This is a genomic window from Bittarella massiliensis (ex Durand et al. 2017), from assembly GCF_017566145.1.
GTDB lineage: Bacteria > Bacillota > Clostridia > Oscillospirales > Ruminococcaceae > Bittarella > Bittarella massiliensis_A.
This window is the reverse complement of the sequence record NZ_JABFCL010000001.1, coordinates 229,062-285,088: the sequence shown is the minus strand read 5'-3', so window position 1 is coordinate 285,088 and position 56,027 is coordinate 229,062. Positions and strand designations below refer to the sequence as shown.

Below are 56,027 nucleotides of genomic sequence, written 5' to 3'. Positions count from 1 at the left end.
CCCAAAGACGGACTGGGGCCCGCCGAACCGGCGGCCGAGACGGCTGGCAAAGGGGGAGACCACCCCGAAGCAGAGCAGGGGCAGGGTGGTGATCATCCCCGTCCAGGTGCTCGAGAGGCCGGTGTCCCCCTGGATGGTGGGCACCAGCGGCCCCACCGAGGTGATGGGGGCGCGCAGGTTGCAGGCGATGAGGACGATGCCCAGGACCAGCAGGCTCTGTTTGCGCTTGTCGTTCAAGAGAAATCCGCTCCTTTTTCTAAAATAGCCCCCTTATTTTAACACAGAACAGTCCTGGAGGGGGACAAGATGGGCCCGAAAACGGCAAAAATTTTTCCGTCCCCCCTTGCCATCTTCGACCCGGGCGGTAAGAGGGGAAAGTGCGCCCCAAGGGGGAGGGAGGAGGAGAGAGGGGGGGAAGGCACAGTGGGGCCGATTCCCACCTGGAACACCACCGAGGGGGACCTGCAAAACCTCTCCCTGGAAATCCCGCGGGAGAAGCCGGCGGTCCTCACCGGCCCTCGGGTTTGGGCAAGTCGGCGCTGGCCGTCGATCTGCGATACTGGGAGTGCCGGCCCTGTCCCCACTGCAGCCAGCGGGTGCAGCTGCTGGGGCGGAGCGACTCCTCCTACAACACCGAGGTGGGGGCTTGCGAGGGGCGAGATCGCCAGCAACTAAATGGAAGCGTGGCCGGAGAGGGGGCGGCAGGATTTTTGCCTGCCGCCCCCTCTCCCTCTGCCTGCAATCACCCTTGGGGGGAGGAAACATAGACTGGTGATGAGCATCCTCCACTTCACAAAACAAGGTACAGGTGATTGATATGGCTAGAATTTTGGTATACAACGTGGGCTCCGGCCGGATGGAGACCTACAATCGGGGCGAAAACGACCCCATGCCCTACTCCTACGGGCGCACCCTGTTGGTCAAGGAGTTCCGGGGCTCCTCCCGCTCCAACACCCTTTGGACCAACACCGCTGCCATGGAGTCCTGGAACGCCACCCGCCGCTCCTGGGGGCAGGGAATCTATGTGGGCTATGCCTTCAAGCGCATCTGGGAGGGCGGCCACGGCCAGCAGAGCCAGCACTACGCCGGTGTCTCCTTTGACGTGGGGCAGAACCTGAGCAGCACCTGCCGGCGGCGGTTGCACAATCTGGCCCAGTCCCTGGGGGTCTGGGTCTATGTCGAGCCGCTGAGCATGACCCCCAGTTGGGTGCACTTTGACAAGCGCACCAACCCGCCGGCCTGCTCGGCGGGCTATCCCCTGCAGCGGGCGGGCAGCGCGGGCACCTATGTGCTGGTGTTGCAGGACGCCCTCAACGCCCTGGGCTATCAGGCGGGTTCGCTGGACGGCTACTTTGGCCAGAACACCCGCAACGCCGTGGTGAATTTTCAGCGGCGCAACGGGTTGAGCGCCGACGGCATTGTCGGCTGTGCCACCTGGCGCCGCTTGGTCAGCGAGGTGGTGGGCATCGGCCGCACCCCCGGCGTGGTGGACTAGGGCCGGCTGCCGGCAAAAAGAGAGAGGGGAAACAGGCCGTTTTCCCTCTCTCTTTGGGTGTGATAGACATTTTGGCGGCGGCGCGCCGTCCGCTGGCGAGAATGCCGAGGCGCGGCCGAAGGTGATGGGCCCAAACCGCACGCCGGACGAAGGGGACGGCCCACCGGACGAGGAGAAGATGGGCCGCGTTTGGGGGCGGCCTGTTCCGTGCAGGAGGGGAGAGCGGTGAAGTGCTCGCGCTCCCGACTGAAACCGGCGTTTTGTCTCTGCTTTCCTACCTGAAAGAGGGGGCTTGCGCCGCGGAGAACAGAGCGCCGCTCGAACTGTCACCCGGCAGGGCGCGGATGTGGCCCGCCCTCTGCACGGGAGGGAAGGCAGGCCGAGCGAGTGATCGCCGATCTTCGCCGCTTGGGGCGCTTGGTCCATCCCTTTGCGCAGGGGGGAGAATCACCGCCCCAAATAGATGGGGGAGCCCCGTCCTTTCAATTGCGCTCCATTCGGCCCCGCGCGGGAGAGGCGACCCGGGGAGCGTGTTGCCGGCCAGCGCCGGGGAAAATGGTTTCAGCCCCCGTCCCTGTACGGGAGGAGATTTAAAAAGGGGAATACCTGGCCGGGAGACCTAAAATTTCAACCCGCTCCCCCGCACAGGAGGAGACAGCAAACATCCCCAAAAGGAGACCGCCTACCCGCCCTTGTCACACCATTTTCCCAAACGCCCTGTCAACCGCTCCTCCTCCGCGCGCCTTCTATCCCCGTTTTCAGACCGCTGGGGGTGCTTTTTTGGTGCGAAGGCCCCTGGAAATCGCCGCTTACCCGCCCTTTGCATCCGGTGTTTGGGGGGGAGCTCTGCGGTTGGCGGGCGTGGAGGCAGAGGTCAGCCGTTGGCCTGCCCCAATTCGTGGGCGCGCTCGATGCAGCGCTGAATCCCGTAGGCCACCGCCGCGTCCAGCCCCTTGGCCTGAAACCCCTCGATGCCGGCGATGGTGGTGCCCCCCTTGGAGCAGACCTTGGCGATGAGGTCGTCGATGTCCTCGCCGCTCTCCAGCATCATCCGCGCCGCGCCGATCAGGGTCTGGCAGAACATCTCCTTGACCATCTCCCGCTCCAGCCCGTACTGGCTGATCTGGTCGCAAAAGAGTTTGGCGTAGTAGTAGATGAAGGCGGGGGAGCTGGAGTTGGCCGGAATCACCTCGCTGAGCTTGTCGGCCGGCAGCTCCCACACCTTGCCGCTGGCGGCGAAAATCTGTTTGACAAATTCCAGCTGCTCGGCGGGGGTGCCCTCCTCCCGCCCCACGGCGGTGGCCCCCTCGGCGATCAGCAGGGGGGTGTTGGGCATCACCGGGATCACCACCAGCTCGGGCCGCCCCAGCGCCCGGCGGATGAAGTCGGCGGAGATGCCTGCCGCGATCGAGATGACCGTCGTCCCCTCCCGCAGAGCGGGGGCCGCTTCGGCCAGCACGTCGGCCATCTGCTGGGGCTTGACCGAGAGCACCAGGTAGTCGGCAAAGGCCACCAGCTCCCGGCAGTCGGCAAAGGCGCGGTGGCCCATGGCGGCAAAGTGCTCCAGCCGCTGTACGCTGATGTCGGTGACCCCGATCTGTTGCGGGGGCAGAAATTCGGTGCGGTCAATCCCCTTGACAATGGCCTCGGCCATGTTGCCGGCGCCGATCAATCCGATGGTTTTCATCACGCATTCTCCCTTTCTCTGTGGGCGGCCGGGGGACAGGGCCCGCAGCCGCAAAATCTCTGTTCAAATGATACACGGATTTGGGGCGCAATACAAGGGCGGCGACTGCCCCGGGACGATTTTGCTGGACAGAAAAGCGGTCAGAAGCGGCGACCCTCGGCAGGCCGCCGCTTCTGACCGGTAAGAAATAGAAGGAATGAAACACAAAGGCCGGTTGACACGTTGCACCCAGGCGTGTGTGGGAACGCCTGTCCAGAGCCGCCGTGCAATCGCCCCTCCCGCCGACAGAGCACCGGGGGGAGGAAAGACTAGAAGTTAGCTTTAACTAACTTCGTGCTTTCAATATAGCATCTGCGGGAGGGAATGTCAAGGCGGACGAGAAAAAAATGGGCGTTTTTTTGCCGAGCGCCGCCTTCTGCTGGGCAGGCCCTTTTTCCCCTTTGGAGGGCGGTGAAGAGGGATTTTGACACCGGTGGGGAAGCGGTGGCAGGGGAGGGGTGGAACAGGCGTGGGACAGAGGCGGCCTTGTGCCCTCCCCTGTGTCCGCCCATCCTCTCCGCCCCTTTTATCGCCCTTTCTCCCTGCGCTCTGTGGGCCCGTCTCTCCTTTTGCCCCTGTCTGCCTGTCTTTTCTTTCTGCTTCTGTTGCCGTCGCTCCCTGCACATTCTGTCTGCCTTTCTCTCCGCCTTCGTCTGTCTGCTTTTTCCTCTCTGATTCTGTCGCTCACCATTCCCTATGTGCCCTCTGCCCGCCCTTTCGACGAGAAAAAGAGGGGAGGGCTTGACAGTCGAACGATCGTTTGATAAACTGAATTGAACGATCGTTTGAGGAGGGGTTTTATGGAGCGGGAAAAGACGGGGGAGCGCATCCTGCAGGCCGCGCTGGAGCAGTTTGCCCAGCGGGGGTATCTGGCTGTGTCCATCCGCGACATCTGCGGGGCGGTGGGGATCAAGGAGGGCACCGTCTACTACCACTTCGCCGACAAGCGGGCCATCCTGCAGGCGATCCTCGCCCGGTTTGAGGAGCGGGGCGATCAGCTGACCGAGACCCTCTTTGCCGCCCTGGGGGCGGGGGTCGCCGCCCCCGTGTCGATGGAGGGGGTCTCCCGCCGCTTCTTTGAGGGGTACTTGATGGACCCCTTTTGCAACCGGGTGCTGCGGCTGCTGGCCATCGAGCAGCACCACGACGGCGAATTGCGCCGCCTCTACCGGGAGTGGCTCTTCGATCGCCCCCTGCGCATCCAGGAGGCGGCCTTTGCCCAGCTGCAGCGGCTGGGGCTGCTGGTGGGGGAACCGGCGGCTGACCTGGCGGTGCGCTACTACGCCCCCATCTTTTTTTACACCCAGCGCTACCTCCTCTCGGGGGAGCTGACCGAGGGGAAAAAGGCCGCCTTCGCCGCGGCGGTGGGGCGGCAATTGGCCGCCATGGAAAGGGGATTTTGCTGAAATGGGCAACTACATCGTGACCGGGGGCAACCGGGGCATCGGCTACTATCTGACCGAGGGGCTGTTGGAAGGGGGACACGCCGTGGCGGTGCTCGACCGGGAGCTGGACGGCCTCGCCCCCCTGGCGGCCCGCTTTCCCGGCCGGCTGTACCCCCTTTCCTGCGACGTCTCCCGGGAAGGGGAGGTGGCGCGGGCGGTGGACGAGGCGGCCCGGCTGCTGGGCGGGCTGGACGGGGCGGTGCACAACGCCTGCCTCTGCACCTTCGCCCCCGCGGGGGAGACCGGCGAGGAGACCTATCGGGCGGTTCTCTCGGTCAACTACTTTGGCGCCCTCCACCTGGCCAAAAGCGCCCTGCCCCACCTGGAAAAGACAGGGGGGAACCTGTATTTCACCAGTTCGGGGGTGGGGGTCACCGGCTTTGGGGGAATCGCGCCCTATGCCTCCTCCAAGGGGGCCATCGAGGCGCTGGCCAAGTGCCTGCGCCTCGAATTGGCGGGGCGGGGTGTGGGGGTGCACCTGCTCCACCCGCCCCTGACCGACACCCGTTCCGCCGCCCCCCTGCCGGTGCCCAAGGCCTTTTTCGCCGCCCCCGAGGCAGTGGGGAAGGGGCTGGCCCGGCGGCTGGGAAAGCGGAGTTTTGTCATCTGCCACTCCCCGGCGCAGCAGTTTCAGGTGCGGCTGTGCTACCTCTTCCCCCTGCAGATGGGGGCGATGATGGACCGAATGCTCCGCCGCGCCGCAGAGCAGGGGGAGTGAGACGCCCTTTTACGGGAAATAAAAAATAGCCGCATGGCGAGAAAAGCAGAGCGAACAGCGAAATCAAAGGCTGTTTTTTTGCGCATCCGGTTCGGTTGCCCCGCAAGGGGCGAAAACCGGGCGCATCGAAATTGTTGATTGCGTGAGCAGTAAACAATAGCCGCCGCGCGGCTATGATTGGACCGGATGCCCGCCCCCGGGCCGCGGCCATGGAGATCCATTCTCAATTGCGCAGCAAGCAAAAGGAGCGCCCGGCGGACAGGTTCCGCCGGGCGCTCTTTTTGCTGTTTTAAGACTGTTTTTCCCGCTTGGCGTTGTAGCGCTTGACAATCTGGTTGTAGATGAAGATGCCCACGAGGGAGAGCACCCCCGCCACCGCAAAGGCGATGATGGAGTTGCCCGCCTGTCCCTTGATGAGGAGGGAGCCCGCCAGGGTCGAGGTGACGATGGAGGGGATGCGGGCGATGGAGGAGATGATGAAGAAGCGCAGCGGGCGGATGGGGGTCAGCCCGGCCACATAGGTGAGGATGTCCTTGGGGGTGCCGGGGATGAAGAAGAGGAGGAAGGTCAGCTTTTCAAAGCTGGTTTTGTCGTTTAAAAACTTTAGCTTGTGCAGCTTCTCCTCGGAGAAGAAGTTGTGCACGAAATCCCGCCCCAGCCACTTGACCAAAAAGAACACCAGTATGGAGCCCACAAAGCAGCCCAGCATACACATCAGCAGCCCGGGGACGGTGCCGTACATCATCCCCGCCAGCACTTCGATGGGCTCGCCGGGGATGAAGGCCACCACGATCTGCAGCATCTGGATGGCCAGGAAGACAAAGACTCCGGCTGGGCCGAAGCCGTCAATGTACTCGCGGATGAGTTCGCTGGCGTCGGGTTTGCCCAGCATTCCCAGCACCGGGGCGAAGGCCCAGAGGGCCAGCCCGCAGAGGGTCAGCACCAGCAGCACCGCGGCGATCTTGAAGTGGCGGGAATTCACCTTGTTTTTGGTCGTCTCTTTCATACCGATCCTTCTTTAAATGGAATTTGTGGGGCGGCCAGCCAGCCTTCGCCAGCTAAGCCAAAAAGTTGAGGGGGTTTTGCCCAGCCCCGGGGGGACAATACTACCGTCGCACCCGGCGGGAGGTGTCCCAAATGAAAAAATGGTTTGCAATTTGCGCCGTGGCGGCGCTGGCGTTGGCCTTCATCGTCCCCCGGACCGCCCGGGCGGAGTATTTCGCCCCCGGCCAGGAGGACCGATTGGAGGACTACAACCTCACCTACAAGACCACCACCGTCTCGGTGGAGGAGGAAGTGGGGGAGGAGACCGCCCGCAAGGTCAACAGCGAACTCCAACACGCGGCCTTTGACAACCTGGCGTCGGTCAACGCCCAGGCCAACACCCTGGCCTACACCGATCAGCGGGCCGAAGGCAGCTACACCCAAGAGATCACCCGGCAGACCCCGGCATTTGTCAGCGTGCGCTGTGCGCGCAGCTTCTCGGTAGAGGGGCAGCCCGTTTACAGCGACGCGACGGGGGCTGTGTACAGCCTCACCACAGGCGAGCGCCTGGCCCTTGGCGACTTGTTTACCGATTCAAGTGACTATCTGAGCATAGTGAAAAATGAAATGGAACGGCAACTCGACCACCCGGCCGGATGGGAGGACGACCAACCCTTCTACCTCACCGATACCCGGCTCGTCGTCCTCTGCAAAACGGGGGAACAGGAATCCATGCAGCGGCAGGAGCACGAGGTGAGCATCTCCCTCGAGCGCCTGCAGGGGCTGCTGAAAGAAGAATACCGATAGGTGCGACGGTGGACAGCCTGGGGGCTGTCCACTTTTTTGCCCTAAACCGCGCAGCCCAGGCAGTGCTCCTCGCTGCAGCAGTCCAGCCGGCAGGAGACGATCTGGCCGGTGGCCAGCCCCTCGCCCTTGATGCGCACCGGGGTGTAGTTTTTGGTGTAGCCCTCAAAGGAGCCGTCCTCCCGCTGCCGCTCCAGCAGCACCTCTTCGGTGCGGCCCACCTGTTCCTTTAAAAAGGCGGTTTTGCAGCGCTCGGCCTCGGCGGCCAGGCGGCGGTTTCGCTCCTCCTTCACCCGGGTGGGCAGTTGGCCGGGCAGCGCGGCCGCCCGGGTGCCCTCCCTTCGGGAGTAGGGGAAACAGTGCACCCGGGCAAAGCCCACCTCCCTGACAAAGGCCAACGACTGCAAAAAGTGCTCCTCGCTCTCGCCGGGGAATCCGACGATGATGTCGGTGGTGATGGAGGGGTTTTCAAAGTGGTTGCGGATGAAGCGGACGATCTCCAGGTACTCCCCGGTGGTGTAATGGCGGTTCATCTGCCGCAGGATGGCGTCGCACCCGCTCTGGAGGGAGAGGTGAAACTGGGGGCAGAACTTGGGCTGGGCGGCCAGGCGCATCATGTCCTCGTCGGTGAGCAGCTCCGGCTCGAGGGAGCCCAGCCGCACCCGCTCGATGCCCGCCACCGAACAGGCGCACTCGGCGGCGTCGATGAGCCGCAGCCCCAGGTCCTTGCCGTAGCAGGGGAGGTTGATGCCCACCAGCACCACCTCCCTGTACCCGTTTTGGGCCAGCACCGACAGCTCCCGGCGGATGGCCTCCAGCGGCTTGGAGCGCACCCGCCCCCGGGCGGTGGGGATGATGCAGTAGGAGCAGTAGTGGTCGCACCCGTCCTGAATTTTGACAAAGGCGCGGGTGTGCTCGCCAAAGTCCTGCACCTGCATCTCCTCAAAACTCTCGTCGGGGGTGTGCTCGGCGATCTCGACGATGCGGCTCTTTTCACTGATGGCCCGCAGGGTCAATTCGACGATTTGGTTTTTGTTTCCCGCGCCGGTGACCACGTCGATGCCGGGCAGGGCCTTGGCCTTTTCGGGGAAGGCCTGGGGGAAACAGCCGGTGAGCACCACCACCGCGTCGGGGTTTTCCCGGCGGAAGCGGGCCAGCCGGTTGCGGGTCTTCTTGTCGCCGGTGGCCGTCACTGTGCAGGAGTTGACCACAAACACATCGGCCTTTTCCTCTGGCCCGGCCAGCTCGAAGCCGGCCTTTTGAAACTGGGCGGCTATGGCCTGGGTCTCGTACTGGTTGACCTTGCAGCCCAGGGTGTAAAAGGAAACTCTCATCTCTCTACCAACTTTCCCTTGTCATTAGTGTAACCGCTCTTTTGGTCAAAACAGCGAGCGGATTTCTTACATTTTTCTTGCAGCCGGCCCCGGTCAAACAGTGTTGCAGAGGGGCGAAAAGAGGGGACGGCTTTTGCAAACTGCCCAAAAAACAGTTCCTATTATTATACATAAAAATGCGGCTGAAAACAACAAAGCCGGTTGCGAAAAGGAGGGGGGTAGTATATAATGATTGAAAGAAGTAAGGAGGCAGCGAGACGATGACACAAGTGAAGGTGTTTTTCAAAAGGGCTGACGACATCAAGAGCTTTATCCACAGCCTGTCCAAATACGACGCGACCGCCACCATTGGAGAGCCTGAAAACCGGGTGAACGCCAAGTCCATCATCGGCATTTTCAGCCAGGACCTCTCCAAGCCCCTACTGCTGACCATCGACTGCGACCACTGCCCGGAGGTCCTAGACGACATCCGTCAATTCATTGTGGAATAAAATCGCCTTGCGGCGATTTTTTCTGTTTATAAGCGACTTTTTCACCCCCTCGCCTCATATCCATTGGCAAGAGGTGATCGGGAATGAAGAAATTGGCAGCCGCCCTGGTGTCGGCGGCGCTGCTGTTGAGCGCGTCGTCGGCCTTTGCATACGAAGATGTGACCACCACCGACTTTGACCTGCTGGGGGAGGGGGGCGAGCAGCCCGTGGTCGCCGCCTCTCCCGCGCCGGAAGGGGCCATTGGCATCAACGCCAAGTCCGCCATTTTGCTGGAGCAGAGCACCGGGCAGGTGCTCTACGAGCAGTCCGCCGACGAGCCAATGCCCCCGGCTTCCATCACCAAGATAATGACCCTGCTCTTGGTGATGGAGGCCATCGACGCCGGCAAGTTCGGCTACGACGACATGGTCAGCGCCAGCGACTACGCCTGCAAGATGGGGGGCAGCCAGATCTGGCTGGAACCCGGCGAGCAGATGAGCGTGAACGACCTGATCAAGGCCACCGCCATCTCCTCGGCCAACGACGCGGCCGCCGCCCTGGGCGAATACGTGGCCGGCTCCCCCGAGGCCTTTGTGGCCCTGATGAACCAGCGGGCCCAGGAACTGGGGATGCAAAACACCCATTTTGAAAACCCCAACGGCCTCGACGCGGCGGGCCACGTCTCCACCGCCCGGGACATTGCCATCATGAGCTGCGAGCTCCTCAAACACCCGGACATCAAGAAGTACAGCACCGTTTGGATGGACTCCCTGCGGGGCGGGGCGACCCAGCTGGTCAACACCAACAAGCTGGTGCGCTTTTACGACGGCTGTGTGGGTCTCAAGACCGGCACCACCGACGGAGCGGGCAGCTGTCTCTCGGCCGCGGCTGAGCGGGGCGGCCTCTCCCTGGTGGCGGTGGTGATGGGTTGCCCCACCTCCAACGACCGCTTCAACGGCGCCAAGGCGCTGCTGGACTACGGATTTGCCAACTACGAGATGGCTGCCCTGCAGCTGCCCGAGACCGCCCCCACCACCTTACAGGTCAAGGGCGGGGTCACCGGCGAGGTGCCCCTGCGCTACGGCAGCGACGGCACCTTTTTGGTGAAAAAGGGCAGCGGGGCCAAGATCGTGCAGGCGGTGCAGATCGCCGAGGAGGTCACCGCCCCGGTGGAAGAGGGGCAAAAATTGGGGATTGTGGAACTCTCGCTGGACGGCGAAAAGATCGGCGAATACCCGGTGACCGCCGGCGCTTCGGTGGCCAAGATGGACTTTTTGACAGGCTACCAAATTCTGCTGAAATACTTATTTGTGATGCGCTGATTTGGCGGTTTTTTACAAAAAATATCTTTTGCACCCAAGCATACTTGACAGTATTGCTTAGATATATTACAATCGAATCAACCAATAAGGGGGAAGTAAAATGGCTGTGAAATGCAACACCAAATACCTGGCAAACTTTATCCGCCCGGAGGAGTACGCGGGGATGCAGCACCTGGTCTGCGCCGCCCACCAAACCCTCCACGAAAAATCCGGCCTGGGCAACGACTTCCTGGGCTGGGTCGACCTGCCCACCAACTACGACAAGGCCGAGTTCGAGCGAATCAAGGCCGCCGCCAAAAAGATTCAGCAGCAGTCCAAGGTGCTGGTGGTCATCGGCATCGGCGGCTCCTACCTGGGGGCCCGCGCCGCCATCGAGTACATAAAGAGCAACAACTACAACGCCCTGGCGAAGGACACCCCGCAAGTTTACTTTGTGGGCAACACCATTTCGCCCAGCTACTTAAACGACATCCTCGCCATCTGCGAGGGGGTCGACTTCTCGGTCAACGTCATCTCCAAGTCCGGCACCACCACCGAGCCGGCCCTGGCCTTCCGGGTCTTTAAGGAGCTGCTCGAAAAGCGCTACGGCCCTGAGGGCGCGAAGGAGCGCATCTACTCCACCACCGACAAGGCCCGCGGAACCCTCAAAGAGCTGTCTGACCGCAACGGCTACGAGACCTTCGTCATCCCCGACGACGTGGGCGGTCGCTACTCGGTGCTCACCCCGGTGGGGCTGCTCCCCATTGCCGTGGCGGGCTGCGACATCGACGCGGTGATGGCCGGCGCGAAAGAGGCGCAGGACGCCTTCACCGACCCCGATCTTGACAAAAACGACTGCTACAAGTACGCGGCGGTCCGCAACATCCTTTACAACAAGGGCTACTCGATCGAGATCATGGCCAGCTACGAGCCCTCCTACGGGCAGATGAACGAGTGGTTCAAACAGCTCTACGGCGAGAGCGAGGGCAAGGACCACAAGGCCCTCTACCCCTCCAGCGTCATCTTCTCCACCGACCTGCACTCCCTGGGCCAGTACATCCAGGACGGGCGGCGGCAGCTGTTTGAGACGGTCATCGACTTCGCCGAACCCAAGAGCGACTTCTTCATCCCCGAGGACCCCGAAAACCTGGACGGGCTGAACTTCCTCTCGGGGCAGAACATGTCCAACGTCAACAAAAAGGCCATGCAGGGCACCATCCTCGCCCACGTCAAGGGCGGTGTCCCCAACGCGGTCCTCCAGATCGACAAGATGGATGCCCACTCCTTTGGCTACCTGGTCTACTTTTTGGAGAAGGCCTGCGCCATCTCCGGCTACCTGCTGGGGGTCAACCCCTTTGACCAGCCCGGGGTGGAGAGCTATAAAAAGAACATGTTCGCCCTGCTGGGCAAACCCGGTTACGAGGACCTGCGGGAAGAACTGGTCAAAGAAATTCAGGAATAGTCCCCACCCCACTCCGGGGCGGGACCAAAATATAGGAGGTACACCACTATGATAAAACTCATTGTTGGCAGCAGAGGCTCGGGCAAGACCAAAAAACTCCTTGAGCAGATCAACGACGCAGCAAAAACTTCAGCTGGAAATGTGGTATGCTTGGACAAAACTCTGAAACTCCGGTACGATGTGGACTCCAATGTCCGCCTGGTGGACATGGACGCCTACGGCATCTGCGGTTTTGATATTTTCTACGGCTTCATTCTGGGCCTGATGGCCGGCAACTACGACATCACCCATGTCTTTGTGGACTCGATCCTCAAGGTGGGCGGCCCCGAAAAGGATTTGGAGGGGTTGGGCGCCATGTTCGATAAACTCTCTGGCGTGGCCGAGATCAAGGACGTGAACCTGGTCTTCACCGTCTCCGCCGACGAGAACATGCTTCCCGAGAACATGAAGAAGTACCTGTAACCTCCGTTTGACAAGACCCCTTTCAGAGCCCGCCCGGGCCGCGCCGAGATGCGCGCCGGGCGGGCTCTTTTTTGCTCTGGAGGAAAAGGGGGACATCTACCTCGAGAGGGGCTGGAAAGACTAGAAAAACGTGGCCGGCGACCCCGGTGGTATTTTGTCTTGTATCACTTTGCCCTAGACTGTCTCCCGTCTGCACAGCACTTCCCGCCGGGCCGCCTGAGAGATGGGGGAGGGAGGGGGACCCCGGAGAGGTGTTTTCCCCTTTTGCGGGACGAAAGACCTGCCGGCCCGCGCCAAGCGCCTGCCGGCAAAGGAGACGCTCCACGCGCCCGCCTAGGAGAGAGGGGCGGCGGTGAGGGGAGGGGGATATCCTCACCCCTTTTTGCGCCCGTTGCCCGCGCCCCCGAATCGGTGTATAATGAACAGCGTGTGAATGGAGGCGATCCCGACGAAGAGACAAAACGACTTTTCCAAGGGCAAGGTGTCCCGCAACATCCTCAACCTGGCCCTGCCCATGACCCTGGCCCAGCTCATCAACGTCCTTTACAGCGTGGTGGATCGGATGTACATCGGTCACATCCCCGAGGCGGCGACCCTGGCCCTCACCGGCCTGGGGCTGACCTTCCCCATCATTTCCATCATCACCGCCTTTGCCAACCTCTTCGGAATGGGGGGCGCGCCCCTCTGCTCCATCGCCCGGGGAAAGGGGGACGACGAGCGGGCCGAGACCATCATGGGCAACTCCTTTTGCATGATGGTGGCCACCGGGCTGGTTCTCACCGCCCTCTTTCTGGTTTTCAAGGGGCCGCTGCTGCGGCTCTTTGGGGCCAGCGGGCAGACCTTCCCCTACGCCGACGGCTACCTCACCGTCTACCTCTGCGGCAGTGTCTTTGTGATGGTGGGGTTGGGGATGAACAGCTTCATCAACTCCCAGGGCTTTGGCAAGATGGGGATGATGACCGTCCTCCTGGGAGCGGTGACCAACATCCTCCTGGACCCGCTGTTCATCTTTGTCTTTGGCATGGGGGTGCAGGGGGCGGCCCTGGCCACGGTGATCTCCCAATTCCTTTCGGCCGCCTGGGTGTTTCGCTTCCTCACCGGCAAAAAGGCCATCTACCGGCTGCAAAAAAAGACCATGAAGCCCGACTGGAAGATAGTGGGGGAGATCGTCTCCCTGGGGATGAGCTCCTTCTGCTTTGCCATCACCAACAGCCTGGTGCAGATCGTCTGCAACATCAACTTGCAGCAGTTTGGGGGCGATCTCTACGTGGGGATCATGACGGTGGCCAACTCGGTGCGCGAGGTGGTGAGCATGCCCATCAACGGGCTGACCAACGGCGCCCAACCGGTCATCGGCTACAACTACGGCGCAAGGGAGTACCGCCGGGTGCGCAGCGGCATCCGCTTTATGTCGGTGGTCTGCGTGGTCTATACCCTGGCGGCCTGGTTGGTGTTGATGCTCTTTCCCGAGCCGTTTATCCACCTCTTTAACAGCGACCCCGACCTGGTGGGCAAAGGGGCCCAGGCCCTGGGGGTCTACTTCTTCGGCTACTTCATGATGGCCTTTCAGATGGCGGGGCAGTCCACCTTTGTGGCCCTGGGCCGCTCCAAACAGGCGGTCTTTTTCTCCCTGTTGCGCAAGGCGATCATCGTGGTGCCCCTGACCATCCTGCTGCCGCGCGTCGGCGGCCTGGGGGTCATCGGGGTCTTTCTGGCCGAGCCGGTCTCCAACTTTGTGGGCGGGTCGGCCTGCTATCTGACCATGCTGGCCACCGTCTGGAAGCCGCTGCGAAGGGCCGAGGAGGCAGAAACACTCCCCGCCGAGCAGGTGGAGAGATAGGCGGCGTCTCCCCCTTCTTTCGTATTGACGCGGGGGGCAAAAATGGGGTACACTGTCTTTGCGCAATCAGCGGCGGCTGACCGGTTTTGTTCGCGGGGCCGCCGGACAAATATGGGAAAAGGGAGTGCGATGAAGATGATCAAAGCGACAATTGTCGGCTACGGCAACATCGGCCGGGCCGCCGTCGAGGCGGTGCAGGCCGCCGAGGACTTTCAGCTGGTGGGGCTGGTGCGCAGAGGGGCCAGCCGCCAGGGCCTCTCCGCCGACCTGGCCGAGGTGCCGGTGGCAGCCGACGTGAGGGAACTGCCCGAAAAGCCCCAGGTTGCCATCCTCTGCACCCCCACCCGGGCGGTGCCCCAGTGCGCCAAGGAGTACCTGGCCCAGGGGATCAACACCGTGGACAGCTACGACATCCACACCGGCATCTGGGACCTGGTGGAGGAACTGACCCCGGTGGCCCAGGCCGGCGGGGCGGCTGCGGTGGTCTCGGCCGGGTGGGACCCGGGCAGCGATTCGGTGGTGCGGGCCCTGCTGCAGGGGCTGGCCCCCAAGGGGATCACCTACACCAACTTTGGCCCTGGCATGAGCATGGGGCACACGGTGGCGGTCAAGGCCATCCCCGGGGTGGAGAACGCCCTGTCCATGACCATCCCCACCGGCACCGGTGTCCACCGGCGGATGGTCTATGTCCAGCTGAAAGAGGGGGCCGACTTCGCGGCGGTGAAGGCCGCCGTCCTGGCAGACCCCTATTTTGTGCACGACGAGACCCACGTCGCCCAGGTGGAGGACGTGAAGGCCCTCATCGACACCGGCCACGGGGTCAACCTGGTGCGCAAGGGGGTCAGCGGTGTCACCCACAACCAGAATTTTGAATTTAATATGTCGATCAACAACCCCGCCCTCACCGCCCAGGTGCTCGTCTGCGCCGCCCGGGCCGCCTGCAAGCGCGCGCCGGGGGCCTACACCATGATCGACCTGCCGGTCATCGACCTGCTGCCGGGGGACAGGGGCAGCCTGATTCGCGCCCTGGTCTAGGGCCTTAAGCGCCAAAAACCCGCAAAAATTTGAGAAAACAAGGAAAAAAGCCGCGGATTTTCGTTGACAACCCCAAGGGGAGTCTATATAATAAATCTGTGGCGGACTAAGGAGTCATTATGCTTTTAAACGTAAAGCGTCTGCTTGCGGAGGAGGGGCTTCGCCTCCCCTTCGACTACACCCTGCAAGTTCCCCAGAACGAGTTCTACGGCGACGACGAGCGGCTGGCCTCCCTTCACATTGTGGGAGAGGCGGTCAACCGCGCCCAGATTGCCGAGCTCCACTTTGCGGTGAGCGGCCGGGTGGAGACGGTGTGCGACCGCTGTCTCGACCCCATTTCCCGGGCGTTCGAGTACCGGTACACCCACACCCTTGTCAAGGAGTCGCCCAATGGTTCCGATGAAGACATCATTGTCGACGGTGATGCCGTCCATCTGGACCAGGTTGCCATCACCGACCTCCGGCTGGATTTCCCACTCAAATTTCTGTGCCAGGAGGACTGCAAGGGCCTCTGCCCCCTCTGCGGGGCGAACCTGAACCAGGGTGATTGCGGCTGCGATAGAAGGCAGATCGACCCCCGCCTGGAAGCTTTAAAAGAGCTATTGCAATAGTTTTTTTCCAGAAAGACCAATGTTAAGGAGGTGCTGAACTTGGCAGTACCAAAGAGAAAGTTGTCCAAAGCCAGAAGGGACAAACGCCGCTCCAACGTGTGGAAATTGGAGATGCCCGCGTTTTCCAAATGCCCGCAATGCGGCGAGCTGAAAGCCCCTCACAGAGTGTGCGGCAACTGCGGCTTCTACAAAGGCAAAGAGATCATCAAAAAGGAAGCGTAAGTTTCCTCAGAGATAAAGAGAGGGTGGTCCCTCTCTTTTTTTCGTGGATTGGCCCCGGCCGGCGGGGCATTCTGATAGAGAGGGGCCGCGCGTGTTGGCGGCTTGTTTGGGAAGGGCGTGAAGAGACAGAGATGGCAGTGACTGTGACCCGGGTCATCCCCGGCTCCCCGGCCGAGGAGGCGGGGTTTCAGGCGGGCGACCGCCTGCTGAAGGTGAACGGCAACGAGATCGGGGACGTGCTGGACTACCAGTTTTACTCCAGCGAGACCGAGGTGGAGTTGGAGTTTGAGAGCGGGGGAGAGTTGCAGGGCGTCATCGTCGAGAAGGACGAATACGAGGACCTGGGGCTGGAGTTCGAGACCTACTTGATGGACAAGCAGCACTCCTGCACCAACAACTGCATCTTCTGCTTTGTGGACCAGATGCCCCCGGGAATGCGGGAGACCCTCTATTTTAAAGACGACGACGAGCGGCTCTCCTTCCTCTTCGGCAACTACGTCACCCTGACCAACCTCCACCAGCGGGAGATCGACCGCATCAAGCGGATGCACATCAGCCCGGTAAACGTGTCGGTGCACACCACCAACCCCGACCTGCGCCGGGAGATGATGGGCAACCGCTTTGCGGGGGAGAAGCTTGACTATCTGCGCCAACTGGCGCAGGCGGGCATCCGCCTCAACTGCCAGATCGTCCTCTGCCCCGGCTACAACGACGGGGCGGAGCTGGATCGCACCATGGCCGACCTGGGGTCCCTCTGGCCCAGCGTGTCCAGCGTGTCGGTGGTGCCGGTGGGGCTGACCAAATACCGCCAGGGCCTCTGTCAACTTACCCCCTTTACCCCGGCGGCGGCGGGGACGGTGCTGGACCAGATCCACCGCTTCACCGACGCCTTTTTGCAGGCGCACGGCACCCGCCTCATCTACCCGGGGGACGAGTTTTTCATCCTCGCCGGGCGGCCGCTCCCCGACAGCAGTTACTACGGCGACTTCGAGCAGCTGCAAAACGGGGTGGGGATGACCGCCCTGCTGCTGGAGGAGTTTGAGAGCGAGCTGGCCCGGCTGCAAGACCCGGTGCAGACAGCCCCCTGCGATCTGGTCACCGGGGTCTGTGCGGCCGGCTACATCCGCGGGATGGTGGACGAGCTGGCCCGCCGGGTGCCTGGGCTGCAGGCGCGGGTGCACGTGGTCGAAAACGAGTATTTTGGCGGCAACGTGACGGTGGCTGGGCTGGTCACCGCCACTGACATCGAGCGGCAGGTGGGGGGAAAGCTCCTCTCCAGGCGGGTCCTGGTGCCCACCTGCATGCTCCGCCACGAGCAGGACAAATTTTTGGACGACGTGCCCAGAGAGGTGCTGGAAGAGCGCCTGGGCGCCAAACTGACCCTGGTGGAAAATGACGGATACGGCTTCATACAGGCCGTGTTGGGAGGGAATGTGCAATGAGCAAACCGGTAGTGGCGGTGGTGGGGCGGCCCAATGTGGGCAAGTCCACCCTGTTTAACAAATTGATTGGCCAGCGTCTGGCCATTGTGGAGGACACCCCCGGCGTGACCCGGGACCGCATCTTTTACGACTGCAACTGGGGCGGGCGCACCTTTCTGCTGGTGGATACCGGCGGCATTGAGCCCCACTCGGACGACGTGATCCTCTCCCACATCCGCCGGCAGGCCCAGCTGGCCATCGACAGCGCCGACGTGATCATCTTCGTGGTCTCCCTGCCCGACGGGGTCACCGCCACCGACATGGAGGTGGCGGCCATGCTCCACAAATCCCGGCGGCCGGTGGTCCTCTGCGTCAACAAGTGCGACAGCGTGGGCGGTCTCCCGGCCGAGTTTTACGAGTTTTACAACCTGGGCATCGGCGAGCCGCTGCCGGTCTCCTCGGTCCACGGCCACGGCACCGGCGACCTGTTGGACGCGGTGGTGGGCGAGCTGCCCGGCCAGGCCGGGGAGGACGAGGACGAGGACGCCATCAAGGTGGCGGTCATCGGCAAACCCAATGCGGGCAAGTCCTCCCTCATCAACAAAATTCTGGGAGAGGACCGAATGATCGTCTCCGACATCGCCGGCACCACCCGGGACGCGGTGGACTCCCGGGTGGAAAACCGCTACGGCAAGTTCGTCTTCATCGACACGGCGGGCATCCGCCGCAAGAACAAGGTGGACGACTCGGTGGAGCGCTACTCGGTGTTGCGGGCCTTTATGGCGGTGGACCGGGCCGACGTGGCGGTGATGGTCATCGACGCCACCGTGGGCTTTACCGAGCAGGATTCCAAGGTAGCCGGCTACGCCCACGAGCAGGGCAAGGCCTGCGTCATCGCTGTCAATAAGTGGGATGCGGTGGAGAAGGACACCCACACCATGCAGGCCTTTCGCAAGCAGCTGAAGGAGGACTTCTCCTTTATGCCCTACGCCCCCATGGTCTTTCTCTCCGCCCTCACCGGGCAGCGGCTGGGCCAACTCTTTGAGAAGGTGGTCAAGGCCCATCAGAACAATTCCCTGCGCATCACCACCGGGGTGCTCAACGACATCCTCGCCGCCGCCACCGCCCGGGTGCAGCCCCCCACCGATAAGGGCAAGCGGCTGAAGATCTACTACATGACCCAGGCCTCCACCAACCCGCCCCACTTCGTCTGCTTTGTCAACAACAAGGAACTCTTCCACTTCTCCTACCAGCGCTATCTGGAAAACCAGATTCGCGAGCAGTACGACCTGGAAGGCACCCCCATCCGCCTGTCGGTGCGGCAGCGGGGGGAGTAGTTTTCGGGAAAGGGAAACGCGGGGCAGAGGCAAGGAAAAAAGAATGGGCCTTCTCCCTAAAAAGGGCCGCATTTTTTCCGTCTCTGTGGTACAATGGGAAAAAAGAAGAGAGGGCTCCGGCGGGGAAGGCGGAGCTCTTTTGGGCTGTAAAAACACAGTTGAGAGGGGTTTTGAGATGACGGCGACACAGATTCTCTGGATGGCCGGGGTGGCGCTGGTTTCCTATCTGCTGGGCAGTGTCTCCTGGGCGGTCATTGTGGGCAAGGTCTTTTTGAAGGACGACGTGCGCAAGTACGGCAGCGGCAACGCGGGGATGACCAATGTCCTGCGCACCGCCGGCAAGGGCGCGGCCGCCCTGGTGGCCCTGGGGGACGTTTCCAAGGGGGCCGTCTCGGTGCTCATCGGGCGGCTGGTCTTTCAGTACGCCCTGGGGCTCGACCCCATCTACGGGGCCTACCTGGGGGGCTACTTTGCGGTGCTGGGACACATCTTCCCCCTCTACTTCCACTTCAAGGGGGGCAAGGGGGTGCTCACCTCGGCGGGGGCGGCGGTCCTCATCGACCCCATCTCGGTGGCTTTGACGGCGGTGGTCTTTGCGGCGGTGACCTTCACCAGCAAGATCGTCTCTCTGGGCTCCATCGTCATGGCCCTGTGCTACCCGGTCATCACCTACTTCGTCTCCCGCGCCCTGGGGCGCGACCCGGTCACCGTCACCATCTGCGCGGTGATTTTCGCGGCCATCATCGTCTTTATGCACCGCTCCAACATCGGGCGGCTGCTGCGGGGCGAGGAGAACCGCTTCGGCAAGAAAAAGGAGAAGGTGCAGAAATAGGGGCGACCCCCCACAGTATAGCGGGGCGGGTTTGCCCCGGGGAAAGGCGGTTGTACAGATGGCAAAGATCGTGATTTTGGGCGCCGGCGGGTTCGGCATCTCCCTGGCGGTGATGGCCCGCTCCTACGGCAACGAGGTGACCCTCTGGTCCCCCTTTCAGGAGGAGGTGGACCTGCTCACCTACGAGCGGGAGAACAAAAAGCTGCTGCCCGGGGTGGTGCTGGAACCCGACGTGGGGGTGAGCACCGACATCGCCGTGGCCGAGGGGGCCCAGCTGCTCCTCTTCGCCGTGCCCAGCCAGGCGGTGCGCTCCACCGCCCAAAAAGTCGCCCCCCACGTGCCGGCGGGGGCGGTGCTGGCCAACGTGGCCAAGGGGCTGGAAAACGGCACCCAGCTGCGGTTGACCCAGGTCATTGAGTCCGAGATCGGCGGCCACCAGGTGGTGGCCCTCTCAGGCCCCTCCCACGCCGAGGAGGTGGCCCGCGGGGTGCCCACCACCATCGTCGCCGCCTGCAAGGTCAGGGCCAACGCCGAGTACGTGCAGACGGTACTGATGAACCCCAACCTGCGCATCTACCTCAACGACGACGTGGTGGGGGTGGAGCTGGGCGGGGCGCTGAAAAACGTCATCGCCCTGGCCGCTGGCATCAGCGACGGCCTCAAGCTGGGGGACAACGCCAAGGCGGCCCTCATGACCCGCGGCCTGTCCGAGATCGCCCGATTGGGGGTGGCCATGGGCGGGCGCAGCGAGACCTTTGCCGGCCTCACCGGGGTGGGGGACCTGATCGTCACCTGCACCAGCATGCACTCGCGCAACCGCCGCTGCGGCCTCCTCATCGGCCAGGGGATGGCGGTCGCCGACGCCCTCAAGCAGATCGGGATGACCGTCGAGGGGTACACTGCCACCCTGGTGGCCCGGGAGTTGAGCCTGCAAGCCGGGGTGGAGATGCCGATTGTCGAACAGATGTTCCAGGTGCTTTACGGCGGCCTCGACTGCCGCCAGGGGATCAAAAACCTCATGAACCGGCCCCGCAAGCACGAGAGCGAGCAGGTCTGGTTCGGGGAGTAGAAAGTCGCCTTCAAAAGGGGAGCCGCCGCCGGGCAGACATGCCGGCAGCGGCCTTCTTTTTTCTTCCCATCCCGCAGACAGGCGGGGAAGGGGGGCGGGAACGACAAAAAAGGCCAAACCGAAATCGGTTTGGCCTTTGCCGTCTGCCCAGGTTAGATTGCGCGGGTCACTTTGCCGGAACGCAAGCAACGGGTGCAGGCGTTTACGCGACAAGGAGTGCCGTTGACAACCGCCTTCACGCGTTTGACATTGGGTTTCCAAGCTTTGTTGGAACGCCGGTGCGAGTGAGAGACCTTGATGCCGAAGGTCACGCCTTTGCCACAGATATCGCATTTTGCCATCTATCTGCACCTCCCTACAATAAGAACATTCTAGAAGTCAACGAATGTATTTTAACAGAATCTGCATTCAAAAGCAAGACCCAATTTCAAAAAACGCCGGGGGCCGCTATTGTTTTTTTTGTGGCAAACCGATATAATAGACAGCATCGGGCTGGGTGCGCCCTCGGGAGACGAGGCTGCGCGCCCGGCAATTTGAAAGATCGGAAAGGGGAATCCCCTCCTCATGCAACAACTTCTCGTGACGGTCATTGTCCGGGTCATCGCCCTCTTCACCGTCATCCCGGTGCACGAGTTCGGCCATGCCCTGGTCTCCTATAAACTGGGGGACCCCACGGCCAAGAACCAGGGCCGCCTCACCCTCAACCCCATCGCCCACCTGGACCCTTTGGGCAGTCTCTGCATGCTGCTCACCGGCATCGGCTGGGGCAAGACCCCCATCAACCCCTACTTTTACCGCAACCAGAAAAAGGGGTTGGCCCTCACCGCCCTGGCAGGGCCGATGGCCAACGTCCTGCTGGCCCTGGTACTCATCGCCCTGGTGAAGGTGATGAGCCTTGTCGCCCTGCTGGTGCCCGCCCTGCTGGGCTCGGCCTTCTACCTCTTCCTCATCCAGATGTTGGGACTCATCGCCCAGATCAACATCTCCATCGCCGTCATCAACCTGTTGCCGGTGCCCCCCTTTGACGGGTTTCGCATCCTGGCCTTTTTCGTGCCCGCCCACGTCACCTACAAGCTGCAGGAGTACCAGACCTACATCTCCCTGGCGGTGCTGATGCTGTTGCTGCTGGGCTTTTTGGACTGGCCCATCCAGTTCCTCGCCGGCCTGATCTACAAGGGGCTGGGCTTCCTCACCGGCTTTATCGACCTGATCGCCCGGCTCATCGTCTGACGCGACCGACTGTTTTGAGAGAGGAGGGGGACGGCAAGTGGCCGAGGTCAGCTTTACCCTGCCGCAATTTGAGGGGCCGCTGGAACTGCTCCTCCACCTGATTTCCAAGCACAAGTTAAACCTCTACGACATCAACATCGCCGAATTGGTCAACCAGTACACCGCCTATATGGAGCGGGCCGAACAGCTGGACATGGAGCTCACCGGCGACTTTTTGGAGATGGCCTCCCGCCTGGTCTACATGAAGACGGTCCTCCTCCTCCCCCGCCATGAGGAGGAGAGGGAGCAGCTCAAGGCAGAGCTGCAGGGCCAGCTCATCGAGTACCAGATCTGCCGGCAGATCGCCGGGGCGCTGCGCCAGCAGTACGACCCCCTGGCCCACTTTGTGCGCAACCAGCTGCCCGCCCCCAAAGACCTGCTCTACACCCGCCGCCACCAGCCCGAAGAGCTGCTGGCGGCCCTGGCGGCCCTGCGGGGGAAGATCCTGCGCAAGCAGGCGCCCCCCAAGTCCAGTTTTTCGGGGATCGTGGCCAAGCGGGTGGTCTCGGTCTCCTCCCGCATCGTCTTTGTGCTGCGGCGGTTGACCAAGTCGGCGGGGCTGCGGCTGCAGACCCTCTTTGGCCGCCAGTACGAAAAGACCGAGAACGTGGCCACCTTTCTGGCGGTGCTGGAACTCATCAAGGGCGGCCGCATCGCCCTGGACGACGAGAGCGGCGCCATCACCCTGAAGGGGAAGAAGAGATAGGGAGGGGAGACCCCAATGGACATCAACTACGCCAAGGGGGCGGTGGAGGCGGTTTTGTTCGCCTACGCCGAACCCCTCAGCCCCAAAAAGCTCTCCGAAATTTTGGAGATCGAGGTTTCCACCGTCAAAAACGTGTGCAAACTCATACAGGACGACTGCGAGCGGCCCGGCAGCGGGCTGGCCCTCCTCCAACTGGGAGAGGGCTTCCAACTGGCCACCAAGAAGGCCTATTCCGAAGAGGTCAAGCGCGCCCTGGACGTCAAGCGCAACACCCCCCTCTCCCAGGCGGCCTTTGAGGTTCTGGCCATCATCGCCTACAACCAGCCGGTGACCCGCTCCTTCATCGAACAGGTGCGGGGGATCGACAGCTCCTCCACGGTGGTCAACCTGGTGGAGAAGGGGCTGGTGGCCGAACAGGGGCGGCTGGACCTGCCCGGCCGGCCCATGGCCTACAAGACCACCGACAACTTTTTGCGCTGTTTCGGCCTGCGCTCCCTGGAGGACCTGCCCCAGGTGGAGCAGTTTGCCGAACTGGCTGCCGAAGAGGAACCCGGGGAGCAGGAGGGACCGGCCGAGGGCTGACGCGCGAACCCCACAGGGGGCTTGCAGTTGGCCTTTCTAGCCCCTTGGGGCCGGTGGCTTTGGCGGCCTCCGAGAGCCCAATTTGGCCGGCCGCCCTCTGCGAGGAAGAAGGGGGCTGAGGGCTGGGATCGCCCGGACGAAGTGCGTATACCGGCCTTGACGGCCGCCTTCCGCGAGGAAGGGGAGAGAGGAGGGAAGATGCCATGGTGTGGGTGTGGATCGGGCGGATTCTCCTGGGCCTTCTCCTGCTGCTGGCGGTTTTGCTCCTCATCCCCTTAAAAATTCAGGTCGAGATCGGCCTGGAGGAGCAGCGGGCCACCCTCCGCTACCTCTTTTTGCGCTTTCCCGTCTACCCCTTCAAAGACGCCGAGGAGGCCGAACAGGCCGAGGAGGACGAGGTGCGGGCCGCCGAGAGAAAGGGGAAAAAGAAGGGGAAGGGCGGGAAGAAGGCCCCCCTCTCCCAGCAGTTGGGAATGGTGATGGACATCCTCCGCTCCACCCTCTCGGGGCTGCGGTTTTTGACCCGGCACATCCACCTGCGCCGCTTTGACCTGCGGCTGCGGGTGGGGGACGACGAGCCCCACGAGACGGCCGTCCTCTACGGCCAGGTGGGGGGGATTGTCCACGCCTGCCTGGGACTGGTGGCCAACACCTTTGACTGCCGGTTTGACCGGGTGCAGGTGGAGCCCAACTTCTCCGAGCCGGAATTTTTTTTGGATTTGTCCTTCCAAATCGGCGCGCTACCGATTATACTATTGATAACGGCGGGAATAGTCGCCGTCAAATTGCTCCAAAATAGAAGTGTCAAGGCCCCGGACAAGCCGGGCGCAAAGGAAGATAAAGGCGGTGCAGACAAATGAGTGAACATCCCATTCAAGGCCTCATCGACACGGCGATGAACAAGATCAAGGAGATGATCGACGGAAACACCATCATCGGCGAGCCCATCCCGGTGGGGGAGGGCGGGGTCATCATCCCGGTCTCCAAGGTCTCCCTCGGCTTTGCCTCGGGGGGGAGCGACTTCCCCACCAAGACGCCCAAACAGGTCTTTGGCGGGGCCAGCGGGGCCGGCCTCTCGGTTTCCCCGGTGGGCTTTTTGGTGGTCAACGGCGACGATGTGCGGCTGCTGGAATTCACCAAGAAGTCGGACACCACCGCTGACCGGCTGGTGAACATGGTTCCCGGCGTGGTGGATCGGGTCTCGGGCATCGTCTCCAAGGCCACCGCCAAGAAAGAGGGCGTCAAGGGCGAGCCGCAGCCGGAAAAGGCCGCGCCCGACCCCGCCCCCATGGAGGGGGAACTGCACTTCCCCGAGTTTTGACCGGCGGCGCGCCCACTGATATAGTAAAAAAGGGACAGGCCTTTGGGCCTGTCCCTTTTCTGTGCAGTCCGGTTGGATCTAGCGCTCTCCCTCGCCGTTGAGGGGGTCGCGGGGGCGGTCTTCATCCCCCTCCAGCTCGGGCATCCGGTCTTTGGCCAGGGGGACGTCGGAGAGCTCGCTGTAAGACTGGACCGCAGCCCCGGTGATGGGGGGCGTGGGGGTCAGCCCGGTGGTCTCGGTGCTGGAGGCCACCCCCAGCATGTCGAAGTAGAGCGCCTCGTCGTCCTCCGGGTTGACCGGCCACTGGTTTTGGCGCGGATCGTTCACGGTTGATTCCTCCCTCCTTAAAAAGTAAACTGGCGGATTGTGGGTGCAGAGATAGTCTTCCCGCAAACCGGCCCCGAGTTGCGCCCGGCGGCAAAAATCTGAAAGGGCGGCCGGGCAGTCATGGCGGATCGGCCCTTTGCATAGGATTTTTTGAATGGGCAGGTGGTTTTTTTGAAGAGAAGAGAGACAGCGGCAAAGCCGGACAGACGGCCCCGGAAGGGGGCGAGTTGGGAGCGGGCCTGGGACCACCAGGCCGCCCGCCGGGGGGTGGCTCTGCTGCTGGCGGGGCTCCTCCTCTTCTCCTTTGGGGGGGAGGTGAGGGGGGCCAAGCGGGAACCGGCGGCCGGGGAACCGGTTCTCCCCAAGGTGGAGGCCGACGCCTACATCCTCATGAGCGCCGACACCGGCGAGGTGTTTGCCGGCAAGGACATCCACGCCCGGCTGCCCATGGCCAGCACCACCAAGATCATGACCGGGCTGCTGGCGGCTGAGAGCGGGCCGCTGGACCAGCTCTACACCGTCTCGGCCGAGGATGTGGACACCGAGGGGAGCATGCTGGGCCTCAAGGCGGGGGACCAGCTGACCCTGCGGGACCTGATGACCGGGATGCTCCTCAAATCGGGCAACGACGCGGCAGCCTGCGTGGCCTCGGTGGTGGCGGGGGACCGGTTTGTGGAGCGGATGAACGAGAAGGCCGCCCAGCTGGGGATGGCGGACACCCACTTTACAAACCCCTCGGGGCTGCCGGACGACGAGCACTACTCCAGCGCCTACGACATGGCCGTCCTGGCGCGGGCGGCCCTGCAAAACCCCGACTTTGCCGCCATCTGCGGAAGCTCTGAGGCGGCCATTGCCGTCAGCGGTACCCGCTGGCATCTGCGCAACTCCAACCGCCTTCTGCGGGAGATGGAAGGGGCGGTGGGGATGAAGACCGGCTTTACCAAAAAGGCGGGCCGCTGCCTGGTCTCGGCCGCCACCCGGGACGGGGCGACTCTCATCTGCGTCACCCTGCACTGCTACGACGACTGGCGGGTGCACAAGGACCTGATGGACTACGGCTTTGGCACCGGGGACCGGCAGTCCACCGACCCCACCTATGTGGCCACCCTGGACGTGGTCGGGGGAACCGAGGAGACGGTGACGGTGCGGGTGGAGAGCGACCTGGAAGAGCTCCTCTTAAAAGACGGCAGCTCCCTGAAAAAAACGGTCAACCTGCCCCCCTTCCTCTACGCCCCGGTGGCGGAGGGCCAGGTGGTGGGGGAGATTCTCTACGCCGCGGGGGAGGGGGACGCCCTGCGGGTGGAGATCGTGACCTCCCAGGGGGTGGCGGCCAAAGAAAGCTCCCAAAAGGGGTTTTGGCAGTGGTTGCTGGGTTTATTTGGGAAAAAGGCCCAGTGAAATTCCCCCTCTTTTCCGCCCCCCAATATGCTGCCAGCATAAGATATGAGGGGCCGTTTGTGTTAAAGTGGGTTGAAAAAGAACAGCGCCAGAGGGGGAGACGGAAGATGAAGTGCGAGAATTGCGGCGCAGAGATGGGCGAGGCCGCCGTCTGTAAGTTCTGCGGCCATACCGCGCCGCAGAAGGAAACGGTGCAGAACGTGACCATCAACTACTACGGGACAGCGCCGGGGGCGGAAGTGGTCCCGCCGGTGGTGCAGCCGGTCTATCGGCCGGCGGCGCAGCAGGTGAGCGACAAAAACAAGGTGGTGGCCATCGTCATCTGGCTGTTTTTGGGCCTCTTTGGGGGGCACCAGTTTTACGCCGGCAAGATGAAGATGGGGCTGCTCTACTTCTTTACCGCCGGGCTTTTCGGCATCGGCTGGTTGGTGGACGGCATCTGCCTTTTTGGCGGCACTTTTAAAGACCAGCAGGGCTATCCCATCAAAAACTGATTGGGCGAGCAGAAGGGGAACATTCTGCGGGAGGGAACCCCTCCCTCCAGACGGCAGCCGGGAAGAAGGACCCGGATGTTTGACGGCTGCCAAGGCTTCCCTGAAAAAGGGGGGAAGGGCGTTTTTCGCCCTCCCCTCCTTTTTAATGCGGACCTGTGGAGAGGACGAAGACGGGAGGGGGCGCCCCCAGCCCCCCTAGAGATCCAAGGGGGGGAGAAAGCGCGGGGATTGCGTCGGGGGGCGGGCTGGAGGCCCGCTGCAAATGTGGCAGCGCAGGGCGGTCTCTCCGCCCGCTTTTTCTGTTTTTAGGGGGAAAGCAGAAAAAAGCAGGAGGCCTTGGCGCAGAAGTTTTACAAAAGGGCGTGGTGCTGCGGCCAAAAACATGGTAAAATACAAATGTATGGCCAAAGGAGGATATTATGCCTAGAGATACACGACTGCAAAAAGCCATGTCCCAGTGGGGCGTCTGCTCCCGGCGCAAGGCCGAGGAGTACATTCAGCGCGGCCGGGTGAAGGTCAACGGCCACCCCGCCCGCCTGGGGGACAAGATCGATCCCCGCAAAGACCTGGTCACCCTGGACGGGGAGCGGGTGAACGGCGCCCCCAAAGCCGAGTACCAGTACCTGATGCTGCACAAGCCCCGGGGCTATGTCACCACCCTGCAGGACGAACAGGGCCGCCGCTGTGTGGCCGATTTGATGGCCGGGGTGGGGGAGCGGGTCTACCCCATCGGCCGGCTGGACAAAAACTCCGAGGGGCTGCTGCTCTTCACCAGCGACGGCGCCTTTGCCAACCTGATGATGCACCCCAGCAAAAAGGTCTCCAAGACCTACCGGGTCACCGTCCGCCCCGACGCGTCCGACGAACAGATCGTCGCCATGAGTGAGGGCGTCTACATCGACGGGCGCAAGACCGCCCCCGCCACCATCCGGGTGCTGGACAAGCAGCCCGGCCGCTGCGTGCTGGAGTTTGTCATCCGCGAGGGGCGCAACCGCCAGATTCGCAAGATGTGCGAGGAGGTGGGGCTGGAGGTCGCCCGCCTCAAGCGCACCGCCTTCGGCCCCCTCAAATTGGGGATGCTCAAGCCCGGCACCTACCGTCCCCTCACCAAGCAAGAGGTGGCGGCCCTGCGGGGTGCGGCTGGTCTGAGCGGCCCGGGGGAGAAAAAGTGATTCGCATCCAGCGGGCGGGGGAGCGCTTTGCCGCCGCCGAGGGGGGGCAGATGCTTGCCTCATGTGCCTTTTTCCTGCGGGGGAATACCGTCCTGCTGGGGGCTCCCGCCTATGCCGAGCTGCCGGTGATCGACGGGGTCTTTCGCGCCTGTTTGGACTACTTTGAGCGCCGGGGCTATTTGGACTACGGCCCCGCCGACGAACCGGCTGCCGCCGCCTTTGCCGCCCTGGGTTACACCGTCTGCCGGGTGGGGGAGACCGGGGGGATCGCCGCCTTTTTTGCAAGCTGCAAAAACTGCAAAAACTGATGGGCGGCACCTTGTTATTTTTTCGGCAATGCTGTATACTGTATTTGATTTTGCTATTCACTGCTACTTGATATAAAAAGAAATGGAGGAACAACGATGAGTCCAAAAAGCAGACTGGAAATTCTCTCAGAGCAAAGCGGCAAATTGGACAGGGAGTCGGTGGCCTATGCGCGGCTGGACCGGCTCTTTGACGAGGGCAGCTTTGTCGAGCTGGACGCCTTTGCCAAGGCGGGCTGTGAGAGCGCGGGCGTGGTCACCGGGTACGGCATGGTAAACGGCGGCTCGGTCTTCGCCTTCTCCCAGGACAGTGCGGTTGCGGGCGGCGCTGTCTCGGCCGCCACCGGCGCCAAGATCGCCAAGGTGTATGAGATGGCCGCCAAAGTGGGGGTGCCTGTGGTGGGCATCTACGACTCCAAGGGCGCCTGCATCGCCGAGAACAGCGAGGTGCTCGCCGCCTACGGGGAGATGCTGCAGCGCTCGGCCGCCCTCTCGGGCGTGGTTCCCCAGATCGCGGTCATCGCCGGGGTCTGCGCCGGCACCTCCGCCCTGATGGCCGCCAATGCCGACTTGGTCATCATGGCCAAGGACGCCGAGTTTTTCCTGACTGCTCCCTTTGTCTCCAGTGCCGCCGGCGACAAGGTCGAGGGCGCCGGCAAGGCCGAGGCCGCTGTGCGCAGCGGGGTGGTGCAGCTGGTGGCCGAGGACGACATGGCCGCCGTTGAGGAAGCCAAGAAGATCGTCTCCATGCTGCCGCTCAACAACCTCTCCGAGGCCCCCTACTGCGAGTACGACGAGCCCGCTGCCGCCGAGAAGCTGCGGGCCGCCTGCGAGGACCTGTCCTCCTATGACGTCAAAGAGGTCATTGAGAGCATCTTTGACGAGGGAAATGTCACCTTCCTGGAAAACGCCCCCAACGCCGTGACCGCCCTGGCCACCCTGGCCGGACAGGCCGTGGGCGTGGTGGCCACCGTGGGCGGCGAGGAGCGGCTGTGCAAGGGCGCCAGTGCCCGCATCGCCCGCTTTGTCTCCATCTGCGACAGCTTTGCCATCCCGGTCATCACCCTTCTCAACTGCAAGGGCTTTAAAGAGAGCTCCTCCGACGAGCTGGCCGGCGGCATCCGCGACGCGGCCCGCCTGGCCCATGTCTACGCCGAGGCCACCTGTCCCAAGATCGCCGTGATTACCGGCGAGGCCTATGGTGCCGCCTATGTGGCCCTGGCCGGCAAAAACGCCTCTGCCGACCTGACTGTCGCCTGGCCCTCCGCCGTCCTCTCCACCCTGGCCCCCGAGGCCGCGGTGAACATCCTCTACGGCGAGGAGATCAAGGCTGCTGCCGACCCGGTGGCCGAGCGGGCCGCCAGGGTGCAGGCCTACATCGACACCACTGCCTCTGCCTTTGAGGCGGCGGCGAAAGGCCATGTGGACTGCGTGATCGATCCGGCTGAGACCCGCGCCACCCTGATCCGCGCCGCCGAGATGTTGGCGGGCAAGCGGGTCGCCAAACTGCCCAAAAAACATGGCAACATGCCGCTGTAACAACATAGAGGAGGAGTATCACCATGAAAAGATTTAACATAACTGTCAACGGCACCGCTTACGACGTGGCTGTGGAAGAGCTGGCCGCTGGCGCCGCTCCCGTGGCTGCCCCCGCCCCTGCTCCCGCTGCTGCCCCTGCTCCGGCCCCTGCCGCCGCGCCGGCTCTGGCTGCTGCCCCTGCCGCTCCTGCCGGCCCCGCTGGCGCCGTGAAGATTGAGGCCCCCATGCCCGGCACCATCCTCGACATCAAGGTCGCCGCCGGCGCCGCCGTCAAGAAGGGCGACGTGCTGGCCATCCTGGAAGCCATGAAGATGGAGAATGAGATCATGTGTCCGCAGGACGGCACCGTCGCCTCCATCAACGTGCAGAAAGGCGACTCGGTCAACTCCAACGATTTGATTATGACCCTCCAGTAAAGCATACCTGGAAGGAGAAAGAGGTACTGGTTTATGGCTAAAATTGGAATTACAGAAACCGTATTGCGCGACGCACACCAGTCCCTGTTTGCCACCCGGATGACCATGGACGACATGTTGCCGATTTTGGGCGAGATGGACAAAGTGGGCTACCGCTCGGTGGAAGCTTGGGGCGGCGCCACCTTCGACGCCTGCATTCGCTTTTTGGACGAAGACCCCTGGGACAGACTGCGCACCATTAAAAAGCACATGCCCAACACCCCCATTCAGATGCTTTACCGGGGGCAAAACTGCCTGGGCTACCGCCATTACGCCGACGACGTGGTGGAGTACTTCGTCGAGAAGTCGGTGGCCAACGGCATCGACGTCATCCGCATCTTTGACGCCCTCAACGACATCCGCAACCTGCAGGCGTCTATCCGCGCCACCAAGCGGCAAAACGCCCACCTGCAGGCCTGCATCTCCTACACCACCTCCCCGGTGCACAACATCCCCTACTTTGTGCAGTACGCCAAGGAGTTGGAGAATGAGGGCGCAGACTCCATCTGCATCAAGGACATGGCGGGCCTTTTGACCCCCTACACCGTCTACGACCTGGTGAAGGCCCTGAAAGAGAACGTGAAGATCCCCATCCAGCTGCACTCCCACTACACCTCTGGCCTGGCCTCCATGGTGCTGCTCAAGGGCATTGAGGCGGGCGCCGACGTGATCGACACCGCCATCTCCCCCCTGGCGCTGGGGACCTCCCACGCCCCCACCGAGTCGATGGTGGCCGCCCTGGCCGGGACCGAGTACGACACCGGTCTGGACCTGAACCAGCTCAACAAGGTGCGGGAGTACTTTGCCAAGATTCGCACCAAGTACATCGAGAACGGGATGATCTCGCCCAAGGTCCTGGGCGTGGACGCCAACACCCTGCTCTACCAGGTGCCCGGCGGCATGATCTCCAACCTCATCAGCCAGCTGAAACAGGCTGGCAAAGAGGACAAATTTGAAGAGGTGTTGCAGGAGATCCCCCGCGTCCGCAAAGATGCCGGCTACCCCCCGCTGGTCACCCCCACCTCGCAGATCGTCGGCACCCAGGCGGTGTTCAACGTCATCGGCGGAGAGCGCTACAAGATGGTCACCAAGGAGTTCAAGGGCCTGGTGCGCGGCGAATACGGCCGCACCCCGGTGGAGATCGAGCCCGATTTCGTCAAGAAGATCATCGGCGACGACGAGCGGATCACCTGCCGCCCCGCCGACCTGATCGAGCCCGAGCTGGATAAGCTGCGGGCCGAGTGCGCCGACTACATGCAGCAGGAAGAGGATGTGCTGACCTACGCCCAGTTTGGCCAGGTCGCAGTCAAGTTCTTTGAGAACCGCCGCAACAAGCAGCTGCACATCGACGGTGAGCATGTGGATACCCAGAACAAAGTTCACCCCCTGTAAACTTCACCCGACGCAGAAAAGGGCCGCGTTTTTTCGCGGCTCTTTTTTTGTTCAAAAGCACCCCTTTCAGGAGGAGTGAGCAGGCGGGATGGAATGCGCAGAGGCGCGGGCTCCCCGCCCGCCCGAAAAAGGCGGAAACTGCCCGGCGATAGCCGATAGAGCCCGGCGGTGAGGGTGGCAGAGCGCCTTTCCGGCCTGCCAAAGAGGCTCAGGGGGTGAAAGGGCGGCTTAAAGGGGAGCGGTTCTGGGTGTCAGCGGCAAAAGCTGTACCCCCGCTCGGTATCAAAGCTGCCCGAGGCGATGTGTGGGGGAGGTAGGGGGATCGCCGTCTGGCAAAACCTTCGGAGAAAAGGCACTCGTGCTCCCTCCAAACGCGCTGCAATCCCTCGGCCATACCTGGCCAGTATAGGGAGAAATTTGCCATCCGCGCAGATGCATCTTCTTTTTTGATGGTCACTTCGCCTGCAGCGCCATACCCCAGACCGGGAAGAGGAGAGAAGGGCGGTGGTGCGGGGCAAACAAATTTGCGAGGAAACTGCAGATTGGCGGAGAAAACAGCCCAAAATAAAAGGGGCGCAGTTGACAGTGACCGCTCCAAAATAGTAAAATAGATAAAAATAGGGGCAGTTCAAACGAGAGCCGGACGCCCCCGCCCGCCAGGGGTTAGGATCCCTTGGCGGCGCGCGACAGAACCGCCCTCTGGGGGGCGGCGATAGGGAGTCAAGCAGGCGCCTGCGGGCCGCCGTCAGGCGGGGCCACGCGGGCTGTTTTGTGCCGGTGAAAAGAGGGAAAGAGGGGCGAACGGATGGTTCGGAGCATGACCGGGTATGGCCGCAGCCAGCAGCAGCTGGGCGGCTACGACATTCTGCTGGAAATCAGGAGCGTCAACCACCGGTATTTTGAGTTCTCCTGCAAGACGCCGCGGATGTATGGCTATCTGGAGGACAGGCTAAAGGCCTTTGTGCAGGAGCGGGTCTCCCGCGGCAAAATACAGGTCAATCTCTACCTGCAGCGGCTCGATGGGGGGGACGAGGTGATCGCCGTCAACCGGGCGGTGGCCCAGGGCTATTTACAGGCCCTGCGGGAGGTGCGCGCCGAGTTGGATGTGGACGACGACATCGCCCTCTCCGACATTGCCCGCCTGCCCGACGTCTTTGCCGTCCGCCGGGCGCAGGAGGACCCCGAGGCCGTCTGGTCCCTGGTCGCCCAGGTGGCCGCGGCCGCGGTGGAGGAGTTTCTCGCCATGCGGGCCGCCGAGGGGGAGCGGATGAAGGCCGACATCCTCGCCCGCGCCCAGGTGGTGCTCGGCTATGTGGCCCAGATCGAGGCCGCTGCCCCCCAGACGGTGAGCGCTTACCGGGAAAGGCTCTACGCCAAGTTGCAGGAGCTGATGGGGGACCGCCAGATCGACGAGGGGCGGCTGCTCACCGAGGCGGCCCTCTTTGCCGACAAGGTGGCCATCGACGAGGAGACGGTGCGGCTGCGCAGCCACGTGGCCTCGCTGGAAGAGATTCTGGCCGGGGGCGAGGCGGTGGGCCGCAAACTGGATTTCCTGGTGCAGGAATTCAACCGCGAGGCCAACACCATCGGCTCCAAGTGTTCCGACGTGGCCATCAGCAAGCTGGTGGTGGAGATGAAGTCGGAGATCGAGAAGATGCGCGAACAGGTGCAGAATATTGAATAAGCGGCCCCAGGCCGGAAAGGAATCGCTATGAAACTGATCAACATCGGCTTTGGCAACATGGTGTCGGCCAACCGGCTCATCGCCATCGTCAGCCCGGAGAGCGCCCCCATCAAGCGGATCATCCAGGACGCCCGGGACAAGGGCCTGCTCATCGACGCCACCTACGGGCGGCGGACAAGGGCGGTCATCGTCACCGACAGCGACCACGTCATCCTCTCGGCGGTGCAGCCCGAGACCATCGGCAACCGGCTGGACAAGGGGGAGGACCTGTTGGAGGAGGATGAAGATGAATAACCGCGGGATCCTGTTTGTCCTCTCCGGCCCCTCGGGCAGCGGCAAGGGGACGGCCATCAAAGAGCTGATGGGCCGCCGCCCGCTGAAGCTGTCGGTCTCGGCCACCACCCGCGCCCCCCGCCCCGGAGAGGTGGACGGGGTACAGTACTACTTTTTGAGCAAAGAGGAGTTCGAGCGGCGGATCGCCGACGGCGAGATGCTGGAATACGTCAACTACTGCGGCAACTACTACGGCACCCCCAAGGCGCCGGTGGAGGAGAGCCTGGCCGCCGGCCAGGACGTGCTGCTGGAAATTGAGGTCACCGGGGCCAAAAACATCCGCACCCTGGCGCCCGAGGCGACGTTGCTCTTCGTCATCCCCCCCAGCATGAAGGAGCTGCGCCGCCGGCTGGAGGGCCGGGGCACCGAGGACGCCGCCACCATTGAGCGGCGGCTGGCGGTGGCCAAGGAGGAGTTGCGGCAGTACGGCCTGTACGACTACGTGGTGCTCAACGACACCGTCGAGAGCTGCGCCGATCAAATCGAGACCATTATGGAGGCGCAGAAGCGCGCCTCCCGCTACATGGGACAAATTATGGAAAGAGTGATGGAAGAATGTTAAGACCCGCTTTGAGTGAACTGCTAAAACCCAATCAGAGCTACTACATGCTGGTGGTGGCCGTGGCCAAGCGCGCCCGGGAGATCGTGGAGGAGGCCGCCGAAGAGGAACGCATTTTGGTGGAAAAGCCGGTGAAGCTGGCGGTGATGGAATTTGCCAACAATGTCTGCTCCATCCGGGAAGACGGCAAAAACGACTGACAGGCGCACCCCACACAGCGGTTGGCGCGCGCAGGAGGGATGAATGATGGATCTGACCGGCAAGAAGATTTTACTGGGGATCACCGGCGGCATCGCCGCTTACAAGATGGCCAACGTGGCCTCGGCCCTCACCAAGGAGGGGGCCGAGGTCCACGTCCTCATGAGCGAGAACGCCACCCAGTTCATCACCCCCCTCACCTTTGAGACCCTCACCCGGCGCAAAGCCTATGTCGACACCTTTGACCGGGTCTTTTCCTGGGATGTGAAGCACATCTCCCTCACCGAGGGGGCCGACCTCTTCGCCGTGGCCCCGGCCACCGCCAACTTCATCGCCAAAGCGGCCTGCGGCCTGGCCGACGACATGCTCACCACCACCTTTTTGGCCGCCACCTGCCCCAAGCTGGTGGCTCCGGCCATGAACGTGAACATGTATGAAAACCCCGCCACCCAGCAAAATATTGAGACCCTGCGCCGGCGGGGGATGCTGATTGTCGAACCGGACAGCGGCTACCTGGCCTGCGGGGTCACCGCCAAAGGGCGGCTGCCCGAGCCCCCGGCCCTGGTGGAGGCCATCCACCAAATCCTCTTCCCGCTCAAACGGGATTTGGAGGGGCTGCGGCTGCTGGTGACCGCCGGCCCCACCCGGGAGTATTTGGACCCGGTGCGCTTTCTCAGCAACCGCTCCACCGGGAAGATGGGCTACGCCATCGCCGCCGCGGCCCAGCGCCGGGGGGCGGCAGTGACCCTGGTCACCGGCAAGGTGTCCCTGCCCCCTCCCGAAGGGGTGGAGACGGTGCCCGCCGAGTCGGCAGAGGAGATGTACCGGGCGGTGCTGGACCGGCTGGACCGGCAGGACATGGTGGTCAAGGCGGCGGCGGTGGCCGACTTCACCCCGGCCCAGACGGCGGGGGACAAGCTGAAAAAAGACCAGCTGGACGGCCGCATTGAACTGGTGCGCACCAAGGACATCCTGGCAGCGGTGGGGGAGCGCGCCCGCCCCGACCAGGTGATCTGCGGCTTCTCGATGGAGACGAGGGACCTGGTGGAGAATTCGGCCAGAAAACTCGCCTCCAAGCACGCCGACATGATCGTGGCCAACAACCTCAAACAGCCCGGCGCCGGGTTTGAGGTGGACACCAACGTGGTGACCCTCCTCACCAAAGAGGGGGCGGAGGAACTGCCCCTGCTGCAAAAGGGGGAGTTGGCCGACCGGCTGCTGGACCGGCTGCTCGCCCTCTGGCGGGCCAAGCGGGGCAAACGGTAAAGAGAGGGGGCAGTGCAATGGCTTTTGCGCGCGGCCGGGTGGCCGGCGCGCCTGCCCCCAAATGAGAAAATAGAAGAGAGGAGGCGGCTTTGTCTGTGCCCGAAACGGTTGCGAAAATAGCGGTAGACAATGCCGCCTTTTACTTTGATAAGCCCTTTAGCTACAAAATTCCCCCCGCCCTGCGGGCGGAGGTCGCCCCCGGCGCCCGGGTCACCGTCCCCTTTGGGCGGGGCAACAAGCGCCGCAGCGGCTTGGTGTTGGAACTCTGCCAGGAGGAGGATACCTCCCGCTGCAAGGAGATCTCCAGCGTCTACGACCGGGAGCTCTGCGAGAACGAGGAGCTCTTCAAGCTGGTTTTCTACCTGCGGGAGACCACCTTCTGCACCTACTACGACGCGGCCAAAGCCATCCTCCCGGCGGGGGCGGGGATCACCATCAAGGAGTATTTCCTCCTGCGCGAAGAGCGGCTGCCCACCGCCCTCACCCCCCGCCAACTGCTGGCGGTGGAGGCCCTGCGCGCCCGCCGGGGGCGGCTTCTCTGCGCCGATTTGCTGGCAGCAGCCGGCTGGAAGCCGGACGCCAAAGAGCTGCGGGACCTGCTGGAGTGCGGCGCTCTGGAGCGGGAGTACCAAAACCGCCGCCGCTACGGCGGAGACCAGATCACGTGGGCCAAGGCCATTCCCTTTACAGGTAAGCTGACCCCCAAGCAGCAGGCGGTCTACGACTGGCTCTGCACCAGGGAGGAGGGGGCCACCTTGAAAGAGCTGCTCTATCAGACCGGGGTGGGGCGGACGGTGGTGGACAACCTGAAAAAGAAGGGGGCCCTGGCCCTCTTTGAGCGGGAGAGCTACCGACAGGTCTTCGGCGTGGCCAGGCGGGAGGACCCGGGCGGGGTGGTTTTGACCCCGGCCCAGGCGGTGGTCTACAACGCCCTGTCGGCGGCCATGGCCGGGCGGGCCTACGGCTGTTCGCTCCTCTACGGGGTCACCGGATCGGGCAAGACCCTGGTCTTTATCAAGCTGATCGAAAACGCCCTGCGCCTGGGCAAGCAGGCCATCTTGCTGGTGCCGGAAATCGCCCTCACCCCCCAGGTCATCACCCGCTTCAAGACCCTCTTTGGGGAGCGGGTGGCGGTCTTGCACAGTGGCCTTTCGGTGGGGGAGCGGGCCAGCGAGTACCGCCGGATCAAGGAGGGGAAGGCCGACATCGTCATCGGCACCCGCTCGGCGGTCTTCGCCCCCCTGCAAAACATCGGCATCATCATCCTGGACGAGGAGCAGGAGGGGAGCTATCACTCCGACTCCTCCCCCAAATACCACGCCCGGGACGTGGCCCGCTTTCGCGCCAAATACCACGCCGCGCAGCTGGTGCTGGCCTCCGCCACCCCCAGCGTGCTGACCTTCAGCGCCGCCAAGCGGGGGGAGATTGCCCTCTACCAGCTGCCGGAGCGGTATTCCGGCAACGCCCTGCCCCAGGTGGAGCTGGTGGACATGAAGGCGGAGCTGGCCTCGGGCAACACCTTTGAAATCTCCCGCCCCCTGGCCCGGCAGATTCAGCTGGCCGTGGGCGCGGGACACCAGGTGATCCTGCTCATCAACCGCCGGGGGTACAATACCACCGCCGTCTGTTCCAGTTGCGGGGCGGTGGCCCGCTGCAAGCACTGCGACATCCCCCTGACCTACCACCGGCAAAACGGGCGGCTGGTCTGCCACTACTGCGGCTACTCGGTGGAGCTGACCGGCCGCTGTGACAACTGCGGCGACAGCCACCTGCGGCTGTTGGGGGCCGGCACCCAAAAGGTGGAGGACCAGCTGGAACGCCTTTTCCCCGAGGCGCGCATCCTGCGCATGGACACCGACACAACCGTCAGCAAAGACTCTCACCGCGCCTTCTTGCAGGCCTTTGCCGGGGGGGAGTACGACATCCTGGTGGGCACCCAGATGGTGGCCAAGGGGTTGGACTTCCCCAACGTCACCCTGGTGGGGGTGTTGGGGATCGACCACGTGCTGGGCGGCCAGAGCTACCGCAGTTTTGAGCGCTGTTTCTCCCTGGTGACCCAGGTGGTGGGCAGGGGCGGCCGGGGCGCCCTGTCGGGGCGGGCGGTCATCCAGACCTTCGACCCCCAAAACCGGGTGTTGGCCCTGGCTTCCCGCCAGGACTACGACGCCTTTTTCGCCGAGGAGATGCAGGCGCGCAGGTACCTGCTCTACCCGCCCTTTTGCGACCTCTGCCTGATCGGCCTCACCGGGGCCAAACGGGAGCGGTGCATCGAGGCGGGCCGGGCGCTGATGGAGATTTTGCAGGAGCTGGCCCAGGGCAGCTACCGGGGGGTGCCCCTGCGGCTGATGGGCCCCACCCCCTTTCTGGTGGAGCGCGTCAGCGACAAGTACCGCTACAAGATCATCGTCAAGTGCAAGAACAACCGCACCTTCCGCGCCCTGCTGCGGGAGGCCATCGCCGCCCTGGCCCAGCAGGTTTCCCTGCGGGATGTGGCGGTGGGGGTAGATTTTCACCCCGACAATGAGATATAATAGACGCTATAAGGCAATTTTCGCCCATTTGCCCCCTCGGGGCCGGGGCGTTTACAGACTATGCGATAGAGGAGGAGCGGGTAAGACCATGGCAATGCGCAACATTGTGACCAAGGAGCAGGAGCTTCTGCGAAAGAAGAGCCGTCCGGTGGAGAAGTTTGACGAGAAACTGGCCCAGCTGGTGGAGGATATGATCGAGACCATGAACGAGGCCGACGGAGTCGGCCTGGCTGCCCCCCAGGTGGGGCTTCTGCGCCGGGTGGTGGTCATCGACGTGGGGGAGGGGCCGATGGAACTGGTCAACCCCGAAATCCTCTCCCGCGAGGGGGAGGAGGAGGCGGTGGAGGGCTGTCTCTCCTTCCCGGGGGAGTTCGGCTTTGTCGCCCGCCCCTACAAGGTGAAGGTCCGCTACCAGGACCGCACCGGCCAGGTGCTGGAGAAGGAGGGGGAGGACCTCTTCGCCCGCTGCGTCTGCCATGAACTCGACCACCTGGACGGGGTGCTGTTTGTGGACAAGGCCAGCCAGATCCTCACCAAGGAAGAGCTGGCCGAACTCATCGCCCAGCAAGAAGGGGAGGAGGGGGAGCAGTAGCCCCCTCCTGCGAAAGGCGGTTTGCAGATGGACATCGTATTTATGGGAACCCCCGACTTTGCCGAAAAGAGCCTGCAGGCCCTGTTGGAACAGGGCTTTTCGGTCAAGGCCGTCTACACCCAGACCGACAAGCCGGTGGGCCGCAAGCGGGTGCTGACCCCGCCTCCGGTCAAGGTGTTGGCCCAGCGCCACGGCATCCCGGTCCACCAGCCCAAGAGCCTGCGGCGGCCCGAGGTGATGGAGGAGCTGCGCGCCCTGGCCCCCGACTTGATCGTGGTGGTGGCCTACGGCAAGATCCTCCCCAAGGAGATCATCGACCTGCCCCCCCTGGGCTGCGTCAACGTCCACGGCTCCCTGCTGCCCCGCTACCGGGGGGCCGCCCCCATCCAGTGGGCGGTCATCAACGGGGAGAGGGAGACTGGCGTCACCACCATGTACATGGACGAGGGGGTGGACACCGGGGACATCATCCTCCAGTCCACCACCCCCATCGGCCCGGAGGAGACCTCTGGCGAGCTCTTTGACCGGTTGGCCGCCCAGGGGGCCGAGCTTCTGGTGGAGACCCTGCGCCTGGTGGAGCGGGGCGAGGCCCCCCGCCGGGCGCAGGAGGGGGAGTCCTGCTACGCCTCCATGCTCGACAAGGGGCTGGCCGAACTGGATTTCACCGCCCCCGCCCAGGCGGTACACGACCGGGTGCGGGGTCTAAACCCCTGGCCGGTGGCCTATACTTTTTTCGGCGGCAAGAAGTGCAAGGTCTTTTCCTGCGAGGTGGTCCCCGGCCCCTTTACAGCCTCTCCCGGCTGCGCGGTGGCCGACAGCTCCCTCTGCATCGCCTGCGGCGACGGCAACGGGGTGCGGCTGCGAGAAGTCCTCTTGGAGGGCGGCAAGCGCACCACCGAGGCCGACTTTCTGCGCGGCCACCCGGTCAAGGCGGGGGACCGCTTTACCGGCTGACCCTGCCCTCACTTTTGCCCCCGGAAGGAGAATTTGCAGATGCCCTTTTTTCTAGTTGACCGATACTACCTGTTGCTGGTGGTGCCCGCCCTCCTGGTGACCGTCTGGGCCCAGGTGCGGGTCAAATCCACCTTTGCCAGGTACAGCCATGTCTTTTCCCGCCGGGGGTTTACCGGCAAGGACGCAGCCCTCTACATCCTGCGGCAAAACGGGGTGACAGACGTCTCGGTGAGCGAGACCGGCGGCCACCTCAGCGACCATTACGATCCCCGGGCCGGGGTGATCCGCCTCTCGAGCGAGGTCTACTCCGGCACCTCGGTGGCCTCCATCGGGGTGGCCGCCCACGAGGCGGGACACGCCCTCCAGCACGCCCAGGGCTATTTCCCCCTCACCCTGCGAAACGCCATCATCCCCATCACCAACATCGGTTCCACCCTCTCGGGGCCCCTCATCCTGCTGGGCTTCATCATGGGGATGGGGCCGCTGGTGGACGTGGGGATTCTGCTGTTTTCCCTGGTGGTGGTCTTTCAGCTGGTCACCCTGCCGGTGGAGTTTAACGCCAGCCGCCGGGCCGTGGCCATCATCGGTGAGGCCGGGCTGCTGGAGGGGGAGGAGCTCACCGGCGCCAAGCGGGTGCTGAGCGCCGCCGCCCTCACCTATGTGGGCAGCTTGCTGGTCTCTCTGGCCAACCTGCTGCGGCTGATCCTGCTTTTTGGACGGAGGAACGATGACTGACAGACAGACGAGTGAGCGGCTGGTGGCCGCCAAAGCCCTCTGCCGGGTGGAGACCGGCGGCTACGCCGGGGCGGTGTTGGACCAGGCCTTGGACAGGAGCGGGCTGGAGCCCCGGCAGCGGGCTCTGGCCACCCGGCTGGTCTACGGCGTCACCAGCTGTAAATACCGGTTGGACGAGGCCATTGACCGGCTCTGCGGGGGGCGGCCCCTCTCGGTGCAGGTGCGCACCATCCTCCGCCTGGGGCTCTATCAGCTGGCCTTCTGCGACGGCATTCCCCCAAGCGCCGCCGTCAACGAGACGGTGAAGCTGGCCGGCCCTCTGCGCCAGATCGGGGCCACCGGGCTCTGCAATGCCGTGCTGCGCCGCTTTTTGCGGGAGGGGAAGCCCCTCTACGAGGGGGAGGACCTGTCGGTGCGCTATTCGGTGGAACCCTGGATTGTAAAGCTCTGGCAAAAGCGCTACGGCGGCGACACCTGCCGGGCCCTGCTAGAGGCCTTTGCGGGCGAATTCCCCACCTTTGTGCGGGTCAACACCCAAAAGACCACCGCCGCGGCCCTGTTGGCCCGGTGGCGGGTGGCGGGGATTTCCGCCGCCGAGACTGGCTGCGAAAACGCCCTGCGGTTGGAGGCGGCGGGCCGGGTGCCCGACCTGCCCGGCTTTGACGAAGGGCTCTTTCACGTGCAGGACCTCTCCTCCCAGTACTGCGCCCTGGCCCTGGGGGCCAAACCGGGGGAGCGGGTGATCGACTTCTGCGCCGCCCCGGGCGGCAAGAGCTTCACCCTGGCCCAGATGATGGAGGACAGGGGCGAGCTCTACGCCTGCGACCTACAGGGCTACAAGGCCGCCCTCATCGCCGAGGGGGCGCAGCGCCTGGGCCTCTGCTCTGTGCGCGCCCAGGTGCACGACGCCAGGCAGCCCCTTTCGGTGGGGGAGGCGGACCGGGTTCTCTGCGACCTGCCCTGTTCGGGGCTGGGGGTGATGGGCAAAAAGCCCGACCTGCGCTACAAACAGCGCGACGAGGTGAAGGACCTGCCCAGCCTGCAGCTGGAGATTCTCAAAAACGCCGCCGGGCACCTGCGGGTGGGGGGCGAGCTGGTCTACTCCACCTGTACTCTCAACCCGGCGGAGAACCAGGGGGTCTTCGGCAAGTTTTTGCGGGACGACGGGCGGTTTGTCCGCGTTCCCATCCAACCGGCCTGCCCCGGCGCGGTGAAGGAGGAGGAGACCCTCACCCTCTTTCCCCACAAGACAGGGACCGACGGCTTCTTTATAGCCAAGTGCAGGCGAGTAAAATGAGCGGAGGAGAATGGCCAATGACAGACATTCGCGGGCTCTCCCTGGGGGAGCTGGAGGAGCGCCTCACCCAGTGGGGACAGCCCCGGTACCGGGCGGGCCAGCTCTTTGACTGGCTGCACAAAAAGGGGGCGGACGCCTTTGCGGAGATGAAAAACCTCCCCGCCGCCCTGCGGGAGCAGTTGGCGGGGGAGTGCTTCATCGCCACCGCCGCCGTGGAGCGCAAGCTGGTCTCCCAGCTCGACGGCACGGTGAAGTACCTCTTTCGCCTGCGCGACGGCGAGATGGTGGAGGGGGTGGTGATGCGCTACAAGCACGGCCTCTCCATCTGCCTCTCCACCCAGGTGGGCTGCAAGATGGGCTGCTCCTTCTGCGCCTCCACCCTGGCGGGCTTTGTCCGCAGCCTCACCGCCGGGGAGATGCTGGCCCAAATCTACACCGCCTCCCGCGATCTGGGGGAGCGCATCGGCAACGTGGTGCTCATGGGCATCGGCGAGCCGCTGGACAACTACGAGCAGGTGCTGCGCTTCATCGCCAATGTCACCAGCCCCAAGGGAATCGACCTCTCGCCCCGGCACATTACCCTCTCCACCTGCGGCCTCTGCGACCAGATCCGCCGGCTGGCCGACGAGCAGCTGCCCATCACCCTCTCCATCAGCCTGCACGCCCCCTTCGACGAGATGCGGGACCGGCTGATGCCGGTCAACCGGCGTTACAACATCGCCCAGCTGCTGGACGCCTGCCGCTACTATGCCGAGAAGACCGGACGGCGGGTCTCCTTTGAGTACACCCTCATCGCCGGGGTCAACGACACCCCGGCCTGCGCCGACCGGCTGGCCCAACTCTGCCGGGGCTTTTTGAGCCACGTCAACCTGATCCCGGTCAACGCCGTGGAGGAGACCGGCTACACCCACGGCAGCGAGGGGGAGATTCGCGCCTTTCAGGAGCGGCTGGTCCGCCAGGGGGTCAACGCCACAGTGCGGCGGACCCTGGGGGCCGACATCTCCGCCGCCTGCGGTCAGCTGCGCAGACAAGAGCAGCACAACTAGGAGGAAAACGCCATGTTGCGAATTGTATCGAATACCGACAAAGGGCTGGTGCGCGACCAAAATCAGGACGCGGCCAAGTCCGGCGCCCTGGCGGACGGGACCATTTGGTCCTGCGTCTGCGACGGGATGGGCGGCGCTGTGGGGGGCAACATCGCCAGCCGGGTGGTGGTGGACTCCTTTGAGGAGTCGGCCGGTTCCCTCTCGGGCGAGTACAGCGCCGAGACGGTGAAAAACTTCCTCATTGCCGCCGTCAACCGGGCCAATGCCCTGGTCTGCCAGCGCATCGAGGAGGACCCCTCCCTGGCGGGGATGGGGACCACCGTGGTGGCCTGCGTGCTCAAGGGCGGGTTTGCCCACATCGCCCACGTGGGGGACAGCCGGGCCTACAAGCTGGGGCCCGGGGGGATCGTTCAGCTGACCAAGGACCACTCGATGGTGCAGGTGCTGGTGGAGCAGGGGCAGATCGCCCCAGAAGAGGCCAAGACCCACCCCAAGCGCAACATCATCACCCGGGCCGTCGGCATCGCCCGCAATGTGGATGTGGACTACGAGGAGGTCCCCCTGGAAGAGGGGGAGATGCTGCTGCTCTGCACCGACGGGATCAGCGGCCCGCTGGAGGACGAAGAGATGTTGCAGATTGTGCGCGAGACAGATTTTTTCCAGGCCACCGCCGCCCTCGTCGAGGCGGCCAACGCCCGGGGCGGCAGCGACAACGCCACCGCCGTGCTCATCGGTTAAAGGGGGAGAGAAGAGAATGGACAAGTACATTGGAAAACGGCTGGACGGCCGCTACTTGGTGGAGGAACTCATCGGCATCGGCGGGATGGCCAACGTCTACAAGGCCACCGATTTGCTGGAACACACCACCGTGGCCGTCAAAATCCTCAAGGACGAATTCGCCGAGAGCGACGAGTTCCTGCGCCGGTTCAAAAACGAATCCAAGGCCATCTCCCTGCTGTCGCACCCCAACATCGTCAAGGTCTTTGACGTGAGTTTCAGCGAGAAGGTCAACTACATCGTCATGGAGTACATCGACGGCATCACCCTCAAGGAGTACATCCAGCAAAAGGACGTCCTCCCCTGGAAGGATGCGGTCCACTTCATCACCCAGATCCTGCGGGCCCTGCAGCACGCCCACGATCGGGGCATCGTCCACCGGGACATCAAACCCCAAAACATCATGCTGCTGCCCGACGGCTCCCTCAAGGTGATGGATTTCGGCATCGCCCGCTTTGCCCGCAGCGAGAACCGCACCATCACCGATCGCGCCATCGGCTCGGTGCACTACATCAGCCCCGAGCAGGCCCGCGGCGACGAGACCGACGCCAAGGCCGACCTCTACTCGGCTGGGGTCATCCTCTTCGAGATGCTCACCGGCCAGCTGCCCTTTGAGGCGGACACCGCCGTGTCGGTGGCCATCAAGCAGATTTCCGACCTGCCGGTCTCCCCCCGCCAGCTCAACCCCGACATCCCCGAGGGGCTGGAGGAGATCACCCTCAAGGCCATGCAGAAGGATGTGGACCGGCGCTACCAGTCCGCCTCTGAGATGCTCTCGGACATCGAGGAGTTCAAGCGCAACCCCTCCATCAGCTTTCAGTACAAGTACTTTGTGGACTCCGAGCCCACCAAGTACGTGGACGCCATCAAGGAGGTGCGCGCCGAGCAGGAGGAGCCCGACCCCGAGAAAAAGGGCGCTAAGAAGAAAAAGAAGAAGGGGTTTTTCTCCATCTTCTACAAAGACGACGGCAGCCGCAACAACATGGCCATCCTCGCCGGGATCGCCAGCGCCTTTTTGGTGGCGGCCATGCTTCTCATCGGGGGGATGGCCATCTTCTCCACCGGCATCTTCGGCGGCCGGGTCGCCGCCCCCAACCTGGTGGGGATGAGCTTGGAGGACGCCAAGGCCAAGTACCCCGACTTCAAGTACAAGGAGGGGGACCCGGTCTTCAGTGACGAGATTGAGGCCGGGCTGATCGCCGAGCAGAGCCCCAAGGGCAACGCCCGAATGAAGAAAAACGGCACCATTGAGGTGCACCTGAGCCAGGGCCCCGAGGTGCTGGTGGTGCAGGATGTCTACGGGATGGAGGCCTCCGCCGCCGAGGCGGCGCTGCGCAAGCAGGGTCTCAAACCGATCATCGAGCACAAGAAGAGCGACAGCGTGCCGGTGAACTTTGTCATCGAGACCAGTCCTGCCAAGGGCACCGAGGTGCAGAAGGGGGATGAGGTCACCCTCTACGTCAGCCAGGACGAGGACGCCGAGGAGCAGGTGAAGGTGCCGCTGCTCTCGGGCACCGACAAGGCGGGCGCTGAGTCGGCTCTCAAGGGCGTCGGCCTCTCTTTGGGCAAGGTGACCGAGGTGGAGAGCGACAAGCCCAAGGGCATTGTGGTGGGACAGGACCCCGCCAGCGGCACCGAGGTGGACGCGGGGACCATCGTCAACATCGAGATCAGCAAGGGGCCGAAGGAGCCTGTAAAGGTTAGTTTTTCAATTCCTTTGCCGACACAAATTGATGATAGTGTGAATTTGACAATCTATATTGATGGTACTGAAAAGGTCAATAAAAATGTTTTGCCAAGCAAGGCTAAGAGCGAGCAAATGACAGTTTCCGGACTAGAAAGCGATATGCCAGTTACAGTTACAGTCAAAATAGATGGAAAGAACTATCAGGAGTATAAAGTAAATTTTGCGACTGGAAAGGCTGAACTGGTTCCAGGGAGTGACCATTCTGGTGACTTCAAACCCGCGCCCACCCCCTCCTCCAGCCAGTCGGCGGCCCAGGGCGGGAACGCCGGCGGAGAGGTGAAGGGGTAAGATGCCGAAGGGACTCATCTGCAAGGCCATCAGCGGGTTTTACTACGTCGAGAGCGGCGGCAAGACCTACGCCTGCCGGGCCAAGGGGGCCTTTCGCAACCAGCACATCAAGCCCCTGGTGGGGGACTGGGCCCTCTTTACCCCCGAGGGGGAAGGGGGCCGGGTGGAGGAGATCCTCCCCCGCAAAAACAGCTTCATCCGCCCCCCGGTGGCCAACATCGACCAGTTTTTCTTCGTGGTCAGCGCCTGCAGCCCGGCGCCCAACCTCTTTGTGCTCGACAAGCTGATCTCCATCGCCGAGTACAAGGGGGTGGAGCCGGTGATCGTCCTCACCAAGCTGGACATGGGGGATGCCGACCGCGTCGCCGCCATCTATCAAAAGGCGGGCTTCCCCGTCCTGGAGGCAGACTACCGCTCCGGCGACTGGCGCGCCCCGCTGGAGCGCTGTCTGCAGGGCAAGGTCTCGGCTTTCTGCGGCAACTCGGGGGTGGGCAAGTCCACCCTCATCAACCACCTGGGTTTCACCCCCGAGATCGAGACGGGGGAGATCAGCGACAAGCTGGGCCGGGGGCGGCACACCACCCGCCAGGTGGAACTCTACCCCCTGCCCTTTGGCGGCTACCTGGCCGACACCCCTGGCTTTTCCGACGTGCAGCTGCACCGGCAGGAGCAGATCATGAAGGAACAGCTGCCCTATACCTTCCGGGAGATGGTCCCCCATCTGGACGACTGCCAGTTCACCGGCTGTTCCCACACCTGCGAAAAGGGGTGCGCGGTGTTGGCGGCGGTGGCGGCGGGGGAGATTCCCCCCAGCCGCCACGAGAGCTACTGCGCCCTCTACGAGGCGGTCAAAGACATCGCCCCCTGGGAGCTGGAGGGCGGCAAAAAAACGTAATCTATCTGGGTTGGGGCCGCCGGGCGACGGCGGCCCCGACTGATGTGAGAGAGGAGAGAGAAGCGGTGAAAGAGCGCTGCGTGGTGGTGGGGGCGGCCCCCCTGGAGAGCGACCGGGTCCTGGGGCTGATCGACCCCAGCCAGGACTATGTCATCTGTGCTGACGGGGGGATCGACCACCTGCGCCGGGTGGGCCTGGCCCCCGACTTGGTGATGGGGGACTTGGACTCGGCCAGCAGTCCCCCGCAAGGGGTGGAGGTGGTGGTCTTTGACCCGGTGAAGGACGACACCGACACCCACATTGCCCTCAAGCAGGGGCTGGCCCTGGGCTACCGGGACTTCTTGCTGCTGGGCTGCACCGGCGGGCGGCTGGACCACACCCTGGCCAACCTGCAAAGCCTCTATTTCCTCAAGGGGCAGGGGGCCGACGGCTGCCTGCAAGACGACCGCCACCGCATCTTCTTTTTGTTGGAGGAGGAGCGGGAGATCGCCCGGGAGGACTACCGCTACCTCTCCTTCTTCGCCTATGGGGGGGAGGCGGCGGGGGTCACCCTGCAAGGGGTCAAATACCCCCTGCGCGAACACCTGTTGACCCCCGATTTCCCCCTGGGCGTCAGCAATGAGATCACCGGAAAAAGCTGCAAAGCAGCGGTCAAAAAGGGGTGTTTGCTGGCTGTTTTGGCCAGGGAGTGAACCCCCGCCGGCCCTTTTGTATATACTGGTACAACAGCGGAAAGGGCGGTGAGGCGGATGCGCGGCAGGAACAGGGTCATCAAACTCATGATGGTGACGTTGGGGGCGGGGCTGCTGCTGTCGTTTTGCCTCACCGCTGGCTCCGCCGTCATCGCCATCGCCCTGGTGCTCATTGCCTTGGGGTTGCTGATGCAGAATTGACAGGAGGTTTTTTTGATGCAGGTGGTCGTGATCAAGAGTTCCAAATTCATGTCGAAAATTCTGAAGAAGATTTTTAAGATCAAACCCGAGCAAAACTGAAGCGGGGAAGGCCTCTGCGGGGGCCTTCCCCCTTTTGCGGCCCCGGGGAGAGGGGACAAGCCCAGCCCCGCGGAGGGGCCCTGGGGCGGATGAAAAAGATTTGTGAATTGGACGCTTTCCCTTTACATTGATGCCGCAAATAGAGTAGAATATAGTTTGAAATATACTGGGTGGGAGTGTGTGAGAAGCAATGGAACTGAAGTACAAGAGAATCCTGTTAAAGCTGTCCGGCGAGGCGCTGGCAGGCGATAAAAAGATGGGGATCGACTACAACATCGTCACCGACATCTGCAAAAATATCAAGATGTGTACCGAACTGGGCTGCCAGGTGGCCATCGTCGTGGGCGGCGGCAACTTCTGGCGGGGCCGCTCCAGCGGCGAGATGGAGCGCACCCGGGCTGACCACATGGGAATGCTGGCCACCGTCATCAACGCCCTGGCCCTGGCCGACAGCCTGGAGCAGCAGGGGGTGCCGGTGCGGGTGCAGACGGCCCTGCCCATGCAGCAGGTGGCCGAGCCCTATATCCGCAACCGGGCGGTGCGCCACCTGGAAAAGGGGAGGGTGGTCATTCTGGCCTGCGGCACCGGCAACCCCTTCTTCTCCACCGACACCGCCGCCGCCCTGCGCGCCGCCGAGATCAACGCCGAGGTCATCTTCAAGGCCACCATGGTGGACGGGGTCTACGACAAAGACCCCAAAAAATACCCCGATGCCGTCCGCTTCGACCGGGTCTCTTTCTCCCGGGTGCTGGCCGACTCCCTGGGGGTCATGGACTCCACCGCCGCCTCCCTCTGCAAGGACAATCATCTCCCCATCCTGCTCTTTGATTTGAGCGATCCCTACAACATCGTCCGCGCCCTCTGCGGCGAGGACATTGGCACCCTCGTCAGCGAGGACTAGCGGCGAGAGATCCCACTGAAAATAACCGGGCGGCTTTGCCGCCCCACAGGAGGTAGCTTTTCATGAGAGAAGAGTATGCAGTTTACGAGAAGAAGATGGGCAAATCCATCAGCGTGATGGAGGGCGAATTTGCCGCCATCCGCGCCGGCCGCGCCAACCCCGCCGTTTTGGACAAGGTGACGGTGGACTACTACGGCGTGCCCACCCCCATCGCCCAGATGGCCGGGGTCTCGGTCCCCGACGCCCGCACCCTGCTGATCCAGCCCTGGGACGGCTCCATCCTCAAAGCCATTGAAAAGGCCATCCTCGCCAGCGACCTGGGCATCACCCCCAACAACGACGGCAAGGTCATCCGCATGGCCTTCCCCCCGCTGACCGAGGAGCGCCGCAAGGAGATCGTCAAGTCGGTCCACAAGCTGGCCGAGGAGTGCAAGGTCGCCATCCGCTCCATCCGCCGGGACGCCATCGACAAGTTCAAGGCCCAGAAGAAGGCGGGCGAGCTGTCCGAGGACGACCTGAAGGACCTGGAGAAGGGGATTCAAAAGCTCACCGACACCTACTGCGACAAGACCGAGGCCGCGGCCAAGGCCAAGGAAAAAGAGATCATGGAGATCTAGCCGGTGTTCTTTCAAAAGAAGAAGCGGCTTCTCGCGAAACCGGATTTTGACAACCTGCCCCAGCATATCGGCTTTATCATGGACGGCAACGGCCGCTGGGCCAAGCGGCGGGGGCTGCCCCGCTCTGCCGGTCACCGGGCCGGGGCCAAGACCTTTCGGGACATGGTCCGCTACTGCAAGGACATCGGCATCAAAAACATGACCGTCTACGCCTTCTCCACCGAGAACTGGAAGCGCCCCAAGGAGGAGGTGGAGGCCATTATGGACCTGTTGCGCAGCTACCTGAAAGACGCCTTTGACCACCGGGAAGAGGAGGTGCGCTGCCTGATTTTGGGGGACACCGCGCCCCTGGCGCCGGACATTGTCGCCCTCATCGAAAAGCTGGAGGACGAGAGCCGCGACTGTAAGCAGATGACCCTCAACATCGCCCTCAATTACGGCGGCCGGGCCGAGATCACCCACGCCGTGCGGGAACTGGCCGGCCAGGTGCAGCGGGGGGAACTCGCCCCCGAGGAGATCACCGAGGACGCCATCTCCGCGTGCCTCTACACCGCGGGCCAGCCCGACCCGGACTTGATCATCCGCCCCAGCGGGGAGTACCGGACCTCCAACTTCCTGCTCTGGCAATCGGCTTACAGCGAACTGGTGTTTATGGATGTGCTGTGGCCCGATTTCACCCGCCGCGATCTAGACCGCGCCATCCTGGAGTATCAGAACCGCGACAGAAGGTTTGGAGGGGTATAATTTTGGCAACCAGAATCATCAGCGCGGCAGTGGGCCTTGTCCTGCTGGCCATCGCCGTGCTCTTTTACGGCACCCTGGCCTTTAACGTCATCGTGCTGCTCATCACCCTCATCGCCCTGCACGAGATCTTTGGGGCGGTGAAGCTGCACAATAAATTTGGAATGTACGGCTGGTGCGCCCTCTTTGCGGCCTTCGTGCTGCTCTACGACAAAATGCCTCCCACCGGTGCCATCCATCTGACGGCAGGGCTCTTTATCTTCACGGCGGGGATGGCGGCCTTTGCGGTCTTTCACTTTGCAGACATCCCCTTTGCCAGCATTGCCATCGTCTACATGGAGACCATCGCCGTCCTCTTCGGCTTCTCCTCCACCCTGCTGATGCGCAGTGTCTTTCCCCAGGACGGGCTCTTCTACCTGATTGTCGCCCTGGGCTGCGGGTGGCTGGCCGACACCGGGGCCTATTTCTCAGGCCGGCTCTTCGGCAAGCACAAGCTAGCCCCCAACGTCAGCCCCCACAAGACGGTGGAGGGATCGCTGGGCGGCCTGCTCACCAACGTGCTGGCCCTCTGCCTCATCGCCTGGGGCTACCACCGCTTTTTGGGCGGCGGCCCCATCTCTTACCCCCACCTGATCGCGGTGGCCATCGTGGGCGCACTGGCGGGGATGCTGGGGGACCTGGTGGCCTCCAGCCTCAAGCGGCAGCAGGGCATCAAGGACTACGGCACCATCATGCCCGGGCACGGGGGGGTTATGGATCGCTTTGACAGCGTCATCTTCACCCTGCCCACCGTGCTGCTGCTCTCCTACTATCTGCCCATCGTCCTGCGATAGGGCGTCGGCGAAAGGAAGGCTTGTTCATGTGCGCTAAAAAAGTAACGGTACTGGGATCCACCGGTTCCATCGGCACCCAGGCCCTGGATGTCATTGAAAAAAACGGTTATGAAGTGGTTGGCCTTTCGGCCAACTCTTCTGTTTTACAGCTGGAAAATCAGGTGCGCCAGTTCCGCCCTCCCTTCGCCTGCATGGTGGACGAGAAGAGCGCGCGCGCCCTGCGCGACGCCCTGCGGGACACCGGTACCAAGGTTCTGGCGGGGGTGGACGGACTCTGCGAACTGGCCGCCCGGGAAGAGGCCGACGTGGTCCTCAACGCAGTGGTGGGGATGGTGGGGCTGCGCCCCACCCTGGCCGCCATCGAGGCGGGCAAGCCGGTGGCCCTGGCCAACAAGGAGACCCTGGTCGCCGGCGGCAAGCTGGTGACCGAGGCCGCCCGGGTCAAGGGGGTCCCCATCCTCCCGGTGGACAGCGAGCACTCGGCCATCTTTCAGTGCCTGCAGGACCAGCATTCGGCAAAGGCCCTGAAAAAGGTCATCCTCACCGCCTCGGGCGGCCCCTTTTTCGGCAGGAGCCGGGAGGAGCTGGCAAAGGTGAGCATCGAGGACGCCCTCAACCATCCCAACTGGTCCATGGGGGCCAAGATCACGGTGGATTCCGCCACCTTGATGAACAAGGGGCTGGAGCTCATCGAGGCGGCCTGGCTCTTTGACAAGACTCCGGACGAAATAGAGATCGTCGTCCACCGGGAGAGCGTCATTCACTCCCTGGTGGAGTTTGAGGACCACTCGGTGCTGGCCCAGCTGGGGGTGCCGGACATGCGCATCCCCATCCAGTACGCCCTGACCTACCCGGAGCGGCTTCCGTCCCCTGTAAAGGAACTCTCCTTGACAGATTATCCGACCCTCCACTTCGCCAAGCCCGACATCGAGACCTTCACCTGCCTGAAGACCTGCATCGAAGCGGCCCGGCGGGGCGGCCTTGCCCCCTGCGCCATCAGCGGCGCCAACGAGGAGGCGGTGGCCCTTTTCCTGGAGGGGAAGATCGGCTTTTTGGAGATTGGCGAGCTGGTGCGGGGGGCCATGAATACTGTGCCCCGCGCAGACGTATATTCTTTAGAGGATGTGCTGCAGACAGACGCACAGGCGCGGGCCTATGTCCGCGCGCAGGCGAGGTAGCCAAAGGCGGCTTGCGGCCCTCGCTTATCAGTTGGAAGGTGAACTATGAACATCGTTTTTTCGATCCTCTTGGCAGTCCTGATGTTCGGGCTGATCATCATGATCCACGAGTTGGGGCATTTCATCACCGCCAAACTCGGGGGGATCAAGGTCAACGAATTTGCCATCGGCATGGGGCCGACCCTCCTCAAGCGGCAGAAGGGGGAGACCACCTATGCCCTGCGTGCAGTCCCCATTGGCGGTTTCGTGGCCATGGAGGGGGAGGACGAGGACAGCTCCGACGAGCGGGCCTTCTCCCGCCGCCCGGTGTGGATTCGCATTCTGGTGGTCATCGCCGGGGCCCTGATGAACCTGGTGCTGGGCTTTGCCATCCTCATCGTCCTCACCTCGACCTCCAAGCTGGTGCCCACCACCACGGTGGCCAAGTTTGACGAGACCTCCCTCAGCGCCCAGTCGGGGCTGCAGGTGGGGGATGAGGTGCTCTCCATCAACGGTCGGCGCATCTATATCGCCAACGACATCGACTTTGAGTTGATGCGGGACAAGGACGGCTATGTGGACATGACCGTTCTGCGAGATGGTGAAAAGGTCACCCTCACCGGGGTGCAGTTTGCCCTGGCACAGGACGAAGGCGGCAACCAGTTTATCAGCCGCGACTTCTGGGTGCTGGGGGTTCCCAAGACGGTGGGTGGGGTTCTCAAGGAGTCGGCCCTCAAAACCGTCTCCATCGGGAAGATGGTCTGGGTCTCCTTGCTCGACCTCGTCACCGGCAACGTGCCCATCTCCCAGGTGGCCGGGCCGGTGGGGACGGTGGACATCATCAACCAGGCGGTGAGCATGGGCTGGGAGACCACCCTCAACATGTTGGCGCTGTTGACCATCAACGTGGGCATCTTCAACCTGTTGCCCATCCCGGCGCTGGACGGGGGACGGCTGGTCTTCCTCCTCATCGAGGCGATCCGCCGCAAACCCATCAAGGCCAAGTACGAGGGCTTTGTCCACGCGGCGGGTTTTTTGCTCCTCATCGGCTTTATGCTTTTTGTGACGTACAGTGACATCACCCGAATATTTGCCCGCTGACCGGCGGGTGACCACAGCTGCGGGGACCAAAGCCGGCCCCGCACCAACTTTACATAGAAGAGGGACAAGCTCATGGAGAGAAAGAAGACCCGCACCCTGCAGATCGGATCGGTCAAAATCGGCGGCGGCGAGGAGATCGCCGTCCAGTCGATGCTCTGCGCCCCAGCGGGGGACGTGGAGGCCAATATAGAGCAGGCCAAGCGCCTCTTTGCGGCGGGGTGCGACATCATCCGGGTCGCCATCCCCGACCGGGAGTCGGTGCGGCTCATCGGCGCCATCAAGGCGGCGGTGCCCACCCCTTTGGTGGCGGACATCCACTTTGACTACCGGCTGGCCCTGGCGGCGGTGGAGGCGGGGGTGGACAAGGTCCGCATCAACCCCGGCAACATCGGCGGCAGGGAGCGGGTGCAGGCGGTGGCCGATGCCTGTAAGGCCCGCGGCGTCCCCATCCGCATCGGGGTCAACGGCGGCTCCCTGGAAAAGGAGATTTTGCAAAAGTATGGCGCCCCCACCGCCCCCGCGCTGGTGGAGAGCGCCCTCTACCACATCTCCCTGCTGGAGGAGTGCGGCTTTGAGGATATTGCCATCTCCCTCAAGTCCTCCAGCGTCCCCACCATGATCGAGGCCTACCGGCTGATGGCCCAGCGCTGTGACTACCCCCTCCATCTGGGGGTCACCGAGGCGGGGACCGAGCGGATGGGGCTCATCAAGTCGGCCGCCGGCATCGGCTCCCTCCTCTGCGACGGCATCGGCGACACCATCCGCGTCTCCCTCACCGACGACCCGGTGAAGGAGGTGCGGGCCGCCCGGGACATCCTCAAGGCCTTGGGCATCGGCAAGCAGGGGGTGCGGGTGGTCTCCTGTCCCACCTGCGGGCGCACCCAGATCGACCTGATCTCCCTCGCCAAAGAGGTGGACCGCCTGGTGGAGGGGATGGAGAAGGAGATCACCGTGGCGGTGATGGGCTGCGCGGTCAACGGCCCCGGCGAAGCCAGAGAGGCCGACATCGGCGTGGCCGGGGGAGATGGCTGCGGTCTTCTTTTCCGCAAGGGAGAGATTCTCCGCAAGGTGCCGGAGGACCAGATCCTCCCGGCCCTGATGGAGGAGATTGAGCGACTGTGATAACCGGGCGGCGGGCTCTCTGGCCCTCCGCCCTTTGTGAAGCAAAAACCGGCCCTGCGCGCTGCGGGAAGGGACCAGGAAGGAAGGCCGCCATTGAGCCAGTATTTTTTTGAACAGCTGGGGATCGCCAGGGGGGAGTTGGAAGACCTCCCCGCAGAGATCCTCTCCATCGCTGTGGACCGCCGGGAGAACCGGCTGGAGATCGCGGCCCACTTTGAGCAGCCGCTGCCCTACGCCACCTGTAAACTCATGCAAAACCATCTAAAGAGCCAACTGGGCTGTGAGGTGGCCCTCGCCCCCACCTTCCCGGCAGGAAAGCCGGGGGAGGCGCTCTTTGAGCTGGTGGCCGAGTACGCCAAAGAGGGCAATACGATGCTCGACTGCATCCTCTCTCGATCCCACATCCGCTACGACGGGGGGGAGAACGCCTATGTGCTCGAATTGGAGCAGGGGGGCAAACACATCCTGGCGGGGCTGGGATTTGAGCAGAAGTTTTGCAGCCAGTACCGGCAGCTCTGCGGCGAGGGGGTGGCCCTGGTCGTGGTGGGGGAGGCCGTCCCCCCGCCGCCCCGCCCGGCGCCCGAGCGGGTGGCGGCCCCGGCGCATCCGGCGGCTGTCGCCCGGGCAAAGGCGCCCGCCGCCAAGCCGTCCAGGGCCACCGTCTCCGGCGGGGAGGAGATCCTCGGCAAGAAGATAAAGCCCGGCCAGGTGACTCCTTTGGGGGAGCTGAACAGCGACTTCAACGACATGGCGGTGCTGATTCGGGGAAAAATCTTCGACATCGAGAAGAAGGAGATCCAAAACGGCCAGCGGCTGGTGGTGCAGCTGGACATCAGCGACGGCACCGGCTCAATGACGGTCAAGACCATCAAGGAGCCGGCCAAGCTGGAAAAGGTCATGCAGCTGGGTAAGGGCGACAGCATCCTGGTGCGGGGCAAGGTGGTCTACGACCGCTTTGACAGGGACATCAACGTCCAGCCCTACGACATCAACGAGACCGCCGACCCCATGCAGGGGCGCAAGGACACCGCCCCCCGCAAGCGGGTCGAGTTGCACATGCACACCAAAATGTCCTCCATGGATGGGATGAGCGAGGCCTCCGATCTAATCAAACAGGCCCACAAGTGGGGTCATCGGGCGGTGGCCATCACCGATCACGGGGTGTTGCAAGCCTTTCCCGACATCATGAACACGGTGGCCGGCATCCGCAAGGAAGACCCGGATTTCAAGGCCATCTACGGGGTGGAGGGGTATTACGTCAACGACGCCACCCCCTGCGTCAAGGGCCCGGACAGCACCCCCTTTGACGGGGAGTTCGTGGTCTTTGACATCGAGACCACCGGGCTGCAAGCCGCCAGCGAGCGGATCACCGAGATCGGCGCCATCCTCCTCAAAGACGGGGAGGAGGTGGACCGCTTCTCTACCTTTGTCAACCCGGAGAAGCCCATTCCCCCCAAAATTACCCAGCTCACCGGCATCGACGACACCATGGTGCGGGACGCCCCCAGCGAAAGGGAGGCAGTGGGGGACTTTTTGGCCTTCTGCGGGAACCGAACCCTGGTGGCCCACAACGCCGATTTCGACACCGGCTTCATCGCCGCCGCGGCCGCCCGGCACGGCCTGCCCTTCCAAAACACCTACATAGACACGGTGCTGCTGACCCAGATGATTCACCGGGACCTGCGCAACTACAAGCTGGACACGGTGGCCAAGTACCTGGAGTTGCCTCCCTTCAACCACCACCGGGCCACCGACGACGCCAAGGTGCTGGCCGACATCCTGGTGCGGCTCTTTGCCACCCTGCGGGAACGGGGATTGCGCACCACCGGAGACATCAACACCTCTCTTTCGGGGGCCGACCCCAAGAAGCTGCACTCCTACCACATCATCCTTTTGGTGCGCAACAACACCGGCCTGAAAAACCTCTACAAGCTGGTGTCCGAGAGCAATCTGGACTACTTTTTCCGCCGCCCGCGGATGCCCCGCAGCCGCATCAACGCCCTGCGGGAGGGGTTGATCATCGGCAGTGCCTGTGAAGCGGGTGAACTTTACAGAGCTATTGCCGACGGCAAACCCTACGAAGAGCTGCTGAAGATCGCCGACTTCTACGACTTCCTCGAGATCCAGCCCCTG

At 63.2% G+C, this 56,027-nt stretch carries 58 protein-coding genes (2 of these 58 cut by a window edge); 52 read left to right on the top strand and 6 right to left on the bottom strand.

Annotated features, from left to right (window positions below; genetic code table 11):
• Positions 1-237: the beginning of a CynX/NimT family MFS transporter gene (locus tag HJY11_RS01430; protein ID WP_208074293.1), read on the bottom strand. 948 nt of this gene lie to the left of the window's left edge; 237 of the gene's 1,185 nt are visible here — the first part of the coding sequence; its start codon is at positions 235-237; its stop codon lies beyond the left edge, outside the window.
• Between the two features lie 580 nt (positions 238-817).
• Between HJY11_RS01430 and HJY11_RS01425 the strand changes: the two genes are divergently transcribed.
• The gene (locus HJY11_RS01425) at positions 818-1,495 is read left to right on the top strand and encodes a peptidoglycan-binding domain-containing protein (RefSeq protein ID WP_208074292.1); all 678 of its coding nucleotides are present in this window, start codon (positions 818-820) and stop codon (positions 1,493-1,495) included.
• A gap of 874 nt (positions 1,496-2,369) precedes the next feature.
• On the opposite strand, the gene proC is transcribed toward HJY11_RS01425, so the two are convergent.
• Positions 2,370-3,182 carry a pyrroline-5-carboxylate reductase gene (gene proC, locus HJY11_RS01420; protein ID WP_208074291.1) on the bottom strand — a complete coding sequence of 271 codons (813 nt, stop codon included), beginning with the start codon at positions 3,180-3,182 and terminating at the stop codon, positions 2,370-2,372.
• 839 nt (positions 3,183-4,021) lie between these two features.
• Here proC and HJY11_RS01415 point away from each other — a divergent pair.
• A complete protein-coding gene (locus tag HJY11_RS01415) occupies positions 4,022-4,627 on the top strand; it encodes a TetR/AcrR family transcriptional regulator (protein WP_208074290.1) in 606 nt (201 codons plus the stop codon).
• A 1-nt stretch (position 4,628) separates the two neighbouring features.
• Positions 4,629-5,384, top strand: a complete 756-nt coding sequence (locus tag HJY11_RS01410; RefSeq protein ID WP_208074289.1) for an SDR family NAD(P)-dependent oxidoreductase — start codon at positions 4,629-4,631, stop codon at positions 5,382-5,384.
• A gap of 289 nt (positions 5,385-5,673) precedes the next feature.
• On the opposite strand, the gene HJY11_RS01405 is transcribed toward HJY11_RS01410, so the two are convergent.
• A complete protein-coding gene (locus HJY11_RS01405) occupies positions 5,674-6,390 on the bottom strand; it encodes a TVP38/TMEM64 family protein (protein WP_208074288.1) in 717 nt (238 codons plus the stop codon).
• Positions 6,391-6,521: 131 nt separating this feature from the next.
• Here HJY11_RS01405 and HJY11_RS01400 point away from each other — a divergent pair, with 131 nt between their 5' ends.
• Positions 6,522-7,175: a hypothetical protein gene (locus HJY11_RS01400; RefSeq protein ID WP_208074287.1), complete on the top strand. Its 654-nt coding sequence runs from the start codon at positions 6,522-6,524 to the stop codon at positions 7,173-7,175.
• Between the two features lie 41 nt (positions 7,176-7,216).
• On the opposite strand, the gene mtaB is transcribed toward HJY11_RS01400, so the two are convergent.
• Positions 7,217-8,506, bottom strand: coding sequence for a tRNA (N(6)-L-threonylcarbamoyladenosine(37)-C(2))-methylthiotransferase MtaB (gene mtaB, locus HJY11_RS01395; RefSeq protein ID WP_208074286.1), 1,290 nt, complete (start codon positions 8,504-8,506; stop codon positions 7,217-7,219).
• 260 nt (positions 8,507-8,766) lie between these two features.
• Here mtaB and HJY11_RS01390 point away from each other — a divergent pair, with 260 nt between their 5' ends.
• From HJY11_RS01390 to HJY11_RS01335, 12 genes are all read left to right on the top strand, one after another.
• Positions 8,767-8,997, top strand: coding sequence for an HPr family phosphocarrier protein (locus HJY11_RS01390; RefSeq protein ID WP_021660920.1), 231 nt, complete (start codon positions 8,767-8,769; stop codon positions 8,995-8,997).
• 83 nt (positions 8,998-9,080) lie between these two features.
• Complete coding sequence (locus HJY11_RS01385; protein ID WP_208074285.1) at positions 9,081-10,298, top strand: D-alanyl-D-alanine carboxypeptidase family protein; 1,218 nt, start codon at positions 9,081-9,083, stop codon at positions 10,296-10,298.
• A gap of 100 nt (positions 10,299-10,398) precedes the next feature.
• Positions 10,399-11,739 (top strand): glucose-6-phosphate isomerase, encoded by a 1,341-nt coding sequence (locus tag HJY11_RS01380; protein WP_208074284.1) that lies wholly within the window; start codon positions 10,399-10,401, stop codon positions 11,737-11,739.
• Between the two features lie 48 nt (positions 11,740-11,787).
• Positions 11,788-12,201, top strand: a complete 414-nt coding sequence (locus HJY11_RS01375; protein ID WP_208074283.1) for a hypothetical protein — start codon at positions 11,788-11,790, stop codon at positions 12,199-12,201.
• Positions 12,202-12,634: 433 nt separating this feature from the next.
• Positions 12,635-14,041: an MATE family efflux transporter gene (locus HJY11_RS01370; protein WP_208074282.1), complete on the top strand. Its 1,407-nt coding sequence runs from the start codon at positions 12,635-12,637 to the stop codon at positions 14,039-14,041.
• Between the two features lie 135 nt (positions 14,042-14,176).
• Positions 14,177-15,076: a diaminopimelate dehydrogenase gene (locus HJY11_RS01365; RefSeq protein ID WP_279570997.1), complete on the top strand. Its 900-nt coding sequence runs from the start codon at positions 14,177-14,179 to the stop codon at positions 15,074-15,076.
• 119 nt (positions 15,077-15,195) lie between these two features.
• On the top strand, positions 15,196-15,687 hold the full coding sequence (locus HJY11_RS01360; protein WP_208074280.1) for a YceD family protein: 492 nt from the start codon (positions 15,196-15,198) through the stop codon (positions 15,685-15,687).
• A 39-nt stretch (positions 15,688-15,726) separates the two neighbouring features.
• Positions 15,727-15,909 carry a 50S ribosomal protein L32 gene (gene rpmF, locus HJY11_RS01355; RefSeq protein WP_021660930.1) on the top strand — a complete coding sequence of 61 codons (183 nt, stop codon included), beginning with the start codon at positions 15,727-15,729 and terminating at the stop codon, positions 15,907-15,909.
• Positions 15,825-17,351 carry a DUF512 domain-containing protein gene (locus HJY11_RS01350; protein WP_208074279.1) on the top strand — a complete coding sequence of 509 codons (1,527 nt, stop codon included), beginning with the start codon at positions 15,825-15,827 and terminating at the stop codon, positions 17,349-17,351. Before rpmF ends, HJY11_RS01350 begins: the two co-directional genes overlap by 85 nt.
• A complete protein-coding gene (gene der / locus HJY11_RS01345; protein ID WP_208074278.1) occupies positions 17,348-18,667 on the top strand; it encodes a ribosome biogenesis GTPase Der in 1,320 nt (439 codons plus the stop codon). Before HJY11_RS01350 ends, der begins: the two co-directional genes overlap by 4 nt.
• Before the next feature lie 175 nt (positions 18,668-18,842).
• Positions 18,843-19,499 (top strand): glycerol-3-phosphate 1-O-acyltransferase PlsY, encoded by a 657-nt coding sequence (plsY, locus tag HJY11_RS01340; RefSeq protein WP_243764087.1) that lies wholly within the window; start codon positions 18,843-18,845, stop codon positions 19,497-19,499.
• Between the two features lie 58 nt (positions 19,500-19,557).
• Positions 19,558-20,568 (top strand): NAD(P)H-dependent glycerol-3-phosphate dehydrogenase, encoded by a 1,011-nt coding sequence (locus HJY11_RS01335; protein WP_208074277.1) that lies wholly within the window; start codon positions 19,558-19,560, stop codon positions 20,566-20,568.
• 152 nt (positions 20,569-20,720) lie between these two features.
• Here the strand turns inward: HJY11_RS01335 and rpmB are convergent, their stop codons facing one another.
• Positions 20,721-20,909, bottom strand: a complete 189-nt coding sequence (gene rpmB / locus HJY11_RS01330) for a 50S ribosomal protein L28 (RefSeq protein WP_021660935.1) — start codon at positions 20,907-20,909, stop codon at positions 20,721-20,723.
• Between the two features lie 223 nt (positions 20,910-21,132).
• On the opposite strand from rpmB, the gene HJY11_RS01325 reads away from it, so the two are divergent.
• From HJY11_RS01325 to ytfJ, 5 genes are all read left to right on the top strand, one after another.
• The gene (locus HJY11_RS01325) at positions 21,133-21,798 is read left to right on the top strand and encodes a site-2 protease family protein (RefSeq protein ID WP_208074276.1); all 666 of its coding nucleotides are present in this window, start codon (positions 21,133-21,135) and stop codon (positions 21,796-21,798) included.
• Between the two features lie 37 nt (positions 21,799-21,835).
• On the top strand, positions 21,836-22,543 hold the full coding sequence (locus tag HJY11_RS01320; protein ID WP_208074275.1) for a segregation and condensation protein A: 708 nt from the start codon (positions 21,836-21,838) through the stop codon (positions 22,541-22,543).
• Between the two features lie 15 nt (positions 22,544-22,558).
• Positions 22,559-23,125 (top strand): SMC-Scp complex subunit ScpB, encoded by a 567-nt coding sequence (gene scpB / locus HJY11_RS01315; protein ID WP_208074274.1) that lies wholly within the window; start codon positions 22,559-22,561, stop codon positions 23,123-23,125.
• 203 nt (positions 23,126-23,328) lie between these two features.
• Positions 23,329-23,985 (top strand): DUF2953 domain-containing protein, encoded by a 657-nt coding sequence (locus HJY11_RS01310; protein ID WP_208074273.1) that lies wholly within the window; start codon positions 23,329-23,331, stop codon positions 23,983-23,985.
• Positions 23,982-24,446, top strand: coding sequence for a GerW family sporulation protein (gene ytfJ, locus HJY11_RS01305; protein ID WP_208074272.1), 465 nt, complete (start codon positions 23,982-23,984; stop codon positions 24,444-24,446). Before HJY11_RS01310 ends, ytfJ begins: the two co-directional genes overlap by 4 nt.
• A 78-nt stretch (positions 24,447-24,524) precedes the next feature.
• Here the strand turns inward: ytfJ and HJY11_RS01300 are convergent, their stop codons facing one another.
• On the bottom strand, positions 24,525-24,773 hold the full coding sequence (locus HJY11_RS01300; protein ID WP_208074271.1) for a hypothetical protein: 249 nt from the start codon (positions 24,771-24,773) through the stop codon (positions 24,525-24,527).
• Between the two features lie 171 nt (positions 24,774-24,944).
• On the opposite strand from HJY11_RS01300, the gene HJY11_RS01295 reads away from it, so the two are divergent.
• From HJY11_RS01295 to HJY11_RS01145, 31 genes are all read left to right on the top strand, one after another.
• Complete coding sequence (locus tag HJY11_RS01295; protein ID WP_208074270.1) at positions 24,945-26,171, top strand: D-alanyl-D-alanine carboxypeptidase family protein; 1,227 nt, start codon at positions 24,945-24,947, stop codon at positions 26,169-26,171.
• A 107-nt stretch (positions 26,172-26,278) separates the two neighbouring features.
• On the top strand, positions 26,279-26,665 hold the full coding sequence (locus HJY11_RS01290) for a TM2 domain-containing protein (protein WP_243764086.1): 387 nt from the start codon (positions 26,279-26,281) through the stop codon (positions 26,663-26,665).
• A 419-nt stretch (positions 26,666-27,084) separates the two neighbouring features.
• Positions 27,085-27,837, top strand: coding sequence for a pseudouridine synthase (locus HJY11_RS01285; protein ID WP_208074269.1), 753 nt, complete (start codon positions 27,085-27,087; stop codon positions 27,835-27,837).
• Positions 27,834-28,145: a hypothetical protein gene (locus tag HJY11_RS01280; RefSeq protein ID WP_208074268.1), complete on the top strand. Its 312-nt coding sequence runs from the start codon at positions 27,834-27,836 to the stop codon at positions 28,143-28,145. Before HJY11_RS01285 ends, HJY11_RS01280 begins: the two co-directional genes overlap by 4 nt.
• A gap of 96 nt (positions 28,146-28,241) precedes the next feature.
• Positions 28,242-29,681: an acyl-CoA carboxylase subunit beta gene (locus HJY11_RS01275; RefSeq protein WP_208074267.1), complete on the top strand. Its 1,440-nt coding sequence runs from the start codon at positions 28,242-28,244 to the stop codon at positions 29,679-29,681.
• 23 nt (positions 29,682-29,704) lie between these two features.
• On the top strand, positions 29,705-30,097 hold the full coding sequence (locus tag HJY11_RS01270; protein ID WP_208074266.1) for a biotin/lipoyl-containing protein: 393 nt from the start codon (positions 29,705-29,707) through the stop codon (positions 30,095-30,097).
• Positions 30,098-30,130: 33 nt separating this feature from the next.
• Positions 30,131-31,528 carry an oxaloacetate decarboxylase subunit alpha gene (locus HJY11_RS01265; RefSeq protein ID WP_208074265.1) on the top strand — a complete coding sequence of 466 codons (1,398 nt, stop codon included), beginning with the start codon at positions 30,131-30,133 and terminating at the stop codon, positions 31,526-31,528.
• 805 nt (positions 31,529-32,333) lie between these two features.
• Complete coding sequence (locus HJY11_RS01260) at positions 32,334-33,212, top strand: YicC/YloC family endoribonuclease (RefSeq protein WP_208074264.1); 879 nt, start codon at positions 32,334-32,336, stop codon at positions 33,210-33,212.
• A 21-nt stretch (positions 33,213-33,233) separates the two neighbouring features.
• Complete coding sequence (gene remA / locus HJY11_RS01255) at positions 33,234-33,506, top strand: extracellular matrix/biofilm regulator RemA (RefSeq protein ID WP_044992062.1); 273 nt, start codon at positions 33,234-33,236, stop codon at positions 33,504-33,506.
• Positions 33,499-34,107 carry a guanylate kinase gene (gene gmk, locus HJY11_RS01250; RefSeq protein ID WP_059005212.1) on the top strand — a complete coding sequence of 203 codons (609 nt, stop codon included), beginning with the start codon at positions 33,499-33,501 and terminating at the stop codon, positions 34,105-34,107. Before remA ends, gmk begins: the two co-directional genes overlap by 8 nt.
• Positions 34,101-34,304, top strand: coding sequence for a DNA-directed RNA polymerase subunit omega (gene rpoZ / locus HJY11_RS01245; RefSeq protein ID WP_208074263.1), 204 nt, complete (start codon positions 34,101-34,103; stop codon positions 34,302-34,304). Before gmk ends, rpoZ begins: the two co-directional genes overlap by 7 nt.
• Before the next feature lie 46 nt (positions 34,305-34,350).
• Positions 34,351-35,568 carry a bifunctional phosphopantothenoylcysteine decarboxylase/phosphopantothenate--cysteine ligase CoaBC gene (coaBC, locus tag HJY11_RS01240; RefSeq protein ID WP_208074456.1) on the top strand — a complete coding sequence of 406 codons (1,218 nt, stop codon included), beginning with the start codon at positions 34,351-34,353 and terminating at the stop codon, positions 35,566-35,568.
• A 95-nt stretch (positions 35,569-35,663) separates the two neighbouring features.
• Positions 35,664-38,099 carry a replication restart helicase PriA gene (priA, locus tag HJY11_RS01235; RefSeq protein WP_208074262.1) on the top strand — a complete coding sequence of 812 codons (2,436 nt, stop codon included), beginning with the start codon at positions 35,664-35,666 and terminating at the stop codon, positions 38,097-38,099.
• An 88-nt stretch (positions 38,100-38,187) separates the two neighbouring features.
• Positions 38,188-38,691 (top strand): peptide deformylase, encoded by a 504-nt coding sequence (gene def / locus HJY11_RS01230; RefSeq protein ID WP_208074261.1) that lies wholly within the window; start codon positions 38,188-38,190, stop codon positions 38,689-38,691.
• Between the two features lie 27 nt (positions 38,692-38,718).
• Positions 38,719-39,645 (top strand): methionyl-tRNA formyltransferase, encoded by a 927-nt coding sequence (gene fmt / locus HJY11_RS01225; protein WP_208074260.1) that lies wholly within the window; start codon positions 38,719-38,721, stop codon positions 39,643-39,645.
• Between the two features lie 39 nt (positions 39,646-39,684).
• Complete coding sequence (locus HJY11_RS01220) at positions 39,685-40,380, top strand: zinc metallopeptidase (protein ID WP_208074259.1); 696 nt, start codon at positions 39,685-39,687, stop codon at positions 40,378-40,380.
• Positions 40,373-41,677: a 16S rRNA (cytosine(967)-C(5))-methyltransferase RsmB gene (gene rsmB / locus HJY11_RS01215; protein WP_208074258.1), complete on the top strand. Its 1,305-nt coding sequence runs from the start codon at positions 40,373-40,375 to the stop codon at positions 41,675-41,677. Before HJY11_RS01220 ends, rsmB begins: the two co-directional genes overlap by 8 nt.
• 17 nt (positions 41,678-41,694) lie before the next feature.
• Entirely contained in the window at positions 41,695-42,723 is a 1,029-nt protein-coding gene (gene rlmN / locus HJY11_RS01210; protein WP_208074257.1) for a 23S rRNA (adenine(2503)-C(2))-methyltransferase RlmN, read from the top strand.
• Positions 42,724-42,735: 12 nt separating this feature from the next.
• Positions 42,736-43,461, top strand: coding sequence for a Stp1/IreP family PP2C-type Ser/Thr phosphatase (locus HJY11_RS01205; protein WP_208074256.1), 726 nt, complete (start codon positions 42,736-42,738; stop codon positions 43,459-43,461).
• Between the two features lie 16 nt (positions 43,462-43,477).
• Positions 43,478-45,535 carry a Stk1 family PASTA domain-containing Ser/Thr kinase gene (gene pknB, locus HJY11_RS01200; protein WP_208074255.1) on the top strand — a complete coding sequence of 686 codons (2,058 nt, stop codon included), beginning with the start codon at positions 43,478-43,480 and terminating at the stop codon, positions 45,533-45,535.
• A gap of 1 nt (position 45,536) precedes the next feature.
• Complete coding sequence (gene rsgA, locus HJY11_RS01195; RefSeq protein ID WP_208074254.1) at positions 45,537-46,430, top strand: ribosome small subunit-dependent GTPase A; 894 nt, start codon at positions 45,537-45,539, stop codon at positions 46,428-46,430.
• Between the two features lie 65 nt (positions 46,431-46,495).
• The gene (locus HJY11_RS01190) at positions 46,496-47,122 is read left to right on the top strand and encodes a thiamine diphosphokinase (RefSeq protein ID WP_208074253.1); all 627 of its coding nucleotides are present in this window, start codon (positions 46,496-46,498) and stop codon (positions 47,120-47,122) included.
• A gap of 57 nt (positions 47,123-47,179) precedes the next feature.
• The gene (locus HJY11_RS01185) at positions 47,180-47,323 is read left to right on the top strand and encodes a hypothetical protein (protein WP_208074252.1); all 144 of its coding nucleotides are present in this window, start codon (positions 47,180-47,182) and stop codon (positions 47,321-47,323) included.
• Between the two features lie 289 nt (positions 47,324-47,612).
• Complete coding sequence (pyrH, locus tag HJY11_RS01180) at positions 47,613-48,323, top strand: UMP kinase (protein ID WP_208074251.1); 711 nt, start codon at positions 47,613-47,615, stop codon at positions 48,321-48,323.
• Positions 48,324-48,385: 62 nt separating this feature from the next.
• Entirely contained in the window at positions 48,386-48,940 is a 555-nt protein-coding gene (gene frr, locus HJY11_RS01175) for a ribosome recycling factor (protein ID WP_208074250.1), read from the top strand.
• A 78-nt stretch (positions 48,941-49,018) separates the two neighbouring features.
• Positions 49,019-49,684 carry a polyprenyl diphosphate synthase gene (gene uppS, locus HJY11_RS01170; RefSeq protein ID WP_243764121.1) on the top strand — a complete coding sequence of 222 codons (666 nt, stop codon included), beginning with the start codon at positions 49,019-49,021 and terminating at the stop codon, positions 49,682-49,684.
• Between the two features lie 2 nt (positions 49,685-49,686).
• Positions 49,687-50,514: a phosphatidate cytidylyltransferase gene (locus HJY11_RS01165; RefSeq protein ID WP_208074248.1), complete on the top strand. Its 828-nt coding sequence runs from the start codon at positions 49,687-49,689 to the stop codon at positions 50,512-50,514.
• 26 nt (positions 50,515-50,540) lie between these two features.
• Entirely contained in the window at positions 50,541-51,692 is a 1,152-nt protein-coding gene (locus HJY11_RS01160; RefSeq protein ID WP_208074247.1) for a 1-deoxy-D-xylulose-5-phosphate reductoisomerase, read from the top strand.
• Positions 51,693-51,737: 45 nt separating this feature from the next.
• The gene (locus HJY11_RS01155; protein WP_208074246.1) at positions 51,738-52,772 is read left to right on the top strand and encodes a M50 family metallopeptidase; all 1,035 of its coding nucleotides are present in this window, start codon (positions 51,738-51,740) and stop codon (positions 52,770-52,772) included.
• A gap of 72 nt (positions 52,773-52,844) precedes the next feature.
• Positions 52,845-53,894 (top strand): flavodoxin-dependent (E)-4-hydroxy-3-methylbut-2-enyl-diphosphate synthase, encoded by a 1,050-nt coding sequence (ispG, locus tag HJY11_RS01150; protein ID WP_208074245.1) that lies wholly within the window; start codon positions 52,845-52,847, stop codon positions 53,892-53,894.
• A gap of 93 nt (positions 53,895-53,987) precedes the next feature.
• Positions 53,988-56,027 carry the 5' end (the start) of a PolC-type DNA polymerase III gene (locus HJY11_RS01145; RefSeq protein WP_243764084.1) on the top strand. 2,229 nt of this gene lie beyond the right edge of the window, so only the first 2,040 of its 4,269 coding nucleotides appear in the window; it begins with the start codon at positions 53,988-53,990; its stop codon lies beyond the right edge, outside the window.

Coding starts and splice junctions, on each gene's coding strand:
- HJY11_RS01405 (WP_208074288.1), bottom strand. CDS start 6,390: ATGAAAGAGACGACCAAAAACAAGGTGAATTCCCGCCACTTCAAGATC.
- HJY11_RS01425 (WP_208074292.1), top strand. CDS start 818: ATGGCTAGAATTTTGGTATACAACGTGGGCTCCGGCCGGATGGAGACC.
- frr (WP_208074250.1), top strand. CDS start 48,386: ATGAGAGAAGAGTATGCAGTTTACGAGAAGAAGATGGGCAAATCCATC.
- HJY11_RS01205 (WP_208074256.1), top strand. CDS start 42,736: ATGTTGCGAATTGTATCGAATACCGACAAAGGGCTGGTGCGCGACCAA.
- HJY11_RS01380 (WP_208074284.1), top strand. CDS start 10,399: ATGGCTGTGAAATGCAACACCAAATACCTGGCAAACTTTATCCGCCCG.
- scpB (WP_208074274.1), top strand. CDS start 22,559: ATGGACATCAACTACGCCAAGGGGGCGGTGGAGGCGGTTTTGTTCGCC.
- rpoZ (WP_208074263.1), top strand. CDS start 34,101: ATGTTAAGACCCGCTTTGAGTGAACTGCTAAAACCCAATCAGAGCTAC.
- HJY11_RS01185 (WP_208074252.1), top strand. CDS start 47,180: ATGCGCGGCAGGAACAGGGTCATCAAACTCATGATGGTGACGTTGGGG.
- fmt (WP_208074260.1), top strand. CDS start 38,719: ATGGACATCGTATTTATGGGAACCCCCGACTTTGCCGAAAAGAGCCTG.
- HJY11_RS01285 (WP_208074269.1), top strand. CDS start 27,085: ATGCCTAGAGATACACGACTGCAAAAAGCCATGTCCCAGTGGGGCGTC.
- HJY11_RS01375 (WP_208074283.1), top strand. CDS start 11,788: ATGATAAAACTCATTGTTGGCAGCAGAGGCTCGGGCAAGACCAAAAAA.
- HJY11_RS01400 (WP_208074287.1), top strand. CDS start 6,522: ATGAAAAAATGGTTTGCAATTTGCGCCGTGGCGGCGCTGGCGTTGGCC.
- HJY11_RS01310 (WP_208074273.1), top strand. CDS start 23,329: ATGGTGTGGGTGTGGATCGGGCGGATTCTCCTGGGCCTTCTCCTGCTG.
- pknB (WP_208074255.1), top strand. CDS start 43,478: ATGGACAAGTACATTGGAAAACGGCTGGACGGCCGCTACTTGGTGGAG.
- HJY11_RS01370 (WP_208074282.1), top strand. CDS start 12,635: ATGGAGGCGATCCCGACGAAGAGACAAAACGACTTTTCCAAGGGCAAG.
- plsY (WP_243764087.1), top strand. CDS start 18,843: ATGACGGCGACACAGATTCTCTGGATGGCCGGGGTGGCGCTGGTTTCC.
- ispG (WP_208074245.1), top strand. CDS start 52,845: ATGGAGAGAAAGAAGACCCGCACCCTGCAGATCGGATCGGTCAAAATC.
- HJY11_RS01365 (WP_279570997.1), top strand. CDS start 14,177: ATGATCAAAGCGACAATTGTCGGCTACGGCAACATCGGCCGGGCCGCC.
- HJY11_RS01275 (WP_208074267.1), top strand. CDS start 28,242: ATGAGTCCAAAAAGCAGACTGGAAATTCTCTCAGAGCAAAGCGGCAAA.
- HJY11_RS01155 (WP_208074246.1), top strand. CDS start 51,738: ATGAACATCGTTTTTTCGATCCTCTTGGCAGTCCTGATGTTCGGGCTG.
- rsmB (WP_208074258.1), top strand. CDS start 40,373: ATGACTGACAGACAGACGAGTGAGCGGCTGGTGGCCGCCAAAGCCCTC.
- HJY11_RS01260 (WP_208074264.1), top strand. CDS start 32,334: ATGGTTCGGAGCATGACCGGGTATGGCCGCAGCCAGCAGCAGCTGGGC.
- HJY11_RS01270 (WP_208074266.1), top strand. CDS start 29,705: ATGAAAAGATTTAACATAACTGTCAACGGCACCGCTTACGACGTGGCT.
- uppS (WP_243764121.1), top strand. CDS start 49,019: ATGGACGGCAACGGCCGCTGGGCCAAGCGGCGGGGGCTGCCCCGCTCT.
- rpmB (WP_021660935.1), bottom strand. CDS start 20,909: ATGGCAAAATGCGATATCTGTGGCAAAGGCGTGACCTTCGGCATCAAG.
- gmk (WP_059005212.1), top strand. CDS start 33,499: ATGAATAACCGCGGGATCCTGTTTGTCCTCTCCGGCCCCTCGGGCAGC.
- HJY11_RS01335 (WP_208074277.1), top strand. CDS start 19,558: ATGGCAAAGATCGTGATTTTGGGCGCCGGCGGGTTCGGCATCTCCCTG.
- der (WP_208074278.1), top strand. CDS start 17,348: ATGAGCAAACCGGTAGTGGCGGTGGTGGGGCGGCCCAATGTGGGCAAG.
- HJY11_RS01415 (WP_208074290.1), top strand. CDS start 4,022: ATGGAGCGGGAAAAGACGGGGGAGCGCATCCTGCAGGCCGCGCTGGAG.
- HJY11_RS01410 (WP_208074289.1), top strand. CDS start 4,629: ATGGGCAACTACATCGTGACCGGGGGCAACCGGGGCATCGGCTACTAT.
- HJY11_RS01350 (WP_208074279.1), top strand. CDS start 15,825: ATGCGGCGAGCTGAAAGCCCCTCACAGAGTGTGCGGCAACTGCGGCTT.
- proC (WP_208074291.1), bottom strand. CDS start 3,182: ATGAAAACCATCGGATTGATCGGCGCCGGCAACATGGCCGAGGCCATT.
- HJY11_RS01385 (WP_208074285.1), top strand. CDS start 9,081: ATGAAGAAATTGGCAGCCGCCCTGGTGTCGGCGGCGCTGCTGTTGAGC.
- ytfJ (WP_208074272.1), top strand. CDS start 23,982: ATGAGTGAACATCCCATTCAAGGCCTCATCGACACGGCGATGAACAAG.
- HJY11_RS01220 (WP_208074259.1), top strand. CDS start 39,685: ATGCCCTTTTTTCTAGTTGACCGATACTACCTGTTGCTGGTGGTGCCC.
- mtaB (WP_208074286.1), bottom strand. CDS start 8,506: ATGAGAGTTTCCTTTTACACCCTGGGCTGCAAGGTCAACCAGTACGAG.
- rsgA (WP_208074254.1), top strand. CDS start 45,537: ATGCCGAAGGGACTCATCTGCAAGGCCATCAGCGGGTTTTACTACGTC.
- HJY11_RS01325 (WP_208074276.1), top strand. CDS start 21,133: ATGCAACAACTTCTCGTGACGGTCATTGTCCGGGTCATCGCCCTCTTC.
- HJY11_RS01160 (WP_208074247.1), top strand. CDS start 50,541: ATGTGCGCTAAAAAAGTAACGGTACTGGGATCCACCGGTTCCATCGGC.
- HJY11_RS01265 (WP_208074265.1), top strand. CDS start 30,131: ATGGCTAAAATTGGAATTACAGAAACCGTATTGCGCGACGCACACCAG.
- rlmN (WP_208074257.1), top strand. CDS start 41,695: ATGACAGACATTCGCGGGCTCTCCCTGGGGGAGCTGGAGGAGCGCCTC.
- def (WP_208074261.1), top strand. CDS start 38,188: ATGGCAATGCGCAACATTGTGACCAAGGAGCAGGAGCTTCTGCGAAAG.
- coaBC (WP_208074456.1), top strand. CDS start 34,351: ATGGATCTGACCGGCAAGAAGATTTTACTGGGGATCACCGGCGGCATC.
- pyrH (WP_208074251.1), top strand. CDS start 47,613: ATGGAACTGAAGTACAAGAGAATCCTGTTAAAGCTGTCCGGCGAGGCG.
- HJY11_RS01290 (WP_243764086.1), top strand. CDS start 26,279: ATGAAGTGCGAGAATTGCGGCGCAGAGATGGGCGAGGCCGCCGTCTGT.
- HJY11_RS01390 (WP_021660920.1), top strand. CDS start 8,767: ATGACACAAGTGAAGGTGTTTTTCAAAAGGGCTGACGACATCAAGAGC.
- HJY11_RS01360 (WP_208074280.1), top strand. CDS start 15,196: ATGCTTTTAAACGTAAAGCGTCTGCTTGCGGAGGAGGGGCTTCGCCTC.